The organism is Rhodopseudomonas telluris (assembly GCF_042432815.1).
In the GTDB taxonomy this organism is placed as follows: domain Bacteria; phylum Pseudomonadota; class Alphaproteobacteria; order Rhizobiales; family Xanthobacteraceae; genus Rhodopseudomonas; species Rhodopseudomonas telluris.
The window spans coordinates 758,240-814,027 of the sequence record NZ_JBHLWM010000008.1; the positions used below are offsets into that span (position 1 = coordinate 758,240).

Here is a 55,788-nt window from a genome sequence, read left to right on the forward strand (position 1 = left end):
GGTGCCGCACGCTTTGCAGTGCACCGCGTCCGCATCGTGGCGCTGCAGGCCGCAGGTCGGGCAGGGGAAGCGCACTTTGTTGGGGCTGATCAGCGCGCGCGCCAGGTTGAAGAACAGCGTGACGCCGAAGATCATGATCACCACGGTGATCAGACGGCCGGCGGTGCCCGGCAGCGTGATGTCGCCGAAGCCGGTCGTGGTCAGCGCCGTGACGGTGAAGTACAACGCGTCCGCGTAGTTGGCGATCTGCGGATTGCGGAAGTGCTGGGTCTCGTACACCAGCCCGGTCATGACGAAGATGAACACCGCCAGATTGGCCACCGCGATCACCACCTCCTCGTGGCGACGGAAGAAGCTGCTGTCGCTGCGCAGCCGGTTCAGCACCTGATAGTCGCGCAGCAGCCGCAGCGTGCGCAGGATGCGCAGGAACCCGCCGGCTTCGCCCGGCAGCGGCGCCAGGAACGACACGATCGCGACAATGTCGGCCCAGGTCGCCAGCCGGCCGAACTGCTTCAGCGGACGGCGGCTGGCATACAGCCGCGCCACGAAGTCGATCAGGATCAACGCGCCGAACACCATGTCGAGCGTCTCGATCAGATCGTGCGGCGGCAGGAACGAGGTGCCGACGATGAACAGCACCGTGACGATGTCGAACGCCAGCAGGCCGTATCGAAACGCCACGCCGCGCGGCGAGGCGCCTTCGTAGAGTTCGCGGAGGAAGGCTTTCAGATCCAGGAGCGTCATGGCGCCACTAGGCCCGCTTCGCGCGGCCGCCGCAACCGGGAACCGCGGGGTGGCGAGGGCGCCGCTGGTCGGCGTCCCGTGTGCCGGCACAAGCCGCACGGCGGGACATGGCGATCATCGGGCGATGTCGTCCATCAGCGGGCATCACGCGCGCCTCGCATGGAAAGCGGCCACGGCATTGTCAGCCCGGCGCCGCCTCGGTACAGTTGCGGCGTAAGGCGCGCTCGCACAGCTCGTGTTACGACGCCAGAGCGGACCGCCGATATCAGCCATGCCTGCCGATGTGACTCTGCCGTTGCGCCGCACCACCGACGCCGCAACGATCGTTCGCTCCGCGACGAAGCTCGACGGCATTCAGGCGCTCCGCGCGCTGGCGGCGAATGCCGTGCTGCTCGCCCATCTCACGGTGATCGAGAGGAAGTACAACCACGGCGTCGTGCTGCTGCCGGGCTGGTTCGACGGCGGCGTGTTCGGCGTCGATGTCTTCTTCGTCATCTCCGGTTTCATTATGGCGTCGCTGACCACCCGCAGCTGGACCGGTTTCGCCGGAGCGCGCGCCGTCCGTATCCTGCCGCCCTATTGGTTCTACACCACGCTGGTGCTGGTCGCGTCGCTGATCCGGCCGCAATGGGTCAATAGCGCGCTCGACCAGGCGCCGTCGATCTGGCGCTCGTATCTGCTGATCCCCGGCAGCACGTTCCCACTGCTCGCGGTCGGCTGGACGCTGATCCACGAAGCCTATTTCTACGTGGTGTTCGCGCTGATCCTCGCGCTGCGGCTGCCCTATGCCGTAGCCGTCGCCGGGTGGGCTGGGATCATCGGGGCGGTGTGGCTGCTGTTTCCCGCCGAGGCGCAAAACCAAGCGAGCTTTCCGATGCTGGCGCTGGCGGTCAATCCGCTGACATTCGAATTCATCGGCGGCGTCCTCGTCGCCCTCGCGCTGCGACGCTTCGGTCCTCGCTATCCCGCTGTCGTGCTGGCGGTCGGCGTCGTCGCGCTGCTCGCGAGCATCGGCCTCACGCCCGACAGGATGTCGCTCACCTATAGCGACGGGCTCTGGCTGCGGATTGGACTGATTGGTCTGCCCTGCGCGGCGATCGTGTACGGCATGGCGGGGCTGGAACTGCACCAGCGCCTGGGGCTGCCGTCCTGGATGATGCGCCTCGGCGACGCGTCGTATTCGACCTATCTGGCGCACGTCCTGGTCGCCTCGGCGATCGGCCGCGCCATGGTGGTGCTGCCGTTCGGCGGCGTTGCCTACGAGGTGATCCTGCTCGTCGCCTGCATGGTCATGGCCAATGTCGTCGGCCTGTTCAGCTTCCGCTGGCTCGAAACCCCGATGATCCGTCTCGGGCGGAAGCTGGTCTAGCCGGCCGCCGGCATCGGCGCGGCGACTTACAGGCCGCGTTCAAGATGTCCGAATGTGGCTGAGCCGATGAGGCCCGGGCTTACTCGCGCGCCCGGCATCGCTCAACGCCCGCAATTCCACACCGGCCCAATCGGCGTCTGCGTCCAGCACGGCCCGATGCTGCCGCCATTGTAGCGGCCGCGATAGAAGCCCGGCCGGCCGAGATAGCGCCATTCGCCGCTCCAGCCGCCGTTCCAGCGATAATACTCCGGCGTCCGGTCGATGTACCACGGCCGCCGGTGCATCATGGCGAGCTGCTCGCGGTTGAGCTTCTGCATGAACAACGGCACCGAATTGCTCGGCGGCTGCACATAGCCGGGCAGGAAGCCCTGACTCTGCGCCCGCTTGGCCTTCTTGGGCGAAGCCGCCGATGCGGTGAGGGGAACGAGCGCGAGCGCGACGGCGAGCGTGAGGGAGGTGAGGCGGGTCATAGCGGGTGAGTTTAGAAACCATCAGTCGCGGCGGCTACTCAAATCTTCATCCGGAAGCAGTCCAATGCCGCAGTCCGACACACTGAGTCTAAGCTGCATGGCGCCGGATGGTGCTTTGTCAATATGACAAAAGACGAGGCAAGGTCGGTCTTTTGTTTCTATCGTCCAAGCGAGACAATGCCTTCGTGATCTACCTATCTGAGGGCAGACTGGGACAGAAATCTTGGATAGCCTCTCAAAATGAAACGCAACTATTATGAGCATCAGACAGTCCGAATATATTGCAACTGTTCAGCGCCTTACCAAGCTATTAGGCGAACTGGATTCCAACAAATCACGACCGCTGGCGGACGTCGCTAATACTTACAGGAAGGCAACAGAAGCGATCTGCAAGGCGATTGTATTGGGCGCGACAAGAGAGCCTGGTGAGCAATTGGTCAAGCTAGTCAGCGACGCCAAGCAGGTCGTTGAATTCAGAGAGGGGCCAGGCGAAGCGAAGATATTTAGATTGCATGCAGACTTCCTTAGAGATGTGGGTAACTTATTTTCCCATGACGGACCGGCGAGCTCGGTACAAGTCACTCGCGAGCGTCTAGACGAGCACTTAGTGGCACTTATTCGGATTGGCTTCTTTGGAGAGAGCGATTTAGACCCACCCGAATTGCCAGACTCTTTTCGGCATTTGTTGTCCGAAAGAACGCTTAAGAAGCACGAATTTGAAGAAATTCGATCTGAAGTTGTGGTGAGACTATGCTTTCCTCGGCAGGAGGTGGTGCCGCTTCTGTCACGAAAGGAGAGCGCCAGTCGCCTCTTTTACGATTATGTAACCGTAGATCTTGGCGGAGGTTTATCGCGCGGTTTTCTATTCCTGAGATCTCGAAGCGCAATTGAACGGTGTCTCGTCGATCTGCTGAATGAGCTCGGCAATCGGCCGCCGGATAGCCTGTCGATCGTTACGCCTCGCGTTTACCGAAACACCGGCGACGCCGTAGATCGAAAGAAGTCGATCGGCGACATTATCGAAAGCTTGCGGAATCCATGGCTTCTTAAGAGGCAGCCGGATGTCGTCTACTTCGATGAATTTGTCTGGAAAAACTGCCTGCCCGACGCCGTTCGTAAGATTCAGACAATGCAATCTGAAGTTCCCTCTTTTATTCCTCAGACTCTGGAGCCGCAACTTCAAATCAGCGTCGGAGATCGCAATATCAGCTCAATCGATTCTATCAACTACACACGGTTAGTTCTCGATGAGGCGCATAAATGTAACCCGGTTCAGGTCGTGACTGGGCCGGCAGGGATCGGTAAAACAACGTTCTGTGATCACGTGCATAGCTTCGTAAATTCGAATCGCCAGAAGAAAGTTATTTTCATCTCGGCTACGGACTTCAGAGATATCGCGACACACGATCCAGTTACATCAGTGTCTGACCTATACAAGCTTGCCGTAACAAACAGCTCGATAGGGGATGAGGCCTCAGTTGAAATTCAGAACTTTGAGATCAACCTGTCATGTGGAAATTTTGTCCTAATTATAGATGGATTTGATGAGCTTGAATCTCACCTAGGAGGTAGTCTCATATTCGATCGCTTTATGGAATCTTTGCAAGAGTTGGAGGACTGCTTTCATCGCGTCTTCGTTATCCTTACCGTCCGTGATTACGCAATCGAACGATTTGAGCGATTGAACTATGTTTCTGTGCTTCGACTTAGGGGCTTCACAAAGAACGATACGGATCGATACTTCAGCAATCGATTAGGCTCCCAAGACATCTCGACAGCTCAGCGCTTATTGGCTGAGTTTCGCACTACAAAGGCGGATAAAGGCGAGGCTATCACCATTCCCCTCTACGCATCCCTTATTTGTGATTACTTATCTGAGGATCCCGCTACCGAAAAAATATCCGAATATTCAGGATCTAGCTACTTCGAGTTTGGTGGTCCTTTAGATGTGCTGGTTAAGAAAATAGTTGATCGAGAGATAGTTAAACAGTCGCTAGGTGCTATTAAGTCGGACGATTTCTTCGAAATCATGATTGATATTATTCGTTCACCTCAAATGTCGATCACAACAGAACTTTTGTCTGACTATGTTCTTCTATGCGGTCGTTTAGATGGTGGCTTGTCGTCAAATAAATTGCACAGCAATCCATTCTTGCAGTACACGGACGGGGCGGTGAAGTTTAAATACGATTCTCTTGCGAATTTTTTCAAATCGCGTCTTCTCTATAGAAGGATTCGTGATGGTGTCTTTTCGGTCGGCCCTCCATTGGAATTCATGGCCGATCTTTACCGGGGGCAGGGGCCACTATTTGAGGAGCTTCTCAAGGTGCTTCCTCCAAAGATTTACTCTCGGTTGCCTTCAGCTCGTCGGTGGTTCGGTGATCTTCGGCGCTTAGCAGAAGGAGACGCAGCTTCTGGTGTAAATTTTAGACGAGCAATTAGCGGATTTATTCATTGGACAACCTTCGATGACCAAACGAAGTCGGACAGGCGAGAAACTTTAACATATTTATTCTCCGGGAATATCTGGGAGAAATTTACTATCTTTGAGCGGTTCTCGCCACTCGATTTGGAGGGGGTAATTATTTACGATGGCTATTTGGAGAATTATTCAAATATTGTGAATTGCGAATTCGGGAGCGCGAAGAAGGTTTTTCATCGCTCGTGGATAGACTTCAAGGAATCGGCCATTCCAGAGAAGATGGACAAAGAAATATTCGCTGCGGATTGCAGCTTTGGTCCCCTCCTGCAGTCGTCTTTCGAGGCGAAGGATGTCGCTGATGAGACGGAATTAGATGTTATTCGAGACAACCTGATGAAGGTGCTAAAAGTCGGCTTTCGCGGAAACGCCTTCGTATGGAAGAGCGCAGGCTTATATAAGAATGCAGTAGTTCACGGAAAGCATTCTCTGAACGATTATATTGACTTATTACTGGATAATAAGGTGCTAATTGAGGAGCCCTCACGATCTGATCACGGAACAGGCTATCGCGTCTCCAACAGTTGGTATTTGGATGCAAAAAAACTTATCGAGGATCGAAATCTGACGTCCAAGATGAAAAAGATAGTCAATGTCCTTCGATAAAGGGGGGATTGGTATAGCATTTTTATGTCTCGTAGGGTGAAGCCACCTCTCACTCCGCCGCCTCGTCCGCCTTCCTCTTCTTCGCAACCGCCGCTGGCGGTTTCTTCTCTAGCACCGGCTTCAAGAACTTCCCGGTGTAGCTCCTCGGCGCCTTGACGATATCTTCCGGCGGGCCCCAGGCGACGATTTCGCCGCCGCCGTCGCCGCCTTCGGGGCCGAGGTCGATGACCCAGTCGGCGGTCTTGATGACTTCGAGATTGTGCTCGATCACCACCACGCTGTTGCCCTGGGCGACCAGCTCGTGCAGCACTTCGAGTAGTTTCGCCACGTCGTGGAAATGCAGGCCCGTCGTGGGCTCGTCCAAAATATACAGTGTGCGGCCGGTGGCGCGCTTGCTCAGCTCCTTGGCCAGCTTGACGCGCTGGGCTTCGCCGCCGCTGAGCGTGGTGGCCTGCTGGCCGACATGGATGTAGTCGAGGCCGACGCGCTGCAGCGTCTTGAAGGTCTCGCGGACGCGCGGCACCGCCTTGAAGAAGTCGGCGGCTTCCTCGACCGTCATGTCGAGCACGTCGGCGATCGACTTGCCCTTGAACAGCACTTCGAGCGTTTCGCGGTTGTAGCGCTTGCCCTTGCAGACGTCGCAGGTGACGTAGACGTCGGGCAGGAAGTGCATCTCGATCTTGATGACGCCGTCGCCCTGGCAGGCCTCGCAGCGGCCGCCCTTGACGTTGAAGCTGAAGCGGCCCGGCTCGTAGCCGCGCGCCTTGGACTCGGGCAGGCCGGCGAACCACTCGCGGATCGGCGTGAACGCGCCGGTGTAGGTCGCGGGGTTGGAGCGCGGGGTGCGGCCGATCGGCGACTGATCGATGTCGATGATCTTGTCGATGTGCTCGAGGCCTTCGATGCGGTCGTGCGGCGCCGGCGGCTCGCTGGCGTTGTTCAGCTTGCGGGCGATCGCCTTGTACAGCGTGTCGATCAGCAGCGTCGACTTGCCGCCGCCGGACACGCCGGTGACGCAGGTGAACAGGCCGAGCGGGATCTCGGCCGAGACGTTCTTGAGATTGTTGCCGCGGGCGTTGACGACCTTCAGGGTGCGGCGATGGTTCGGCGGCCGCCGCTCCGGCACCGGGACGAACATCTCGCCGGTGAGATATTTGCCGGTGAGCGATTTCGGGTTGGCCATCACCTGCGCGGGCGTGCCTTCGGCGACGATGTGGCCGCCGTGGGTGCCGGCGCCGGGGCCGATGTCGAGCACGTAGTCGGCGAGGCGGATGGCGTCCTCGTCGTGCTCGACCACGATCACGGTGTTGCCGAGGTCGCGCAGGCGCTTGAGGGTGTCGAGCAGCCGGGCGTTGTCGCGCTGGTGCAGGCCGATCGACGGCTCGTCGAGCACGTAGAGCACGCCGGTGAGGCCGCTACCGATCTGCGAGGCGAGGCGGATGCGCTGACTCTCGCCGCCGGACAGCGTGCCGGACGAGCGCGACAGCGTCAGATAGTTGAGGCCGACATCGAGCAGGAAGCTCAGCCGCTCGCGGATCTCCTTGAGGATGCGGACGGCGATCTCGTTCTGCTGGGTGTTGAGCAGGCCGGGGACCGCGGCGAACCAGTCGCCGGCGCCCTTCACCGACAGCTCGGAGACTTCGCCGATGTGCTTGCCGCCGATTTTGACGCTGAGCGCCTCGGGCTTGAGGCGATGGCCGTGGCAGGCGTCGCATGGCACGTCGGAGAAGTATTTGCCGAGCTCCTCGCGGGCCCATTCGCTCTCGGTTTCGCGGAAGCGGCGCTCGATATTGGTGACGACACCCTCGAACGGCTTCTTGGTGTCGTAGGAGCGGACGCCGTCCTCGTAGGAGAACTTGATCTCGTCATCGCCGGAGCCGTACAGCAGCGCGTTCTGGACCTTCTTGGTGAGGTCCTTCCACTTGGTGTCGAGCGTGAACTTGTAGTGCTTGCCGAGCGCGGTCAGCGTCTGCAGGTAGTAGGGCGAGGACGACTTGGCCCACGGCGCGATCGCGCCCTTGCGTAGCGTCAGCTCCTTGTCGGGCACCACCAGGTCGGCGTCGATGTGCTGCTCGATGCCGAGGCCGCCGCATTCCGGGCAGGCGCCGTAGGGGTTGTTGAACGAGAACAGACGCGGCTCGATCTCCGGAATGGTGAAGCCGGACACCGGGCAGGCGAACTTCTCCGAAAACAGGATGCGCTCGGCGCCGGTCTTGTCGTGGATCTTGGCGACCTTCTTGTCGGCCTTTTTCTTCTTGTCGGTCTTGGCGTCGTCGGCCGGCTCGTCAGCGGCCGGAGCGGGAGCAGCCGCGGCTGCGGGCGCGTCGGCAAATTCGATCACCGCCAGGCCTTCGGCAAGCTTCAGCGCGGTCTCGAAGCTTTCGGCAAGGCGCTGGCCGATGTCGGGACGGACGACGATGCGGTCGACGACGACGTCGATGTCGTGCGGGAATTTCTTGTCGAGCGTCGGCGCTTCTGCCAGCTCATGGAAGGCGCCGTCGATCTTGACGCGCTGAAAGCCCTTCTTGAGCCACTCGGCGAGTTCCTTGCGGTACTCGCCCTTGCGGCCGCGCACCACCGGCGCCAGCAGATACAGCCGCGTGCCTTCCGGCAGCGCCAGCACGCGGTCGACCATCTGCGACACGGTCTGGCTCTCGATCGGCAGGCCGGTGGCGGGCGAGTAGGGCACGCCGACACGCGCCCAGAGCAAGCGCATGTAGTCGTAGATCTCGGTGACGGTGCCGACGGTCGAGCGCGGGTTCTTCGAGGTGGTCTTCTGCTCGATCGAGATCGCCGGCGACAGGCCGTCGATCTGGTCGACGTCCGGCTTCTGCATCATCTCGAGGAACTGTCGGGCATAGGCCGACAGCGATTCGACGTAGCGGCGCTGCCCCTCGGCGTAGATCGTGTCGAACGCCAGCGACGACTTGCCGGAGCCGGACAGGCCGGTGAACACGGCAAGCTTGTCGCGCGGGATGGTGACGTCCACGTTCTTGAGATTGTGCTCGCGGGCGCCGCGAATGGTGATGGCGGTGCGGCTCGAGGCTGCGGGCTGCTGTTGCGGCGGCTGACGCTTCGCCTTGATCACTTCATCCATGCAGGGGGTCCAGACGCGAAGGGCGCAAGTTGGGCGCGGCCGGAGCAGTCAGGCCATCACCCGTGTGAGCTGAGCCTGGAACATAGGAAGAACGACAAGCAATTTCCAGAGCCGAGCTGCGACCATCAACCAGATTGTTGCCTCACGGTTGCATGGATGGCAGTGGAGCATCGCCCAAAACGGACCGAGATCCGCGCAAACGAAAAGGCCGGCGCGAGGCCGGCCTTTTGTGTCTCGGAATGTGTGTTTCCGAATTTGTGTCTCGGAATGTGGCGAAGCTTAGTACTTCGCGACGATCGGGCCGCCCCAGCGATAGTTGATGCGGGCGGTGACGATATCGGCGTCCTGCTTGATGCGCTCGACCGCGGTGTTGGTGAAGGTGACGTCCTTCTTGTCGAGGAACAGGTGATCGTATTCCACCGCGAACGACCAGTTCGGGGTGAAGCCGTATTCGAAGCCGGCGCCGACCGCCGCACCCCAGCGGGTCTCCGACGCAGTGCCGCTGATGGCGCCGCTCGGCAGAATGAAGCTGTACTTGTCGCTGACGACTGCGGCGCCGCCCTTGGCGTAGAGCAGGGCGTTGTTCCAGGCGTAGCCGACGCGGCCGGTGAACAGGCCGAAGGCTTCGATCTTCGACTGGTTGGTGGCCGGGCCGAGAAGGCTGACGTTCGAGCCCTTGAAGTCGGCCCAGTTGCCCTGCGCTTCGACGCCGAACACCCAGGCGCCGACCTGCCAGTTGTAGCCGATCTGGCCGCCGGCGGTGGCGCCCGACGCATCGTGCGAACCTTCGCTGAGCAGGCCGGGAGTGTAGAAATCCCAGCTCTTGCGGCTGGTGCCCCAGCCGCCGTTGGCGCCGATGTAGAAGCCGGACCAGTTGTAGAGCGCGACAATGACCGGCGGAGCCTTGGTGTAAGGACGGGCCGCGAGGTCGGCCGCCATCGCAGGCGCCGCACCCAGAGCGATCAATGCCACAGTGCCGAGCAAAAGCTTTTTCATCGTAATGACCCCGGTTATCCCCTGAGCGGCTGCGTCCCCCGCAAAATGCCGCCCGGCGCTAGCGCCTTTTTTGAATTGACCATGGAACTATAGCCGGTTCCGCGAAAAATGCCGTCTCCGAAAAGTCACAGTTGCGGACCAAGTGAGACCGCGAAACGCCCTGATATTCCAGCAATAATCGGCAGCTTGCGGGCATCGAAATACCGATCGAAACCATCCTCGGCGCGGTCCGGCTTTCGCGGCAATCCAGAAGTCCCTTTGCCATCGGCATTTCTGGTCTTGGCGAGAACAAAGCTGGAACGTATATGTAGGATCCCGGTGGATAACGGGGCTGTGCTGCCATCCGAGGATGGGCGGCGGACGGCGTAAGCGCTATCGGGACAGATGGAGTGCCCGGCCGGGCGGGCCGCGCGGTGCGCGCAGGCGATTCGAATTTGAAGGAGACGGCGATGGCGGGAAGCGTGAACAAGGTGATCCTGGTCGGGAATCTCGGCGCCGATCCCGAGATCAAGCGGACCCAGGACGGGCGGCCGATCGCCAACCTGCGGATTGCGACCTCGGAGAGCTGGCGCGATCGCGCGACCGGCGAGCGCAAGGAAAAGACCGAGTGGCACCGCGTGGTGATTTTCAACGAAGGGTTGTGCAAGGTCGTCGAGCAGTACCTCAAGAAGGGTGCGAAGGTTTACATCGAAGGCCAGTTGCAGACACGCAAATGGACCGATCAGAGCGGCGCCGAGCGTTACAGCACGGAGGTTGTGCTGCAGAACTTCAATTCGGTGCTGACCATGCTGGACGGCCGCGCGGGTGGTGGCGGCGGCTACGGCTCGGATGATTCCGGCGGAGACTTCGGCTCCAGCGGCCCGTCGGGCGGCTACAGCTCGGGCGGCGGCTCGCGCCGTCCGGTCGCCGCGACCGGCGGTGGCGGCGGTGGCCGCGCCAACGACATGGACGACGATATTCCGTTCTGAGGTTGTCAGCGGGTGGGGGACGTGCGCGGCCGCTCGGGCAACCAGGCGGCCGCTGCCGTTTGGAGCCGAACCCCTCTTAGTCGCTGAGCAGCGCGTGGCCGAGCAGCAGCTGGCTGGCGGCGAACAGGGTGCCGAAGATCCGCTGGTTGTGACGGGCGAGCCAGCGCGGCAGCCAGATGTCGAAATTGTCGGCGCGGTCCTCGGTGTAGCGTGCCGCCACGTTGGTCAGCGGGCAGCGCATCCGGTTCAGCAACAGCACCAGGACTTCGCCCCAGACGAACAGGCTCATCCACAGCGCGGCGATGAGTTCGCCGCGCAAGGTGGCGATCGGGATCAGTACGATCGAACTGGCGAAGAACGCCCAGATCGCGGTGTGCGCAGCGCGCACGGCCGTCAGTGCCCGGGCGCGGCTGTGCGCCGTGCCGGCCGGCATGGTCACGCCGCAGCCTCGACGTCGGGGATCCGAGTCGCGAGGATCTTGTCGATCCGTCGGCCGTCGAGATCGAGGATCTCCAGCTCCCAGCCCTGATACTCGAACTTGTCGCCGATGTTGGGCAGGGCGCCGTAATGCTGCAGCACCAGACCGGCGACGGTGTGGTAGTCGCGATGCGCCGGGACCGAGACCGGCAGCAGATCGCCGAACTCGTCCACCGGCATCCAGCCGGCGATCAGATAGGAGCCGTCCTCGCGGCGCACCGCAGCCGGCTCGGGCGGGCCTTCCTCATTGCCGAACGCGCCGACGATGGACTCCAGAATGTCGGCCGTGGTGACGACGCCTTCGAAGGCGCCGAACTCGTCATAGATCAGCGCCATGTGCACCGACGACTGCCGCAGCGTGGCGAGCACGTCGCGGGCGTCGGCCGAGGACGGGATCACGGGCGCGTCGCGCACCAGGGCGCGCAGATCCGGCTTGTCCCCGCGCAGATAGACTTCGAGCAGATCCTTGGCCTGGATGATGCCGATCGGATCGTCGCGGTCGCCGTCGGTGACAGGCAGGCGCGAATGCGGACTGTTGAGGAAAGCCGCGCGGATCTCCTCCAGCGAGTCGCCGAGATCGACCAGATCGACCTCCGGGCGCGGGGTCATCACGGCGCCGACCGGCCGGTCGCCGAGCCGCATCACGCCGGCGATCATCTCGCGTTCGCCCGGCTCGAGCACGCCGGCAGTCTCGGCCTCGAGCACCAGATTGTGGATCTCCTCTTCGGAGATCTTGTCCTGCATCACGCCGCTCTGGCCGAGCAGGCCAAGGATGGCCTTGCCGGAGAAGTCGAGCACGAACACCAGCGGCCGCGAGATCTTGGCGATCAGCGCCATGGCCGGCGCGACCTTCGCGGCGACGGCCTCCGGATTGCGGAGCGCGACCTGCTTGGGCACCAGTTCGCCGACGATCAGCGTCGCATAGGTGATCAACGCCACGACCAGACCGAAGCCGAGAATATCGGCGAACGGCACGGACAGCGCGGTGAGATACTCGGTCAGCCGCTGGCCGAGCGTGGCGCCCGAGAATGCGCCGGACAGCACGCCGACCAGCGTGATGCCGATCTGCACGGTGGAGAGGAATTTGCCGGGGTCTTCGGACAGTTTGAGCGCCTGCTTGGCGCCGCGGACGTTCTTCTGCGCGAGCAGGGCCAGCCGGGCCGGACGGGAGGAGACGATCGCCAGCTCAGACATCGCAAGCAATCCGTTGGCGACGATCAACGTCACCACGATTGCCAATTCCACCGATAGCATGGCGCCTGCGCCGCCCCCTTTGCTGGTTACACCTATGCTTGAGATAGGGTGTCGCTGGGCCGAACGGAACCGGCGCGTGCAGCTTTATCTCGTGGGGGACGGTTCCTCCGTCTTCGCCTCGTTCCACAGCGCGTCCATTTCGGCCAGCGTGGCCGTCTCCGGAGACTGGCCGCGCGCGGCGAGGGCGCGCTCGATGTAGCTGAAGCGGCGTTCGAATTTGGCGTTGGTGCCGCGCAGTGCCATCTCGGGATCGGCGCCGGTGTGGCGGGCGAGGTTGACCAGCGCGAACATCAGGTCGCCGGTCTCCTCGGCCATCTCGGTCTTGTCGCCGCGGTCGAGCGCCGCCTCGATCTCGTCGGCCTCCTCGCGGATCTTCTTCAGCACCTCGCGCGGATCGTTCCAGTCGAAGCCGACCTTGGACGCCTTGCGCTGCAGCTCCATGGCGCGCGACAGCGCCGGCTGCCCGGCCTTGACGCCGGCCAGCACCGAATTCGCCGCCGGCTCGACGTTGCCGCGGCGAGCGGCGCGCTCGGCCTTCTCCTCGGCCTTGATCTGGTCCCACACGCCCTCGACATGCGACGGCGTGATGTTGCCGTCAGCATCGGCGAAGACATGCGGGTGGCGGCGGATCATCTTGCGGGTCACCGCCTCGACCACGTCGCCGAACGCGAAGGCGCCGCGCTCCTCGGCGATCCGGGAATGAAACACCACCTGCAGCAGCAGGTCGCCGAGTTCGTCGCGCAGGTCCTCGAGGTCGTTGCGCGCGATCGCCTCGGCAACCTCGAACGCTTCCTCGATCGTGTAGGGCGCGATCGTCGCGAAATCCTGCTCCAGGTCCCACGGGCAGCCGGTGCCCGGCGTGCGGAGCTGGGCCATGATTTCGATCAGGCGGGAGATATCGCGGGAAGGGGTCATGGCAACGTCCGGAGTGAGGCGGCGATGTCCTCCTATGCCGCAAGCGTGCCCGGCGGCCCAGCGAAAATCACCGTGATTTGGCGGCGGCGGCGCGCGGTGCTAGAGGCAGCCGCATGACCGAACCGCATTCCGACCAGACCGCGCTGGTGCTGTTCTCGGGCGGGCAGGATTCCGCGACCTGCCTCGCCTGGGCGCTGTCGCGCTTCGCCCGCGTCGAGACCATCGGCTTCGAATACGGCCAGCGCCACGCCATCGAACTCGATTGCCGGGACAGGCTGCTCGACGGCTTTCGCGCCATCAATCCCGATTGGGCTTCGAAGCTCGGCGACAGCCACACGCTGGCGATCCCGACACTGAGCGCGATTTCCGACACCGCGCTGACGCGGGACGTCGCGATCGCGATGGGGGCCGACGGCCTGCCCAATACCTTCGTGCCCGGCCGCAATCTGATCTTCCTGACCTTCGCGGCGGCGCTGGCCTATCGCCGCGGCATCGCCGACATCGTCGGCGGCATGTGCGAGACCGATTACTCCGGCTATCCGGACTGCCGCGACGACACCATCCGCGCGCTGCAGGGCGCGATCAGCCTCGGCATGGCGCGCGACGTCAAGCTGCACACGCCGCTGATGTGGCGCGACAAGGCCGCGACCTGGCAGCTTGCCCACGACCTCGGCGGCACCGCGCTGGTCGACCTGATCCGCGAGGATTCTCACACCTGTTATCTCGGCGAACGCGGCGCGCGGCACGATTGGGGCTATGGCTGCGGCGAATGTCCGGCCTGCGCGCTGCGCGCCAAGGGCTGGCGCGAGTATCAGGCGAACGCGGGCTAGCTCGCGCAGACGTCATCAGCATCATCCCTGCGTATGATAGCATCCGGCGCGCCGATCGCGATGATCGCGTCATCATCGGCAAGCCAAGGGATGTCGTGCTGCCCACTCGATTCAAATCACGCGCTCCGGCGCAGCTCGGCTTCGCGGCGCTGGTGCTCGTCTGGCAGGCGATTACGCCTGTCGCGGCAGCGGATTGCGACGCAGATGCGACGGCCTCGGCACAGGGCCGGTTCAAGGCCGTCACCGCTTATTTCGACAACGAGATCGCCACCGGCAAATTGCCTGGCGCGGTCGCATTGGTCGAGCAGCGCGGCCATCCGCTGTATCTGCAGTGCTTCGGTTTTCGCACCTCCGCGCGGGTCCATCCGATGACGCCTGACACTTTGTTCGCGCTGCATTCGATGACCAAGCCGATCACCAGCGTCGCCGCGATGGTGCTGATCGACGCCGGCAAGCTCTCGCTGCAGGATCCGGTCTCCAAATACATTCCGGCTTTTGCCGACGTTCAGGTCGGCGTCGAAAGCGTAGCGAACGGCAAACCGGCGCTGAAGCGCGTGCCGCCGAACCGGCCGGTGACGGTCGAAGACCTGATGCGCCACACCTCGGGCATCACCTACGGCTATATCGGCGGCGAGCTGATCCGGCAGGCCTATACGGATGCGAACATCTTTGCCGGCGCCTTCGACAACGCGACCTTTGCCGAGCGGATTGCGCGGCTGCCGCTGGCGCGGCAGCCCGGCACGCTGTGGCGCTACGGTCATTCCACTGATGTGCTCGGCCGCATCATCGAGATCATTTCGGGGCAGACGCTGTATCAGTTCGAGAAGCAGCACATCTTCGATCCGCTCGGCATGACCAGCACCAAATACGTGCTGGAGACCGACGCCGAGAAGGCGCGGATGGCGGAGCCGCGGCCGGACGATGTCGTGCTGAACCGCGCCGAGCATCTGCGCCGGGCGCATCCGGAATGGCAATCCGGCGGCGGCGGGCTGGTTTCGACCATCACCGACTACGCGCGCTTCGCCCGCATGATCCTAAACGGCGGCGAGCTCGACGGCCGGCGCTATCTCAGCCCGGCGGCGTTTACGGCGATGACCACGGATCACATCGGTCCGGGCTCCGGCGTCGAACGCGATTACTTCTATTTCCCGGGCGACGGGTTCGGTTACGGCTACGGCTTCGCGGTCCGCACCGATCCGGGCGAAGCGAAGCCGCCGCCTCCGGGTTCGCTCGGCGAGCTGAAATGGGATGGCGGCGCCGGCACCTATTTTGGCGTCGATCGCCAGCTGGGACTGATCTACATCCTGATGGAGCAGACCGAGACGGAGCGCGGCCGGGTTGGCCCGGCGTTCAAGAAGCTGCTCTACGAGGGACTGGCGGCGAGCGACTGAAGCAGCGCGCGGCGCCCCGCGAAAGTCGTCCACGCCGACAGCGCCATACGGCCCTTGATGCTCATCGGCCTTTCCAGCCTCAGCAGTGGCTCCGCCTCGCAGCCGAGCCGCTTCTTGTAATCGTAGCCGCCGGCGCCGAGGTCGAGCCGGCGCACGCCATTCTCGATCAGCCAGCGGACGATTTCGCTGACCAGCACGATGCCCGGCGAACATCGATCCCATTCTCCGCCAAGATGCGCCAGCCGCACCGCGGTGCAGGTCTGCTGATGCAGCAGGCTGTAGGCGATCGCCACCACGGTCCCGGACGATTCCAGCACCGACAGCATCGCGAACCGCTGCTGTGCGCCATGCGCAAGGACGGTGCGATAGAAGTTCGAATAGGCCGGTCGGTCGAGCACGTAGCGTCTGCCGCGCGCCGTAATCCTGGCCCGCTGCAGATCGTCGAGCCGATCCAGCAGACTGCCAGCCTCGGCCGGATCGGTGATCATGCGCACCCTAAATCCGCCATGCGCGTCGAAGGCGCGGTGATGCTGGCGCAGCGCCTTGCGGAACTTGCGCGGCCGCGCGGCGAGGTAATCGTCCCAGGTCGCCGGCAGCAGGGCGACATTGCGGACCGATCCGCGTGTCGTGTTGGGCAGCAGCGCGAGCGGATTGATGCGTCCGTTGGCAGTGCGCGGCAGATTGCACAGCCGCACCACATCGACCGGCGGCACCGCGGCCAACGCCGCGTCGAATGCTTCGGCGGCCGCGGCCGGCGTTTCCGGCGCGGCGGGGCCGAGCAGCGGAAATCCATAGTCCGAGACCGAGAGGTCGGCGAACTCGACCAGCGTGACGCCGTAGAACCGGCGCAGCACCAGCGGCAGCAGCATCGCGATCTCGCCGCGCGCGCTGTCCCGGACGGTCACCAGCAGCGGCTCGGCGTCGGCCGACGGACCCAGCACGCTGAGCCAGGGAGCGAGCCAGTTCACGGATTGAAACGGCGTCACCGCCGACTGTGGGCCGAGCGCCGTGACGCGTGACAGGAACCGGCCGACGTCATCGGAGCATTCCGCCACGTAGCGGTCAGCGGTTCTCGCCGCCCATCCGATGGACCGTTCGCACGTCTCAAGCTGCAACATCGACCTTCAACTCACCGCGCCCACCGCCGCCGCCGAACCAAAGCGGGGCCGATCCACAATGACCCATCGATGTGCCGAGATCGTTGATGCCGGAGCCGTTGGCGCCGCTTTTGAAACATCAACCTTAACGGCGGCGGCGCAAAACCGCTCAACTTGTCGGAAATCCGAAATGCGCCGCCAGTGGGCTTAGGAGCGTGCCCCGAAATCGTCCGGCGTCAGCTCGATCGGCCGGCCGTGCGGCGTGCGGTCGGCTGCGCGATCCCAGGCATCGCGATACTGCGCCTGCGTTTCCGCGCTGGCCACGCCCTTGACGGCGATCATCCGCTCCAGCGTCGCGAGCCAATGCTGATAGTACGTATCGCCGGTGTCGGGATCGCCGCGCTGCTGCGCGCGGGTGATCTCCCCGGCGAGCTCCGCCGCCCATTCGGGCCAGGTGAACAGGCCGCGCGCGTGCAGCGTCACCGCCATCGCGAACGCATGCGCCTCCCACGGCTCGCGAAACACCGGGCCTTCGTCGTCGCGTGGCAGACCGGGCAGGGCCGCGAGCGCAGGAGCGCTGATATTGGCCGTCATCACGCCGGCTCCAGATAACTGTCCCAGGCGTCGACCGAAACGCGCAACGACGGTTCGGCCTCGTCTCCCCAAATTTCGCGGCCGTCGAACGTCACGGTGTACAGCCACTGCGGCTGCTCGCCGTTGCCGAGCGCGTTGCTGTCGGGGAAGACGTGCGCGCCGTGCAGCAATTCGACGACGCCGACATGGCCGCGGACGTAGCGCGGCAGCCGCGTGTGCGTGCGTGGGTGCATCGTCCTGGCGCGCACGCGATCGCCGACCTTGAAACGGGCCGGTGCTGCGGTCGGGCGATCGGTCGGCCCGCCGCGCGCGAGCATCGGCGCGACCTCGTCGGCGCGTAGCGGAGCCAGGTTGCGGCGGGGATGCAGCGGCCGGCCCGCGCTGATCTCGTCGGGCGTCACCAGACCGCGCTCCGCCATCAGCTTTTCGAGGCCGGCGATCCAGATCTGATAGTAGCTCTTCGACAGATAGTCGGCCGGCGAGCGGTTCTCGCGTGCGAACCGCGTCATGTCGAGGTTCCAGCCGCCGTGCCGTGCCATCGCCAGAGTCAACGCGAAGGCGCGGCGTTCCCATGCCGCGTGAAACACGGGTTCGTTGGGCTCCGGCACCACGGGGCCAAAGCCGTCCATGCCGCCCATGTCGTGCGCGCCATCCATCAGGCGATCTCCGCCGGCGAACGGGCGAGGCCGGTGCCGATCATGCTGTCGCGGGTGACGAGATCGGCGAGGCGATCCTCACTGAGGCCGTCGCTGCCGTCCGGGCGCATCGGCACCACGAGATAGCGGATCTCGGCGGTCGAATCCCAGACGCGGATGGCGGTGTCGGCCGGCAGCGTCACGCCGAATTCGGCCAACACCGCGCGCGGTTCCTTGACGGTCCGCGACCTGTAGGCCGCCGATTTGTACCAGACCGGCGGCAGGCCGAGCACCGACCACGGATAACAAGAGCACAGCGTGCACACGACCATGTTGTGGGTCGCCGGCGTATTCTCGACCGCCACGACGTGCTCGCCCTGGCGGCCGGTATAGCCGAGCTCGGCGATCGCCGCCGTGGCGTCCTGCAGCAGCCGCTCGCGATAGGCCGGATCGCTCCAGGCCTTGGCGACGACGCGCGCGCCGTTGCGCGGCCCGACCTTGGTTTCGTAGGTCTCGATCAGCACATCCAGTGCCGCCGGGTCGACGTAGCCTTTCTCGGTCAGGATGGTTTCGAGCGCGCGGACACGCAGTTCCGTTTCCGACAGTTCTGAATGGTCGTGATCGTGGGAATGGTCGTGGTGATGATCATCATGTGCATGCATGAGGCTGAGGATAGGCGGAAGTCCAGCGAGCTGTCGAGCCGGGACTCTGCTATTCCTCGGCCATGACACCGTTCACACGCGCAGTCGTCCTGATCTGCCTTGCTCTCACTGGCATCGCGTTGCTGATGTCGGGGGAGGCATGGGCGGCCAATGGTGCTTATGCGGTCGACGCCACCGACATCTCCGACCTCGGTTCGTGCAAACTGGAGAGCTGGCTTTCCAGCGCGACCAATACCGACTTTTCGGCGGTCGCCAACCCGTCGTGCGTGGTCGGGCTCGGGCGACCGGTCGAACTGACGTTGCAGACCAACCGCGCCCGTAGCGACGGTGACTGGTCGACGACGCTGTCGCCGAAAGCAAAGACCGTGCTGGTGCCGACGGCGATCGGCCGTTTCGGCCTCGCCGTCGAGGCCGGCGGTTCGATCGATGCGGCGAGCGGGACGGGCACCGTTGCGTTCGTGACGCTGCCGGCAACCTACCGGCTGTCGGAAAGCATGCGCGTCAACCTCAACAGCGGCTGGTACTGGGACCGCATCATCGATCAGCACTACCTCAGCTACGGCGCCGGCTTCGACTGGAAGTTCACCGACACGCTGCAACTGACGCTGGAAGCGTTCGGCATCTCAGGCGCGCCTGACACCGTCGGCAAGGTTCGACCCCGCGCGCAAGCGGGCGTGCGCTGGCGGCCGAACGAGATCTTCTCGCTCGACCTGATCGTCGGCCACAACATTACCGGCGAGAACGCGCGCTGGATCACGCTGGGCACCACGATGCGGTTTCCCGACGCGTTCAAATAGGCCGCCCCTGCGCCGCTTGGCGGCGCCGCGAAATTGGCCCAACATGCGCAAAACAACATGGGAGCGCGCGTTGGGAGAGTTCGTGACGATCGAGCGGGGGCTCGGACCCGAGGGCCGTATCGCCGTGGTGCGGTTCGACCGGGGGGACGGCATCAATGCGCTGTCGCCGGAGGCGATGCGGCAATTAACGGATGCGGCGCGCAGCTTCGAGGACGATGGCGGCACCTCGGTCGTGGTGCTGACCGGCAGCGCCAAGGCATTCAGCGCCGGCTTCGATCTCAAGGACCCGGAGGGCCGCCGCCGCGCCGAGATGGATCTCGGCGCGCTGCGCCGGCATCTCAAGCTCGGGCCGCGTCTGACGCGAGCGTGGCAGGAGATGGAGCAGATCACCATCGCGGCGATCGAAGGCTTCTGCGTCGGCGGCGGCGTTGCGCTCGCCGTTGCGCTGGACTTCCGGGTGATGGCCCGCAACGCGCATCTGCGCGTACCGGAGATCGGGCTTGGCATGAACATGAGCTGGCAGAGCGTGCCGCGGATGCTGCATCTGATCGGTCCGGCGCGCACCAAGCAGGCGGTGATCCTCGCCAACGACAAGATCGGCGCCGACGAGGCTTACGCTTGGGGACTCGTCGAGCACCTGGCCGAGCCGGGGCAGGCGTTCGCGGTTTCGATGGCGCTTGCGGAGAAGATCGCCGCGCAGCCGCCGATGTCGGTGGCGATGACCAAGCTCACCGTCAACCGATTGGCGCATGCGCTCGACGATCTCGCCAGCCACATGGACCTCGACCAGTTCGCCCTGGCGGGCATGAGCGACGATCACAAGGAGGGCGTCGCCGCTTTCCTGCAGCGCCGCAAGCCGACGTTTCACGGCAGATAGGTGGGAGTGCGGCACGAACCGGCATCGTCCCGAGACGGAGGAAAGTCCATGATCACCACCATCGTGCAGTTCGCGCTGACGGAGCCGGTCAGCCTCGAGGAAGCGGCGAGGCGCTTCAAGAGCAGTGCGCCGAAGTACCAGAAGATGCCCGGGCTGATCCGCAAGTACTACATCCGCTCCGAGGATGGCCGCACCGCGGGTGGGGTGTATCTGTGGGAGAACCGGCAGGTGGCCGAGGCTGCCTACGCAGGTGAATGGCGCGCGCGGGTGGCGCAGCTATACGGCGCCGAGCCGGTGATCTCGTGGTTCGATAGTCCGGTCATTGTCGACAACGCCGCGGGCGGCGCGATCACGACAGCGGCGTGACGTATTGACGGCGATCAGGAGCTGAGTGCGCCGCCCAGCGCGGCGCCGAGGCCCAATACGAGACAGCCGCCAGCCGCATAAGCGAGGTACTCGGGATGATCGCAAAACAACGGCGCCGTCCCGCAGGCGCTGACGGCCCATAAGGTGCCGTAATAGAGCTGGCCATGCGCGTTGGAAAAGACCGCCGCAGTCGCTCCAAAGATGACCGCGAACAGGATGAAGAAGACCGCCATTGGAGGGGCTCGGAATCGGGAACCGGATGGAACCCACCCTGCGGCATCCCGGGAACCTGATCAATGAGGAGGAATCCGGGTAGCGCAGCGGCACTGCACGCGTGGTGCGAACAATCGCCTGATCGCTGCTATTGCCACATCCGACGCATGCGCGCGCCGATATCGACCGGCGGGGCCTTCCGGGTCGGATAACCCGGAGTCGCAGAGGCCTTCGGCCAGCTCACGCGCTCGAAGGCCGAGAGCAAGCGGTCGGGGATGAAGCGGCTGCGCGACGCATAGACGTGGCGGTCACCCATCGCGTTCTGACCGTGGGTGAAGAAGCGTTGCGGCACGACGAGATGCAGATCGTCCTTGGCTCGCGTCATCGCCACGTAGAGCAGGCGCCGCTCTTCTTCGATTTCCGCCGAGGTGCCGGTGCCGAGGTCTGACGGCATGCAGCCGTCGACGACGTTGAGCACGAACACCGACTTCCATTCCTGCCCCTTGGCCGAATGGATCGTCGACAGGATCAGGTAATCCTCGTCCAGCATCGGCACGCCGGCCTGATCGGACGTCGCGTCCGGCGGGTCGAGGGTCAGTTCGGTGAGGAAGCGCTCGCGCGACGGATACCCCGAGGCGATCTGCGCGAGCTGGACCAGATCGGCGCGTCGCGTCTCGGCGTCCTCGTGGATGCGATCGAGATGCGGCGCATACCATGCGACCGCGCGCTCGATCTCCATCGGCCAGCCGGCTGCACCGCTGCGTAGTTCCCCGACGGCATCGACGAAGCTGCGCCAGTCGCCGGCGCGCGGCGGGGGCGGCAGATCGGCAAGGGCGGCCAGCGGATCGGCGGTGCTGCCGATTGCATCGAGCACCTTCTGCGCGGAGGCGGGGCCGACGCCCTGCATCAGCAACAACACGCGGAAGCCGGCGACGCGATCGCGCGGGTTCTGCACGAAGCGCAGCAGAGCCAGCATATCCTTGACGTGCGCCGCGTCGAGAAACTTCAAGCCGCCGAATTTGACGAACGGGATGTTACGGCGGGTCAGCTCGAGTTCGAGCGGAGCTGAGTGCGAAGAGGTGCGGAACAGCACCGCCTGCTGCTTGAGCGTGATTCCGCTCTCGCGATGCTCGAGCACGCGCTCGACAATGTAGCGCGCCTGATCGGCTTCGTCGCGGACGCCGACGAGCTGCGGCGGCGAGCCGGCGGCGCGGTCGGTCCACAGGTTCTTGGTGAAGCGCTCGCGGGCGAGATCGATGACCGCATTGGCGGCGCCGAGGATCGCCTGGGTCGAGCGATAGTTGCGATCCAGCGTGATGAGACGGGCGGGCGGGCTGAACGCCTTTGGGAAGTCGAGGATGTTGCGCACCGTGGCGGCGCGAAACGAATAGATTGCCTGAGCGTCGTCGCCGACCACGGTGAGGCCATGGCCATCCGGCTTCAGCCCGAGCAGCACCTGCGCCTGCAGCGCGTTCGTGTCCTGATACTCGTCGACCAGCACGTGATCGAACCGGCCACCGATCTCCTCGGCCAGATCGGGCTCGCTCATCGTCTGCGCCCAGTACAGCAGCAGATCGTCGTAATCGAGCACGTTGTGGCGCTGCTTGGCGTCGACATAGGCGGCGAACAGCTGCTTCAGCTCGCTGGCCCAGCCAGCGCACCACGGGTAGTTCGCGCCCAGCACCTGATCGAGAGCCTGCCCGGCATTGACGCAGCGCGAGTAGATCGACAGGCAGGTGCCCTTGGTCGGAAACCGGCTCTCGGTTTTCGAGAAACCGAGGTCGTGCCGAACCAGGTTCATCAGATCGGCGGAGTCTTCGCGATCGTGGATGGTGAAGGCCGGGTCGAGCCCGATCCGCTCCGCGTGCTCGCGCATCAGGCGCGCGCCTATGCCGTGGAACGTACCCGCCCAGTTCAGGCCGCCGGTCAGGGCGCCGGCACGATCGCCCATGACCTTGCGGGCGATCCGTTCGACCCGCTGGGTCATCTCGTTGGCGGCGCGCCGCGAGAACGTCATCAGGAGGATGCGGTAGGGATCGGCGCCGTTCAGCACCAGATGTGCGACGCGGTGGGCCAGCGTGTTGGTCTTGCCGCTGCCGGCGCCCGCGATCACCAGCAGCGGCGGGCAGGCTGCCGCGCCGACGCCGTGCTCGACGGCACAGCGCTGCTCCGGATTGAGGGCGTCTAGATAGGGGGCGGGCAAAGACACGAATCAGCGCCTGTCGGGATGAAGTCGGACGCTCCCAGATTCCTGCTTTGTTCGCAACGTCGTTGTGCGTGCCGACCCACTGAGCGGCTGAGGTGCCTTTGGGCAAACCACGCTGCGGAAAAAATGTCACACGGCACCGGCTATGCTGCCGCCGATGTTGAGCTATGGTTCGCTGGCGGTCGGGGGTGGTCCGCGGCCGGTGGAGGCGATGGCGTCGACGACGCCGCGAGCAGAGGGGAGCTGGATAGTGCGAGGATCCATATTTGCTGGAGCTGCGATCGTGGTGATGACCTCAGCGAGCGCGATGGCACTCGATCTCGACACGGTGGCCATCGAAAGCGGTAAGCTGGTGATCACCGGCAAGACCACGAAGCCCGGTCAGGAAGTCGAGGTCGTCGGGACTGGCGACAAGGTCAAGAGTTCCTCATCGCGGCGGTTCAAGTTCTCGCTCAGCTACCTACCCGACACCTGCAAGCTCGATCTGAAGGCCGGCGACGAGATGGCCAAAGACCTGATCGTCGCCAACTGCGGACCGCGCGGCGCCAAGGGTGACACCGGCCCGGCTGGTGCGGCTGGTCCTGCCGGCCCCGTCGGTGCCGCAGGCCCCGCGGGACCCGCTGGCCCGAAGGGCGATGCCGGTCCGGCTGGTCCTGCAGGTCCGGCTGGTCCGGCCGGCCCTGCTGGTCCCGCGGGCCCGGCTGGTCCCGCAAGTGCAAAGGGCGATCAGGGCGAAGCGGCGCCGAAGAACTAAGGCACAGAGAGAACGGCTTCGGCCGCCTGATGGCTGTCCAGCGTCCACGAGCGAACGCTGCACAGCCGCTGGCGGCCGAAAGCATGGCCGGTTTCCTACTTGTCCTCGTGCGGCCGCGCCAGATCGCCGTCAGGGCTCTCGGCGATATCCCGGAACATCGCGGCGCGCGCCAACAGCATCAGCGTCACCGGCGTGGTGACGGTGACGAAGCCGAGAATCAGCACCTCGTGCAACAGCGGGCGCATCTGGAGCAGCGAAAAGAACAGCATCGAGGCGCCGCAGATCAGCGCGGTGCCGAGCGAGGTCCCGAGCGTCGGGGCGTGGGCGCGCTGATAGAAGCTGCCGAGCCGTAGCAGCCCGAGCGAGCCGATCAACGTAATGCCGGCGCCCGCAAGCAGCAGCAGCGAGACGCCCCAAGCCGCCCAGGCCGGAAGTTCCGCAGCGTGACTCATTCGATCACCTCGCCACGCATCAGGAATTTCGCCAGCGCGACGGTGCCGACGAAGCCGAGCAGGGCGATGATCAGCGCGGCCTCGAAGTACACGCTGCTGCCGGTGCGGATTCCGATCGTCAGCATCAGCAGCATGGCGTTGACGTACAGCGTGTCGAGGCCGAGCACACGATCCTGCGCGCGCGGCCCGCTCAGCACCCGATAGGTGGCGCAGCCCATCGCGACGACCAGCATGACCTGCGCAAGTCCGATCGAGACGGTCAAAACCAAGCTGCTCATTCGAAAATCTCCAATAGCAGGCTCTCGTAGCGGCCCTTGATGCGCTCGACCCATTCGTGCTCGTCGACCAGATCGAGCACGTGCAACTGCAGGATTCCGGAATCGCGATTGAAGTCGATCCACAACGTGCCGGGCGTCGAGGTGAGGATGCACGCCAGCACCGCGAGGCCTTGCCGGCTGCGCATGTCGAGCGGAATGTCGACGAAGCCGGAGGTGATGTTATGGCGTTGCCCTCCGAGCACGATAGCGGCGACGGCGAGATTGGAGCGGATCACGTCGACCAGCACCAGGGCCGTGAGCCGCACCATCGCCGCCGGATTGCGCACGTGCCCCGCGTCGGGCTGCAACTGCCGCAACAGCCAGCCACCCATTACGGCGAACAGGCTGCCGAGCAGGATCGGGCCGGGCGCGATGCTCTGGCTTAGCCACAGCCACATCGCCAGCAGGCACAACGAGATCAGCGGGAACGGCAGCAGCTCCTTCATGAGCCGCCTCCGGTCTTCACCCGTGTCTCCGCCGGCGCCAGCACGCTGTGTGTGTAGGCCGCGGGGGCGTGAAGCTGCTCGGCCGCGCCCTGCATGTAGCTCATTGCCGCCCGCGGCTGCAGCGTCAGCAAGGCGCAGCCGAGCAGCAGCAGCGCGATCGGCACGATTTCGACCAGCCGCACCCGCGGATCGGCGCGCTCGGTCGGCGTCCACAGCGTGCGAATGCCGGCGCGCGTCAGCGCGATCAGCATCGTCAGGCCGGACAGCATCAACAGCGCCAGCAGAGCCCAGTGCAACGCCGGCATCCCGCCCGCCGTATCGTCACCGAGCAGCGCCGTCAGAATGGCGAATTTGGCGATGAAGCCGGACACCGGCGGCAGGCCGGCAATCACCGCCGCGCAGCCGACGAAGCACCAGCCGAGGATTGCCATCGAGGCGGGAATGACGAGGCCGATCTCCTCGGCGTCCGGATCTTCCGGCGCATCCTCGCCATAGGCCTCGCGCGTGACCGCCAGCATGTCGGCGCCGGGGTCGCGGCCGCGCTCCAGCAGTTCGATCAGCATGAAGAACGCGGCGATCGCAAGCGTCGAACTCACCAAATAGAACAGCGCCGGCGCCGTCACGGCAGCGCGGTCTGCCGCCGCGGCGACCGCCACCACGGTGCCGGACGACACCAGCACCGCATAACCCGCAAGCCGCGACATTTCCTGCGATGCCAGCGCGCCGACCAGGCCGAAGATGATCGTGGCGATGCCGGCCGCGATCAGCCAGTCGTTGCCGAACAGCGCCGACGCGCCGCTGGCCGATCCGAAGAACAGCAGCGACAGCCGGAGCAGGATGTAGACTCCGACCTTGCTCATGATGGCGAAGATCGCCGCGACCGGCGCCGCAGCGGCCGAGTAGGTGGTCGGCAGCCAGAAGCACAGCGGCCACATCCCGGCTTTCACCATGAACGCCACGCCGAGAATGGCGGCGCCGGCTTCCAGTAGCGCGCGATCCTGCGCCGGCACCTGCGGGATCCGCAGCGCCAGATCGGCCATGTTGAGCGTGCCGGTGACAGCGTAGATCAGGCTGACGCCGATCAGGAACAGCAGCGAGGCAGCCAGATTGATCGCGATGTAGTGCAGGCCGGCGCGCACCCGTGCCTGGCCCGAGCCGTGCAGCACCAAGCCGTAGGAGGCGGCCAGCAGCAGTTCGAAGAACACGAACAGGTTGAAAAGGTCGCCGGTGAGAAACGCGCCGTTCAGGCCCATCAGCAGGAACTGGAACAGCGAATGGAAATGCGCGCCGCCGCGGTGCCAGCGCGCCAGCGCAAAGGTCGCGGAGGCGAAGGCGAGCACGCTGGTCAGCGCCACCATCAGCGCCGACAACCGGTCCACTACCAGCACGATGCCGAACGGCGCCGGCCAGTTGCCGAGTCGATACACCGCGATCGGCGCCGCGGCGCCGGCCGTGGCCTGCGCGTCCGCCGCGTGCATCAGAAGCAACGCGACGATGCCGATGATGACGATCGAGCCGAGATTGGCGGCGGCCTTGATGCTCTGATGCCGTTCGTCGATCAGCACCAGCGCAGCCCCGACCAGCAAGGGCAGCAGGATCAGCAGGATGATGAGATGGTCGGTCCAGTTGATCATTCGTGTTCCCGGCCATCGACATGGTCAGTGCCGGTCAGGCCGCGCGAGGCCAGCAGCACGACGAGGAACAACGCGGTGGTCGCGAAGCTGATGACGATCGCGGTGAGCACGAGCGCCTGCGGCAGCGGATCGGCCAGCAGGGCCGGATCGCCGGCCTGTCCCTTCTCCAGCACCGCGGCGGCGCCGACGCGGAGCCGGCCCATGCTGAAGATGAACAGGTTGACCGCGTAGGACAGCAGCGCAAGACCGATGATCACCTGGAAGGTGCGGGGCCGCAGCAGCAGCCAGACGCCGGAGCCGGTCAGCGCCGCGATGGCGAGTGTGACGATCAATTCCATCACTCGGCCTCCGGCGTGGCGCGGGGCGCGGGCGGCTGGCGGTGTGCGCGGATCGACTGGTGCGCCAGAGCGATCAGCATCAGCGTCGTGGCGCCGACCACCAGGGCGAACACGCCGAGGTCGAACAGCGCGGCGCTGGCGAGAGGCACCTTGCCGATCCAGGGAATGTCCGCATAGGCGAAGGCCGACGTCAGGAACGGCCGTCCGACCGGCAACGCCGCCGCACCTGTCAGCAGCGCCAGCAGCAGACCGACGCCGATCCAGCGCAGCGGATGCACGCGCAGACGTGCCTCGAGCCAGCGGGTGCCGCCGGCCATGTATTGCAGGATCAGCGCCGCAGCCATTGCGATGCCGGCGACGAAGCCGCCGCCCGGCTGGTCGTGACCGCGTAGCAGGAGATACATCGCCGCGATGAAGATGAACGGGAACAACAGCTGCATGATCACGGCCGGCACCGCGAGATAGTCGGCAGCGGTGTCGCCGCGGTTGCGTCCGTCGCGCGCGTCGTCCTGCGCATCCTGCAGCCGCTGCTGCTCGGGAAGGTCGACGCTGTCGGCGGCGGGGCGGAAGCGGCGCAGCAGCGCAAACACCGACAGCGCCACCACGGCCAGCACGGTGATCTCGCCGAGCGTATCGAAGCCGCGGAAGTCGACCAGGATGACATTGACGACGTTGGTGCCGCCGCCGTCGGAATAAGCGTGCCGCACGAAGAAGTCCGAGATGCTATCTGGCGCGGTGCGGGTCATCGCCGCATAGGCCAGCAGCGCCACACCGATGCCCGCAGCGCTCGCCACAGCCATATCGCGGAGCCGCTGGGTGCGGAGGAGCAGGCTGCGCTCCGAGGTCGTCTCGCCGGTCTCGAACTGCTTCGGCAGCCAGCGCAGCCCGAGCAGCAGCAGCACCGTCGTGACAATCTCGACGCCGATCTGGGTCAGCGCCAGGTCCGGCGCCGAGAACCAGACGAAGGTAATGCAGGTCGTCAGTCCAGCGCCGCCGATCATGATGAGCGCGGCCAGCCGATGAAATTTCGCGACCGCGGCGCCACCCAGCGCGCAGGCGATCCCGACCGCCCAGACGCCCGCCAGCGCCGGCTCGAAATTGTCGAATGCGACCGGAGCGAGATTCATCCCACGCAGCAGCGCGGGCCAGCTTGCGGCGACCAGCGCCACGCAGACCAGCAGCAGCAACTGCGGCTGCAGCCGGCGGGTACCGATCACCCGTTCGACCGCGCGCGCCCAGCGCCACGACACCGTCACCAGCACCCGGTCGAAGATCCGCTGTGTCTTGAAGCGGCCGTTGAACAGCGAACTCGTCAGACCTTCCTGCAGCGGCTTCCGCAACATCACGTACAGCAGCACGCCGCCGACCAGCGCGATCACGCTCATCAGCAGCGGCCAGTTGAAGCCGTGCCAGACGGCGAGGCTGTAATACGGCGTCGCCGCGCCCAGCACCGACTCGACGGCGACATGCAGGAACGGTCCGATCGTCAGCGACGGAACGATGCCGACGACCAGGCAGGTCAGCACCAGCAGTTCGACCGGAAAGCGCATCCAGCGTGGCGGCTCGTGCGGCACGCGGGGCAGGTCGACCGGCGGCGGCCCGAAGAAGACTTCGCGGATGAAGCGCAGCGAATAGGCCACGGTGAACATGCTGGCGAGCGTGACGATATACGGCAGGGCGTCGTCGAGCAGCGAGCCGTCATGGGTCTCGATGGTCTCGGCGAAGAACATCTCCTTGGACAGAAAGCCGTTGAGCAGCGGCACGCCGGCCATCGCCGAGGCGGCCACGATCGCAAGCGCGCCGGTCTTCGGCATGAACTTCCACAGCCCGCTGAGGCGGCGCAAGTCGCGAGTGCCGGTTTCGTGGTCGATGATGCCGGCCGCCATGAACAGCGACGCCTTGAAGGTCGCGTGATTGAACACGTGGAAGATCGCCGCGACCAGCGCCAGCGGACGGTCGAGCCCGATCAGCAGCGTGATCAGCCCGAGATGGCTGATGGTCGAATAGGCGAGCAGGCCCTTCAGGTCGCGCTGGAACACCGCGAGATAAGCACCGACGATGAAGGTGATGAGGCCGGCACTGCCCACCAGCCACAGCCATTCATTGGAGCTTCCCAGCACCGGCCACAGCCGCACCAGCAGGAAGACGCCCGCCTTCACCATCGTGGCCGAATGCAGATAGGCCGAGACCGGCGTCGGCGCGGTCATCGCGCGCGGCAACCAGAAATGGAATGGGAACTGGGCGCTCTTGGTGAGTGCCCCGAGCAGGATCAGGATCAACGTCGGGACGTAGAGCGGATGGCTGCGCACCTGAGCGCCGGCCGCCAGCACCACGCCGAGGTCGTAGCTGCCGACGATATGGCCGAGCAGCACAACGCCGGCAAACAGGCACAAGCCGCCGGCGCCTGTCACCGTCAACGCCACGCGTGCACCTTCGCGGGCAGCGACGTTGTGGTGCCAGTAGCCGATCAGCAGGAACGAGAACAGGCTGGTGAGCTCCCAGAAGAACACCAGCTGGATCAGATTGCCCGACAGCACGATGCCGAGCATCGCGCCCATGAAGCCCTGTAGAAACGAGAAGAAGCGCGGCACGGGATCCGACGGCGACATGTAGTAGCGCGCATAGAGCACCACGAGCGCGCCGATCGCCGTGATCAGGCACGCGAAGGCCCAAGCGAAGCCGTCGAGCCGCAGCGTGAAGGTCAGTCCATATTGCGGCAGCCAGGCCATCTGGTGACGGACCGGCGCGGCGTCGAGGCCTGGATACAGCAAGAGCAGCAGCCCGAGGCAGCCGAGCGCCACCAGAGCGGCGAGCCACGCCTCGGCGTTGCGGGCGTTAGCGGGCAGGAGAGCGGCAACCAGGGCACCGGCGAACGGAAGGAGAAGGACCGCAAGAAGAAACTCGTTCTGCGGCATCCCGTCTCCTTTCGATCCAAATTCGTCGTGCGCGGCCCTTTCGGCGACGTTCTACCCTGTCTTTATGGTGGCGACCGGCTGTCGGGGCAAGGGCGGTGGGCCGCCGGTGGCGCGTCCGAGCAACCCTAATGACCGAATCGCGGCTTGTGCGCTTTCCGCATTGCGACAAATTGCGCCATAAGATGTCGCCGGAAGTCAGCCTGACGAATGCTCTCCCGCAGCGATGCGGTCGTATTCAGCGCGGATTTCGTGCTTGCCGTAGATGCGCTCGAGCCTGCGGACGGTGAAATGCCCGCGCGCGATGTCCTGGAAATGATCGATGAACGCGTAGTTGACGGCAGCCCCGCCGATCGCGCCGGCGACCGGGAGAGCTTGCGCCGCGACTTTTTGCGAGACCACGATGCCGAACCGCGCAGCCACCTGGGTCACGAACTTCAGCAGGATCGGCGCTCCCTCATTCACCAGGCCTCGCTCGGCGATCAACCGAGCTGCTTCGGTCACCGTCTTGGCGAGGACGGCTCGGGTTGCAAAATACCCGCTCTCCGCGGCGTCCGTCGATCCCGCGCGTCCGCCCAGCGCGAACACCTCGACGCAGGCGAGGGCGGTTTCAGGATCGCTCGGGTCTTCGCCTTCGCTTCGTGCGATCTCCGCGATCGACCGCAGCATGATGACCGTGGAGATCGGAAGCTCGAGCGGAAGAGCCGCAAACCCGAACGTGCCGCCGATCGCCCCCGACATCGCCGCGAGACCGCGATGCAGGCGCTCGGACCCCGACGCGCGCGACGCCGGCAGGGTGCGAAGTGCAACCTTGAGGGCAGTTTCCAGACCTTTGGACGTGGCTGCCGAGATCGCCTTGGTGGCTGCAGCGGGAAGCGCGAAGCCGATCAGTTCGACGGGCTTGCCGGCCAGACTGGTCAGCCGGCCCGCGAGGCTGGGATGTTCGAGCAAGCCGACGGCGCGTCGAAGTGCGTCACGATCGTATGCGGGCAGTTCATTGACTTCTTCAAGGGACAATTCGATCGATCCTGCGGGTTCCTGGGAGAACGAAACCGGGCAGGCGCGGTTCCCGCATGGAGCGATGATCGCAGCATCAGCGCAGTTCTCAAGAGGGTCGCGGGTGGCTCACCGGTTGTGTCGGATCGGTCGCTCACACGCACTTCTCCTGCATGCCGCGACCGGCACGGCATGGTAGCAGCGCGGCCCCGGAGTGCCTATCTTCGTCGGCAATGGCAAACGATGATCTCAAGGCCTTCGTCGAGGGCCACCAGCGGCTGTTCGTCCTGACCGGCGCAGGCTGCAGTACGAACTCCGGCATACCCGATTATCGGGATGCCGACGGCAGCTGGAAACGGACCCCGCCCGTCCGGTTTCAGGCCTTCGTCGCCGAGGATGCCACCCGGCGCCGCTATTGGGCGCGCAGCATGATCGGCTGGCGGCGCTTCGGGCAAGCCAAGCCGAACGACGCCCATCACGCGCTGGCTCGGCTCGAGGCCAGAGGTCACAGCCGGATGCTGCTGACGCAGAATGTGGACCGCTTGCATCAGGCCGCGGGGAGCAGGGAGGTCGTCGACCTCCATGGACGGCTCGATCTGGTTCGCTGCATGGCCTGTTCGGCCACGCTCCGCCGTGCCGAATTTCAGCACGAACTCTCCCGTCTGAATGCGGCCTGGACCGACCTCGATGCCGCGGCCTTGCCGGATGGCGACGCCGAGCTCGATCATCAGGACTTCTCGTCCTTCGTGGTGCCAGGCTGTCCAAGCTGCGGTGGCATGATGAAGCCCGACGTCGTGTTCTTCGGCGAAGCCGTTCCAAAGGACAAGGTCGCCGGAGCGATGGAGAGTCTCGGCCAGGCCGACGCCATGCTGGTCGTCGGCTCATCCCTGATGGTCTATTCGGGATTCCGATTTGTGCAGGCGGCTGCAAAGCTCGGCATCCCGATCGCGGCGGTCAATCTGGGCCGGACTCGTGCGGATGAGCTCCTCGCCCTCAAGGTCGAAGATCGCTGCGAGGCCGCGCTGTCGTTCTTGCTGTAGCCCAAGCACGTGCGATCTGCGTGGTGATTGCGGAGTGCAGTCGCTGACGCACCAGGGCGGCGCGTCCTCGAGCCCATCCTCGACTTAAGGATGACTACGTAAGTGCGCGCCCTGAATTGTGCGGCGGGATCGCGCGTGCTTTACGAGCCAGTGGACCGGTGCCTCTCGCCAGAGAGGTGAAACGGGAATGCGGTGCGGGGCTGTTGCCCCAATGCCGCGGCTGCCCTCGCAACTGTGGGCGGATTGGAGCGTCCTCGATGCCACTGGCCTGCGGGCCGGGAAGGCGGTCGTCTCCGTAAATCCGCGAGCCAGGAGACCGGCCGGTCCTTGTGAAACTCGTTCGGCGATGGGCCGACAGAGGACCGACCATGAAGATCTCAAATGCGCCGCGTAGCGGCGTTGAACGTCGTGCGCGCTGATCGGGCGGTTCTGCCGATCCTGGCGTGCCTCGTCGTCGTGCTGTTTCTGCTGTCGCTCGGCGTCGGGCCGGTGCGGCTGTCGCTCGGCGCGGTGATCACCGCGCTGTTCGGCGGCGGCAGCGACGCCGAGCGCTCGATCGTCCAGGACATCCGCCTGCCGCGCGCGATCCTCGCACTGTCGATCGGTGCGATGCACGGGCTTGCCGGCGCCGCGCTGCAGGGCCTGCTGCGCAATCCGCTGGCGGCGCCGTCGCTGTTCGGTGCACCGCAGGCCGCGGCGTTCGGCGCCGTGCTGGTGATCTCGCTCGGCCTTGCCGACGCGCTGTCGTTCCTGCTGCCGCTGTCGGCGATCGGCATGGCGTTCGTCTCGGTGTTCATGTTGATAGCGGTGGCCGGGCGTAGCGCCAATCTGCTGCTGCTGATCCTCGCCGGGCTGGCGCTGTCGAGCCTCGCCGGCGCGGCGACCTCGCTGGCGCTCAATCTCGCATCCAATCCGTTCGCCGCGCTGGAGATCTCGTTCTGGCTGCTCGGCTCGCTCGAGGACCGCAGCTTCCAGCACGTCACGCTGGCACTGCCGTTCATGGCCTGCGGCGCGGCGCTGCTGCTGACGCGCGGCGAGGCGTTTCGTGTGCTCAGCCTCGGCGAGGAGGCCGCGCAGAGCCTCGGCGTCGACGTCGGCCGGCTGCGGCTGCAGGTGATCCTCGGCGTCGCGCTCGGTGTTGGCGCTGCCGTCGCCGTGTCCGGGACGATTGGCTTCATCGGTCTGGTGATCCCGCATCTGATGCGGCCGCTGGTCGGGCACGATCCGGGCCGGTTGCTGTTGCCGAGCGCATTCGGCGGCGCGGCGCTGCTGCTCGCCGCCGATATCGCGGTGCGCCTGATCCCGTCGAGCAGCGGCATCAAGGTCGGCGTGCTGACGGCGCTGATCGGCGTCCCGTTCTTTCTCTATCTGGTGGTGCGCGAGCGCCGCGCACTCAGCGGCAGCATGGCATGATCCAGGGTAATGACTTCGTCGCCGATGGGCTGCGGGTCAGTCTCGGCCGCCGTGTGCTGGTGCAGCCGATCTCGTTCGCCCTGCCGCGTGGCTGCCTGGCAGCCGTGGTGGGCCCCAGCGGCGCCGGCAAGACCACGCTGCTGCGCGCGCTTGCGGGACTCGTACCAAGCGAGGGCCGGGTGCTGCTCGGCGGCCAGGATGTCGCCCGCATGCCGGTGCGGCAGCGCGCGCGGCAGCTCGCTTATGTGCCGCAAGGTGAGGCGGTGCATTGGCCGCTGCCGGTGCGCGACGTGATCGCGCTGGGCCGTTATCCGCATGGCGGCGCCGATCCGCGCCGCCTGCAGGCGGGCGACTACGACGCGGTGAGCCGCGCGCTCGACGATGTCGATCTCGCGCCGCTACAGCATCGCCCGGTCACTGAGCTTTCCGGCGGCGAGCGGCGCCGCGTCGCCATCGCGCGGGCGCTGGCGACCGCCGCGCCAGTGCTGCTCGCCGACGAGCCGATCGCCTCGCTCGATCCTTACTTCCAGCTCTCGGTGATGGCGCTGCTGCAGCGCCAGGCTCGCGCCGGCGCGCTGGTCATCGTCGTCACCCATGACATCGGGCTGGCGGCGCGATTCGCCGATCAGGTCTTGATGCTCCTCGACGGCCGGCTTGCGGCGATGGGGCCGCCGAACGCCGTGCTGGCGCCGCCGAAACTCGCGGAAGTGTTTGCGATCGACGCCTATCGCGCCGATCACGAGGCACAGCCCGTGCTGGTGCCGTGGGCGATGCGGAGCGCGTGATGCGGAGGTGGTTGCTCATGGTGGTGATCAGTTGCGCCGGGCTGATCGCCGCGCCATCGGCCACGGCGGCCGCGCGGATCGCCTCGATCAATATGTGCACCGATCAGTTGCTGCTCGGGTTGGCCGATCCCGACCAAATCGTCGGGCTCGGGCCCTATGCGCGTGATCCGCATCTGTCGTGGCTGGCGAAGCAGGCCGAGCGCTATCCGCGGCTGTCGGGAGAGGCCGAAGACCTTCTGATACTTGCGCCCGACGTCATTCTGGCGGGACGCTACGGAAAGCGGGCGACACGCGACATCCTGCGCGCGAAGAACCTGCGGGTCGAGGAGTTCGACACGCCGCGCAGCATCGACGACGTCAAGGCGCAGATCGTGCGGGTCGGCAGGCTGGTGGGGCATCCTGAACGCGCCGATGCGATGATCGCCGAGCTCGATCGCGCGATCGGGCGCGCCAAGGCTGCGGCGGCAAGACATCCTGCGCGGGTGCTGGCGCTGTCGCGGCGCGGCTGGGTGACGGGCGGCGACAGCCTGCTGAGTTCGCTGCTGAAGACCGCGGGTCTGTCGAACGCTGCTACTGATCTCGGCTACGCCTATGGCGGTTTCGCATCGCTGGAGACGATTGTCGCGGCGCGGCCCGATCTGCTGTTGCTCGCCGAGGATCAGCCCGCGGCCGAGGACCAGGGCAAGGCGCTGTTGCTGCATCCGTCGATCCAGCGCGCTTATCCGCCAAGCCGCCGCATCGTCATTCCGGAGCCGCTGACGATCTGCGGCGGCGCGATGTTCGCGGTGGCGCTGGACCGGCTGGTCGCGGCGATCGAACGCATCGACCACGCGGGGACGCTGCCGGTGGGCGCGCGGGCCAGTGACTAGATGAGGATTTGCGCCTGCGAGCCATCGATCAGCTACTCATCGCTCGGACGTAGCGTCCTTGATCCGTTTGGGATCCTGCGCGCAGCCGTCCCAGATGCGCGGCTTTTCGAGCCAGCGCTGGATGAATTTCCAGGAGCGGCGATAGCCGTTATGCGGCAGCGTGCAGGCGCTGCAATCCTTCCGCAGCAGGCCGTTGCGATCGGTGAAGACCTGATAGGGCCCCGGGCACTCGTAGGCGATCAGGGGGCAGTAGCAGAACAGGCAGTTGAACTCGCGCTCGACGCCCGGATGACACGGCAGGAACGGGCAGGCCGCGTTGGTGAAGCCCTTGAAGGCTTCGTTGGTCGTGGTGTCTTTCGGTTCCATGGTGGCTCGATGACAGACGCCATCCGAGCTGGGCGCAGACGCAGCTGCGCGTGCGGACGGCGATCGACGCCGTGGTGCGGCGTCAGCACATATCTGGGGGGAGGCGGCGCATTCCGCGCCCGGCTGATGCCGATCAGTTCGCCGTTGTCATCGCGAGCTCCTGCTATCGACCCACCGTCGATCCGGGTTGAACAACGCCTGCGGCCGGTCTCCTGGCTCGCGGATGTGGTCCGGATCGCCTTCCCGAGTCGCATCGCGACGCAGTGGCATGCTGGTCCGGACAGATCCGCTTACAGTTGCGGGGGCAGCTGCGGCATGGGCGATCTCTCGCCGCACCGCATTCCCAGTTTCACCTCTCGCACGAGAGGCACCGTAGGCAGCACAAAGCACAGCACGCCGCGCGGCGACGTGCAAGACCAAAGCGAATGCTCTCGTTTGTTGGTCGAACTAAGCCGAGCGGCCGAGCGGCAGTTCGAACGGCGGCACCTCGCCGTCGACCTCGCGGCCGCGACCAATGCCGGCGATGGCGTCGACCATTCGGCCGTTGCGTGCCAGCACATCGTCCGCCAGCGCGACCATCAGCTTGTTCGGCGTTGCGGTTGGGGAGGCGCGGCGCAGCGCATCGGCGATGATCACTTCGTCGCCCGGTGCGCGTTCGCACGCCATCACATAGGCGGCGGCCGGCGACCGGCTGACGCCCATCCAGCAATGCACCAGCACGTCTTCGTCCGTACTGCAGCCGCGCGCGAACTCGATGATCCGGCGCACGATCGCATCGTCCGGCGCGACGTGAACCGAACCGGCGACATCGACGTCGTTGAACGCAAGGATCAGGCGGTCGGCCGGCAACCAGCTTTCATCGAACACCACGCGCTGCCACGGCGCCATCAGGGACAGCGATCGCGCCGGGCGGCGCTCGGCGACAAGGCGAGGGGCGTGATCGAGCGCGCTGACGATGATCATGCCGCGTCCTATCCGGCAGCGCGCCACAACCGTCAAGCCGGCCGCGATCACCTCTTCGTCGTGCTCACCCACGACGTCATCCGATCTCTTCCAACCGAGTGCCGCCATGACCGTCGACGTCGATGACCTGATTTCCCGTATCCGCTTTTCCGCCCGGCCGGACACCGGCCCACGGTGCGCCCGCGCGCTGATGATCCAGGGCACCAGTTCGGACGTCGGCAAGAGCATGGTGGTGGCGGGCCTGTGCCGGGCCTATGCGCGGCGCGGCCTCGCGGTGCGTCCGTTCAAGGCGCAAAACATGAGTAACAACGCCGCCGTCGCGGCAGATTCCGATCTGCCTTCGAGGCCGGACGGCAAAGCGCCGCGCGGCGAGATCGGCCGCGCGCAGGCGCTGCAAGCGCGGGCCTGCGGCGTGCCGCCGTCGATCCACATGAACCCGGTGCTGCTGAAGCCGCAGAGCGAGATCGGCGCGCAGGTGGTGCTGCGGGGGCGGGTGCTCGGCAATTGTCCGGCGCGGGTCTATCACCATATGCGGCAGCGGCTGATCCCGGCGGTGCTCGACAGTTTCGAACGCGTCGCCGCGGATTCGGATCTGGTGCTGGTGGAGGGCGCCGGCAGTGGCGCCGAGGTGTATCTGCGCGCGTCCGACATCACCAATATGCGGTTCGCCGAGGCCGCCGATCTGCCCGTCGTCTTCCTGTCCGATATCGACCGCGGCGGCACCATGGCGGCGCTGGTCGGCAGCTACGTGTTACTAAGCGAAGCGGATCGCGCGCGCGTGGTTGGTTATCTGATCAACAAATTCCGTGGCGACTTCTCGCTATTCGAGCCGGGCTGCCGCACCATCACCGAGCAGACTGGCTGGCCGTTTCTCGGCGTGCTGCGCTGGTTTCCCGGCGCCGACCGGCTGCCCGCCGAAGATTCGCTGGCGCTTGAGCGCGCCGCCGCGGCCAGCCGCGGCCGGCTGGGACGTCGACATCCACGCCCACGTCCGGCGCGGCGGCCGCGTGGTCGGGCTGTGTGCCGGCTTCCAAATGCTCGGCCGTGTCGTCCGCGATCCGCTCGGCCTCGAAGGTCCGCCCGGCGAGACGGCCGGGCTCGGCCTGCTGGAGATCGAGACCGAGATCTCTGGCGACAAGCGCCTGGTCGAGATCGACGCCCGCGACCGCCTCAGCGGCTGCCGGGTCACCGGCTACGAAATGCACATGGGCCGGACCACCGGCGCCGGCCTGGCGCGGCCGTGGCTGACGCTCGACGACCGCGCCGGGCTTCGGCCCGAAGGCGCGGTGTCGGCTGACGGCCGGGTCGTCGGCGGCTATCTGCACGGCATCTTCGGCGGCGACGATTTCCGGTCGGCCTGGCTGGGGCAGGTCGGCGCCGCGACCTCGGGTCTCGATTTCGAGCGCCGCGTCGAGGATGCGCTCGAGACCTTGGCCGACCATTGCGAGAGCAACCTGGATCTCGACGCACTGTTGGCGCTGGCGCGATGACGAACGACGCCGTCGCGATCGTCCGACCATCGCGGCGGCGCGGCCATCAGGCCGTGTGGCTGTCGGGCTCGAGACAGTTGCAGCTCGGTGTCCGGCCTAGTTGGTGTCCAGCCTGGAGAGTGGTCGAGACCGAGGAGGCCGTGCGCTTGGCGATGCCGAGGCCTCGTTCGAATGCCCCACAGCCATATCCGTAATTCGCATAAGGTATATTATGGAATATATAGATTTATAAGAAAATGCCATAAACTTGCGCGGGCTTTCGAATGTTCGCCGCGCGCGGTGCCGTGACGGCACGCCGGCAGCAAGCAGCTTTCGTCGTCCGTCCGCGTGTTGCTGTCGGATTGATCTCAGCTTCGGTTTGCGATGCCGCTCCGTGCCAATGTCGTAGCCGTCTCGGCCTGATGATGACGTGGAGCGTTTCCGTCGGTCATCTCATCCAGCCCGAGCCACGCTCGCGAAGCCTCGCGATTCTCTCAAGCCGGTCGTTCGCCGTTCACGCTGGGCCCGCTCACGCAGTCCTGCGGCCGGCGCTCCGGGCTTCCGGCGCGATCCGCGACACCGTCTGGACAAGTCCCATGGCCGCGGTCCGCCGGACGGAAATCGCTTGACCGGCTGGGCCGAAATGATGACCAAAGGCGCGTCGACTTTTCGGATCGGGTCGCAGAAAACAAGAAGCGTTATTGGAGGAAGCCAGATGAGCATTTCGCGCAGGACGATGTTGAAGGCGTCGGCGGCTGCGGCCGTCGTCGGCGGCGTTGGGGCGCCGTGGGTGGCGCGCGCGGCGGAGGCCGAGTTCGTCTATAAGTACGCCAACAACCTGCCCGACACCCATCCGCTCAACGTCCGCGCCCGCGAAATGTCGGCGGCGATCAAGACCGAGACCAACGGCCGGGTCGATCTGCAGGTTTTTCCGAACAATCAGCTCGGCTCCGACACCGACATGCTAAGCCAGATCCGCTCCGGCGGCGTCGAGTTCTTCACGCTGTCCGGCCTGATCCTGTCGACGCTGGTGCCGGCGGCCTCGATCAACGGCATCGGCTTCGCGTTTCCGGACTACGACACGGTGTGGAAGGCGATGGACGGCGAGCTCGGCGGCTATGTCCGCGGCGAGATCGGCAAGGCCGGCCTCGTGGTGATGGACAAGATCTGGGACAACGGCTTCCGCCAGACCACGACCTCGACCCGGCCGATCACCGGCCCGGACGACTTCAAGGGCCTCAAGATCCGCGTGCCGGTGTCGCCGCTGTGGACCTCGATGTTCAAGGCGTTCGACGCCGCGCCCGCCTCGATCAATTTCAGCGAAGTGTATTCGGCGCTGCAGACCAAGGTGGTCGAAGGCCAGGAAAATCCGCTGGCGATCATCTCCACCGCAAAGCTCTATGAAGTGCAGAAATTCTGCTCGCTGACCAACCACATGTGGGACGGCTTCTGGTTCCTGGCGAACCGCCGCGCCTGGGAGCGGCTGCCGGCTGATCTGCGCGAGATCGTCGCCAAGAACATCAACGCCGCCGGCGTCAATCAGCGCGCCGACGTCGCCAAGCTCAATGCCGGCCTCAAGGACGAACTCGCCACCAAGGGCCTGACCTTCAACCAGCCGACCATCGGGCCGTTCCGCGACAAGCTGCGCGCCGCCGGCTTCTACGCCGAGTGGAAAGGCAAATACGGCGATCAGGCCTGGTCGCTGCTGGAAAAGTCCGTCGGCAAGCTGGCCTGACCGGCGGCGGCGATGGCGCACGCCGGGGCCGACGCATTGGCCGTGGACTCGCTGCATCCGCCGGCGCGCAGATCGCTGGTCGGCGCGCTGGAGCGGGCGTTCGGCCTGATGGTGGAGATCCCCGCGGCCATGCTGGTGGTCGCGGAGGTCGTCGTGCTGTTCGCCGGCGTGGTGTCGCGCTACGTGTTTCACAGCCCGCTGATCTGGTCGGACGAACTCGCCTCGATCCTGTTTCTGTGGCTGGCGATGTTCGGCGCGGCGGTCGCATTCCGGCGCGGCGAGCATATGCGGATGACCGCGCTGGTGGCCAAGGCTTCGCCGCGGCGCCGCGCGTTTCTCGATCTGGTGGCGATCTGCGCCGCGCTGGCGTTCCTGCTGCTGATCGCGGCGCCGGCCACTGAGTACGCTTACGAAGAGAGCTACATCACGACGCCGGCGCTGTCGCTGGCCAACAGCTGGCGTGCCGCGGCGCTGCCGGTCGGCACCGCGCTGATGGCGGCGTTCGCGCTGCTGCGACTGATCCGGTTCGGCGACTGGCGGCTGGTGGGTACAGCCGCCCTCACCGTCGCGGTGCTGATCGGCGCGTTCTGCTTGGCGCAGCCTCTGCTCAAGCCGCTCGGCAACATCAACCTCCTGATCTTCTTTGTCGGCGTCGCCGGCTGTTGCGTGTTCGCCGGCGTGCCGATCGCGTTCGGATTCGGCCTGTCGATCTACGGCTATCTGGCGCTGACGACGCGGACGCCGCTGATGGTGCTGGTCGGCCGGATGGACGAGGGCATGAGCCATCTGATCCTGCTGTCGGTGCCGCTGTTCGTGTTTCTCGGTCTGTTGATCGAGATGACCGGTATGGCGCGCGCGATGGTGGCGTTTCTCGCCAGCCTGCTCGGCCATGTTCGCGGCGGCCTGCATTACGTGCTGGTCGGCGCAATGTATCTGGTGTCGGGCATTTCCGGCTCCAAGGCCGCCGACATGGCCGCCGTCGCGCCGGTGCTGTTTCCGGAGATGAAGGAGCGCGGCGCCAAGCCGGGCGATCTCGTCGCCCTGCTCTCGGCCACCGGGGCGCAGACTGAAACCATTCCGCCGAGCCTGGTGCTGATCACCATCGGCTCGGTCACCGGCGTGTCGATCTCGGCGCTGTTCACCGGCGGCCTGCTGCCGGGCGTGGTGCTGGCGATCACGCTGTCGGCGCTGGTGTGGTGGCGTTATCGCGACGAAGACCTCAGCCACATCAAGCGCGCCAGCGGCGCCCAGATCGGCAAACTGCTGGTCATCGCCCTGCCCGCATTGGCTCTGCCATTCGTGATCCGCGCCGCCGTGGTCGAAGGCGTCGCGACGGCGACTGAAGTCTCGACCATCGGCATCGTCTATGCGGTGCTGGCCGGCCTGCTGATCTACCGAAAGTTCGACTGGAAGCGGCTGCTGCCGATGCTGATCGAGACCGCGGCGCTGTCCGGCGCGATCCTGCTGATCATCGGGACCGCGACCGGCATGGCGTGGGGCCTGACGCAGTCCGGATTTTCCCGGTCGCTGGCGGCGGCAATGACCGGGCTGCCCGGCGGCGCCGGCACCTTCCTGGCGGTGTCGATCGTCGCCTTCGTGATCCTCGGCAGCGTGCTCGAAGGTATTCCGGCGATCGTGCTGTTCGGTCCGCTGCTGTTTCCGATCGCGCGTGCCATCGGTGTCCATGAAGTGCACTATGCGATGGTGGTGATCCTGGCGATGGGCATCGGATTGTTCGCACCGCCGTTCGGCGTCGGCTATTATGCGGCCTGTGCGATCGGCCGGGTCGATCCGGCCGAGGGCGTGCGCCCGATCTGGGGCTACCTGCTGGCGCTGATGGTCGGCCTGATCATCGTCGCGGCGGTGCCGTGGATTTCGATCGGATTTTTGTAGGTGCCGCGGGCTCGGACGGAGCGGCGCCACGTCAAGTGAGAGGCAGTCATGAGCGCTCCGCAAGGTCATTACAGCATCGGGCTGGACAAGACTCCGGCCAACTACGTGCCGCTGTCGCCGCTGAGCTTCCTGGAGCGCTCGGCCAACGTCTTTCCCGACCTCACCAGCGTGGTCTATGAGGGCCGGCACTACACCTGGAAGGAAACCCGCGCCCGCTGCCGGCGCTTCGCGTCCTGGCTGGTGCGCAGCGGCATCGGCCGCGGCGACACCGTGGCGGTGATGCTGCCCAATGTGCCAGCGATGGTCGAGGCGCATTTCGCGGTGCCGATGGCCGGCGCGGTGTTGAATGCGCTGAACATCCGGCTCGACGCACCGGCGATCGCATTCCAGCTCGAGCATGGCGGCGCCAAGATCATCCTGGTCGATCCGGAATTCTCCGCCGTAATCGCCGACGCGCTGAAGCTGATGAAATCGCCGAAGCCGCTGGTGATCGACGTCGACGACAAGATGTTTCCCGGCAGCCACCGCATCGGCGAGCTCGAATACGAATACGCGGTCGCCTCCGGCGATCCGTTGTTCACCGGCGAGCGGCCGCAGGACGAGTGGGACGCCATCGCGCTCGGCTACACCTCGGGCACCACCGGCAATCCGAAGGGCGTGGTGACGCATCATCGCGGCGCGTATCTGAACGCCGTCAGCAACATCCTCGCCGGCAATCTCGGCACGCACCCGGTGTATCTGTGGACGTTGCCGATGTTTCACTGCAACGGCTGGTGCTTCCCGTGGACGCTGGCGGCAGCGGCTGGTGTCAACGTCTGCCTACGCAAGGTCGACCCGGCCAAGATCTTCGAGCTGATCCCCAAGCACGGCGTCACTCACATGTGCGGCGCGCCGATCGTCTACAACGCGCTGATCAACGCGCCGGACGCGCCGAAGGGCGCAGCCGCCAAGCCGGTCGTCGGCCTGATCGCCGGTGCCGCGCCGCCGATGGCGGTGCTGGCCGGCGCCGAGACCATCGGCATCAAACTGACCCACGTCTACGGCCTCACGGAAGTCTACGGCCCCGCTTCGGTCTGCGCCGAGCAGCCCGGTTGGGACGATTTGCCGGTCGCCGAGCGCGCCAAGCTGAAGCGCCGGCAGGGCGTACCCTACCCGCTGCAGGAAGCCGTCACCGTGCTCGATCCGGAGACGATGCAGGAAGTCCCCCGCGACGGTGAAACCATCGGCGAGGTGATGTTCCGCGGCAACATCGTGATGAAGGGCTACCTCAAGAACGAGAAGGCCACCCGGGAAGCGCTCGAAGGCGGCTGGTTTCACACCGGCGATCTCGGCGTGCTCGATGCCGAGGGCTACGTCATCATCAAGGACCGCTCCAAGGACATCATCATCTCGGGCGGCGAGAACGTCTCCTCTGTCGAAGTCGAGGACGTGCTGTACAAACACCCGGCGATCCTGTTCGCCGCCGTCGTCGCCAAGCCCGATCCGAAATGGGGCGAAGTGCCCTGCGCCTTCGTCGAACTGAAGGACGGCGCCAGCGCCACCGAAGCCGAGATCATCGCCTATTGCCGCGAGCATCTCCCCGGCTTCAAGACGCCGAAGAGCATCGTGTTCTCCGCAATCCCCAAGACCTCGACCGGCAAGATCCAGAAATTCATGCTGCGCGATCAGGTGAAGTCGGCGAAAGCGATCAGCGAGTAGTTAGCGCCTTTAGACCCGCCTTTGTCACTGCAGGACTTCGCGCTGTTCTATCTGCGCGGCATCGCACCGCGCGAAGTGAAGAGCTCGGACATCTATTGGGGTGCCTTGCCCTGGGTCGCGATGCAGCTGATCCTGGTGCTGATCGTGATCATGTGGCCGCATCGGTGACCTATTGGATCGACCAGACCAAGGTCGACACCACCAACGTGAAGATCGACGTGCAGATGCCCGACCTGCCACCGCTTTCGTTCGAACCGTCGAAGTAGCAAGGCGTCCGATCATCCCGAGCGACGCGCAACCTCACACGTCATTCCGGGACGCGCGAAGTGCGAAGCCGGAACGGCGAGGCCAAATGAGTGATGGCCGATCGACTGGGCGGCTCAGGCGCGCCTGCTCTGCCTATTCAGCTTGAAGCGGCTGTCCTTATCGACCTGCTCCATCTGATGACGCAACATGCGGAGCTGGGCGATCCCGGAGGCACGCGCCAATTCGTCGGCCGGGACCGGCCGGGAGAAGTAATAGCCTTGGAAAGCCGAGCAGCCGCGCGCCAGGAGATGCCGGACCTCTTCCTCGCGCTCCGCACCTTCGGCCAGCACATTGATGCCGAGCCCGCGCGACAGCGCGATCAGCGCGTCGCAGATCGCCTGGCTTTCACCCGAAGCATCGACGTGGCTGACGAATTCGCGGTCGATCTTGAGCTTGTTGAACGGTAGCTTACGCAGATAGCTCATGCTGGCATAGCCGGTGCCGAAATCGTCGAGCGCAATACCGACACCGAGATCGCGCAGCGCGGTGAACACGCGCCTTGTATGTGCGTGATCGGCCATCGCGGCCGTCTCGGTCAGTTCGATCTCGATCCGGTCGGGACTGATGCCGGCCGCGTCGATCGCGTCGCGAACATGCGGGACGAGATCCTTGTCGAGAAACTGGCGCGCCGACAGATTCACGGCGAGGCGAATGCCGCCGAGTTCTGAACTCGACCAGTCGCGAATCTGCATGCAGGCGCGCGACAGCACCCAGAGGCCGATCGGCTGAATCAGATCGGTCGCTTCAGCCAGCGGAATGAACTCCGCCGGCGAAACCATGCCGCGCTCCGGATGGTGCCAGCGCAGCAGCGCCTCGGCCCCGATCACGCGCTGATCGGCGACATCGACGATCGGTTGGTAGTGCAGATCGAGCTGACCGTCCGGCAGTGCCCGGCGCAGATCGTGCTCGAGTTCAAAGCGCGACTGAGCCGCGCGCGTCGCCGCGGCCGAATGAAGGACGAGCGGTGCGGCTGGCCCGCTCTGCGTCGCAGCGGCGGCCGCAGCGTCGAGCAACTGTTCGGCACTCCGGCCGTCCGCCGGATAAAACGCCAGGCCGGCTTGCAGCGTCGGTTCCAACACGATGGAGCCGAGTGCGATTTCTCCCGCGGACGACTGAATGACGTTGCGGATTCGAAACGCGAGCGCAGCCTGCGCGTCGGGCATCTCGCTGGCGGTGCCTAGAATCGCCAGTTCGGCACGGCCGGCTCGCGCCAGCATCTTGCCCTCGGCGACGAACGAACCAAGGCGTCGCGCCAGAATGGCGATGGCGCGTTCAGCAACGCCGTTGCCGTAAGCGGCCTTGATGCGCGCGTAGTCGGAGAGTCGGACGACCACCAACGCCACGGCGGCGCCCTGCTCGATGTTCTGGTTCACCGACGCCAGCAACTGCTTGCGGTTGGGCAACCCGGTCGCTTCATCGACATGCTCGAGCCGATCCAGGGTTGTTTCGAGATGATCGATTGTCTCCGCGGCACTGGCCATCAGACGGCCCGCCTCGTCGGTGTAGTGGCGCGGCAGCTCGCCCGGATGGCGATCGCGGCGAAAGCCCTCGAGCACGTTCGCAGTCAGGAGCACTGGACTTAACAACTTGTTCAGCACAAACAGCGTGAGCCCGGTTCCGGTGAGGGTCGCCAGCAGCGTCACCACCAACGTCCCTAAAAACGTCCCCCAATGGCTCGCATTCAAGGCGGCGATGTAGAGGACGAGTGCCAGCAGCGGCACGTGGATGCCAACGAAAGCCACCAACATGATCTTGAATCGGTAGCTCAGCGCTCCGATCCGCGACATTCTGTCATAAAGCCAAAGGTCCGGCACATCCTTCTCCGTGCACATCCGCATTTGGCGAACTATGCGCAGAGAAACTGTTATCAAACAGCGAACGACCGTCTCTCGGCTGACACTTGTGCGGACTTGACACGTATCACGTTGCGCGAAGAGCGGAGTGGCGTCTCGCAAGAGGTGAGTTAGCCTCAAAGCCATGCAATGCACAGGTGGCTTGTCGTGCGTAGTTCCGTCACCGGAACCCGTACTTGACTACGCCGCCTTTGCGGACGTGCAATCAGCCCGCGATCTCCAGCCGCATCCCGTCGAACCCCGGCACGACGCCGTCCGGTAATTCCTTCCGAAGCGTGTCATAGTCGATGTCGGCGTGCATGTTCGTGATCACCGCGCGCGTCGGCTTGAAGCGGGCGATCCATTTCAACGCTGTCTCGATGTTGAAGTGGCTGCCGTGGTGCTTGTAGCGCAGGCCGTCGATGATCCAGAGATCGAGGCCTTCGAGATGCGGAAAGCTTTCGGCCGGAATGTCGTGAACGTCCGGTGTGTAGGCGGCGCCACCGATGCGGTAGCCGAGCGCCGGGATATCGCCATGCTGCACCAGGAACGCCGACAGCGATAACGCGCCACCCGCTCCCTCGATACTGCGGCCCTCGCCGGCCTCGATCGGATGCGCATCGAGGATCGGCGGATAGGAGCTGCCAGGGGGCGTCTCGAAGCAATAGGCGAAGCGCAGCAGCACGTGATCGGCGGTCGACTTGTTCAGATACACCGGGATCCGACGCCGCATCGCCATCACCACCGAGCGCAGATCGTCGATGCCATGGGTCTGGTCGGCGTGCTCGTGGGTGAGGAACACAGCGTCGAGATGATCGACGTCGGCATCGATCAGTTGCTCGCGCAGATCCGGCGAAGTGTCGATCAGCACACGGGTGATGCCGTCCGGCGTGACGCGCTCGGCAAGCAGCGAGCAGCGGCGGCGCCGGTTCTTGGGATTGGACGGATCGGCGGCACCCCAGCCGAGCGCCGGGCGCGGCACGCCCGCCGACGAACCCGAGCCGAGGATAGTAAGCGTCAGCGTCATGCGGCCTCCGTCGCGGGGTGGATCAGGCCGCGGCGGACGCCGGGACCTTGCCGAACAGGCGGAAGAAGTTCTCGGTCGTCTGCCGTGCGATCTCGTCCAGCGTCACACCGCGCGTTTCGGCGAGCACCTTGGCGGTTTCGACGACGTAAGACGGCTCGTTGCGCTTCCCGCGATATTTGCCGGGGGCGAGATACGGCGAGTCGGTCTCGACCATGATGCGGTCGGCCGGCAGCTCGGCAGCGAGATCGCGCAGCGCCTGAGACTTCTTGAACGTCAAGATGCCGGTGAACGAGATCAGCAGACCGAGATCGATGGCTTTCATGGCGAGCTCGCGGCCTCCGGTGTAGCAATGCAGCACCGCGCGAAAAGCTCCCTTGGCCATCTCGTCTTCGAGGATGCGGCCGCAGTCTTCATCCGCCTCGCGGGTGTGGATCACCAGCGGCAGCCCGGTTTCACGCGCGGCGGCGATGTGGGCGCGAAAACCCCGCTCCTGCGCGTCGCGCGAGCCGTGCTCGTAGAAGTAATCGAGCCCGGCCTCGCCGAACGCGACCACTTTCGGATGCTGCGCCAGATTCACCAGCTCATCGGCGCTGATGCCGTCTTCCTCGTCGGCCTGGTGCGGATGGGTGCCCACGGAGCAGTACACGTTGGGAAATCGCTCGGCGATCGCCAGCAGGTCGGGGAGCCGCTTCACGCGCGTCGAGATCGTTACCATCCGCCCCACCCCGCTCGCCTCGGCGCGGGCGACGATGCCGGCGAGATCGTCGGCAAAGTCGGGGAAGTCGAGATGACAGTGGCTGTCGACCAGCATCGGCATCAGTCAGTCGCCGGCTCGACATAGCGCGGGAAAATCGGCGCCGGTGCCGGCAGCTTCGTGCCGGGCACGATCCGCGTCGGCAGCGCCGCGAAGTCGCGGGCATCCGCGGCGACGCCGAGGATGTCGAGCAGCTTGGCCGCCGAGGCCGGGATCGCCGGCTGGGCCAGGATCGCGACCTGCCGCAGCACTTCGGCGGTGACATAGAGCACCGTCTTCTGCCGCGCCGGATCGGTCTTGGCGAGCGCCCACGGCGCTTCGCCAGCGAAGTAGCGATTGGCTTCCGCCACCACCGCCCACACCGCATTCAGCGCCTGATGGATCTGCTGCGTCGCCATCGCGCTGCGCGCCTGCGCGATCATGCCGTCGGCCATCGCCAGCATCGCCTTGTCGGCCTCGCTGAACTCGCCATGCGCCGGCACTTGGGCGTCGCACTGCTTGGCCACCATGGTCAGCGAGCGCTGCGCCAGATTGCCGAGGTCGTTGGCGAGGTCGGCGTTGATGCGGTTGACGATCGCCTCGTGATTGTAGCTGCCGTCCGAGCCGAACGGCACTTCGCGCAGGAAGAAGTAGCGCACCTGATCGACGCCGTATTGGTCGGCGAGATTGAACGGGTCGACGATATTGCCGACCGACTTCGACATCTTCTCGCCCTTGTTGAACAGGAAGCCGTGGGCGTAGACGCGCTTCTGGATCGGGATGCCGGCCGACATCAGGAATGCCGGCCAATACACCGCGTGGAAGCGGATGATGTCCTTGCCGATGACATGGACGTCGGCCGGCCAGTAGTGCCAGTTGGCGTCGCTCTCGTCGGGGAAGCCGACGCCGGTGATGTAGTTGGTCAGCGCGTCGACCCAGACATACATCACGTGCTCGGGATCACCCGGCACCTTGACGCCCCAGTCGAACGTGGTGCGCGACACCGACAGGTCCTTCAGCCCGCCTTTGACGAAACTGATCACCTCGTTGCGGCGGGCGTCGGGCCCGATGAAATCCGGCTGGTCCTCGTAGAGCTTCAGCAGCTTGTCCTGATAGGCCGACAGCTTGAAGAAGTAGCTCTTCTCCTCGACCCATTCGACCGGTGTGCCCTGCGGACCGCGGCGCACCTGGTCGTCGCCGACGACGGTCTCGTCTTCGGCGTAATAGGCTTCGTCGCGGACCGAGTACCAGCCGGCGTAGCTGTCGAGATAGATGTCGCCGTTCGCCTGCATCCGCTTCCAGACTTCCTGGACCGAGCGGTGATGCTGCTCTTCCGAGGTGCGGATGAAGCGGTCGTAGGAGATACCGAAGCGGTCGTCCATGTCGCGGAAGCGGCCGGCATTGCGGGAGGCGAGCACGTGCGTCTCGACACCTTCCTTCTGCGCCGTCTGGATCATCTTCAGGCCGTGCTCGTCGGTGCCGGTGAGGAAGAACACATCCTTGCCGTCGAGCCGCTGGAAGCGAGCCAGCGCGTCGGTCGCGATCGCCTCGTAGGCGTGGCCGATATGCGGCGCGCCGTTCGGATAGGAGATCGCCGTGGTGATGTAGAATGACTTTCGCTGCGCCATGTGCGCGGACGCCTTTCAATGAACGATCGTTTGAGAGCGGCGGCGAAGACCATCAGCCGGCAGATCACGGCCGAAACGGCGTCAGCGCACCGCCTCCGCGAGCTGCCCGAACACCGAGAAAACCAGCGGCTTGCGCTCGAGATTATAGGCTTCGGTGTCGCGCGCGGCGCGGCCGATCTTTTCCCACACCTCCGCCAACCGTGCAAGGCGCGGCAGTTCCGCGTTGGCGTCGCCGGTGCGCAGCCGGCCGGCGACCCAGCGATCGATGCTGTCGACGAAGGCCTGCAGGGAGACGCGATCGGTACCGCCGATCGCCTCGCCCAACGCATGCAGCGCGCGCGGGTCGACATTGGGGAGGCTGTCGAGCAGCGCGGTCGTCTTCTGGTGCAGCGTCAGCGCGTCGCCGCCGAGCAGCGTCAGCGCGCGCGACACGCTGCCCTCGGACGCGGCAGCCGCATCGGCGAGCTTCGGATCACCGGCCTCGAGGTCCGTTGCCGCCACCGCGGCGCGGATCACGTCGTCGGTCGCCAGCGGCCGCAGCATCAGCTTGCGACAGCGTGACAGGATGGTCGGCAGCACGCGCGCCGGCGAATTGCTGATCAGCAGAAACAGCGACCGCTGCGGCGGCTCCTCAATGACCTTGAGCAGCGCATTGGCCGAGGAGGCGTTGAGATCATCGACGGTATCGACGATACAGACGCGCCATCCTTCGACCGCGGCGGTCGAGCCGAAAAAGCCAATTGTCTCGCGCGACTCGTCGACGGTGATGACGTTGCGCAGCACACCCTTGTCGTTGACGGAGCGCTCCAGCGTCAGCAGTCCGCCATGGGCTTCGGCGGCGACGTGGCGCACCACCGGATGCTCAGGATCGAGCGCCAGCGTCGCAGCGCCCTGCACCGCATCGGCCTGCGGATCGCGATGCGCGAGAACGAACCGCGCCATCCGGTAGGCCAAGGTCGCCTTGCCGATGCCCTGCGCGCCGCCGATCAGCCAGGCATGGGCAATCCGGCCGCTGCGATAGGCGTCCAGCAACGCCTGCTCGGCGGCGGCGTGGCCGAATAGTGCCGTGGTCTCGCGCGGCGGTCTGGCGGCGATTTCAGCGGTCCCTTTACGCGAACTCATGCCAATCGCGCTTTCGACTTGGATTTGGTTGTCTTCGCACCGGGCTTGCCCTTGTGCTTGCTGTTTGGCTTGGCCTGCGGCCAGCCGAGCAGCCGGTCCTGCACCGCCAGCCAGATCCGATCGGCGACGAGCTTCGGCTCGCCTTCCGCATCGATCAGCACGCAGCGTTCCGGCTCGGCCATGGCGATCTGCCGATAGGCGTTACGCAGCTTGCGGTGAAAGTCGGCATTCTCGCCCTCGAACCGGTCGGGCGCCGCATTGCCGCGGCGGACCGCGGCTCGCTTCAGTCCAATCTCGACCGGAATGTCGAGGATCGCGGTGAGGTCCGGCTTCATCGCCCCTATCGTCACGTCCTGCAAAGCGTTGAGCAGTGCCGGGCTGACGTCCCCGAGCTTGCCCTGGTACACGCGGGTCGAGTCGTAGAATCGATCGCACAGCACCCAGACACCGCGCGCCAGCGCCGGTTCGATCAGCGTACGGACATGGTCATCGCGCGCAGCGGCGAACAACAACGCCTCGGCTTCCGAGCCGCCGATCAGGCGACCGATTCCCGACAGCAGCAGGTGCCGGATAATCTCTGCGCCGGGCGAGCCACCCGGCTCCCGCGTCACCAGCGTCGCCTGCCCCAACTTCTCGAGACGTTCGGCGAGCAGCTTGATCTGCGTCGACTTGCCAGCCCCCTCGCCGCCCTCGAAGGTGATGAAATGGCCGCGGGATGAAGCGGTTTGTGAGGTTTGCTCAACCATTCTCAGAGCTTTGCCATGCCGGCTCGAAACACTCCGATGACCAACTCGCTGGCGCCATCCATGGCGCGCCGCATCGTCGAGCCTGTCGGATTCGCCTCCGCGGCCTGCAGCGGGATTTCGACCGCGAGATTCGGCCCGCGCCACACCCTCACCACACCTATCCGGCGCCCGGGCTCGACCGGTGCCGCGACGGGGCCCGTATAGACGATCCGCGCGATCAGCTTGTCGCTCCCGTTCTTACGCACCATCACCCGCACCGGCTCTGCCGGCGTCAGCGGCACATAGCGCTTCTCACCGCCAAACACCCGCGCGTAGCCGACAGTTGCATCGGAGGCGAACAGCGCGCGCGACTCGAAATTGCGGAAGCCCCATTCCAGCAGCTTCTTCGCCTCCGTGGCGCGGTCGTCGATGTCGTCGACGCCGTTGACCACCACGATCAGCCGCATGCCGTTCTGCACCGCCGAACCGACCAGACCGTAGCCGCCATCCTTGGTGTAGCCGGTCTTGAGGCCGTCGGCGCCGGGCATCAGATTAAGCAGCGGGTTGCGATTTGTCTGGCGGATCTTGTTCCAGGTGAATTCCTTCTCGCTGAACAGCTTGTAGTAGTCCGGGTAGGTCAGGATGAGGTGACGCGCGAGCCGCCCGAGTTCGCGCACGCTCATCTTGTTGGCGGGATCCGGCAGGCCGTTGGAGTTGGCGAAGCTCGATTGCGTCAGGCCGAGTTCGCGGGCCCGCTTGGTCATCCGCTCGACGAAAGCCTGCTCGGTGCCCGCGATCCCTTCGGCGAGGGCGATGCAGGAATCGTTGCCGCTCTGGATGATCGCGCCGTGCAGCAGATCGTCGACCGAGACGCGGCTGTGAATCTCCGCGAACATCGTCGAGTTGCCGGCCGGCGCGCCGCCGCGCCGCCAGGCGTATTCGCTGATCTTGTATTCGTCGGTGAGCTTGATCTCGCCTTTCGCCAGGAGACTGAAGACGAGTTCGACCGTCATCAGCTTCATCATGCTGGACGGCGGCCGCAGCTCGTCGGCGTTCTTCTCGAACAGCACGCTGCCGCTCTCTGCGTCGATCAGGATCGCGCTCGGCGCCTCGGTCTCGTAGCCGCCGACGACTTCTTCCTTCTTGGCGCCCTGAACGCTCTGGTTCGCGGCGAGCACCGGACCCGCGCCGATCGCCATCGCCAGCACGCCGGCCAACAGCGCGCGCCACGATGACGCGCGGCGCAAGCGAGGACGGGACAGCGACGTGAGCAAAGCCATGCGACAAGTTCCGGGAGCGATGTCGAACAACACGTGCGTTCTCGCATCGAGATCGGACAGCATGTCGCGGCCCGTTTTCAATTGTGGTGACGCGGGATCAATCCTATCGTGAGCGTCGCTGCGCTTCCACATAAACTCCAATCAATTCAGGGCGGAAACGGCATGGAATCGACGAGGACCGTCGCGGTCAACGGGATCGAATTGTTCTTGCGCGAGCAGGGCCAAGGACCGCTGGTGCTGCTCTGTCACGGCTGGCCGGAGCTATCCTATTCCTGGCGCCACCAGATCGGTGCGATCGCGAATGCCGGTTTTCGCGTCGTTGCTCCTGATATGCGCGGCTTCGGCCGCTCGAGCGCGCCGCAGCCGATCGAGGCCTACAGCATTTTCGATCTGGTCGGCGACATGGTCGCGCTCGTCGCCGAACTCGGGGAAACCCGTGCGGTGATCATCGGCCACGATTGGGGCGCGCCGGTCGCCTGGCATGCGGCGCTGTTCCGTCCGGACCTTTTCACCGCGGTCGCTGGACTCAGCGTGCCGCCACCGTGGCGCGGCAAAGGCCGTCCGCTGGAACAGTTGAGTGCGGCAGGCGTCACCAATTTCTATTGGCAGTACTTTCAGAAGCCCGGCATCGCCGAGAGCGAATTCGAGCGCGACGTCGCCGCCACCGTGCGCGGCATGTTGTGCGGCGGTTTCGCCGACCCAGGCCGCTCGCTGTTCATTCCGGAGGGCCGCGGCTTTATCGGCCGCTCGGCGGCGACGCTGCCGCTGCCGGACTGGTTGAGGGAGACCGAACTGGCCTACTTCATCGAGCAGTACAAAAAGAGCGGTTTCCGCGGCGGCTTAAACTGGTACCGCAATATCGACCGCAATTGGGATCTGACCGCACCGTGGCAAGGCGCCCAGATCCATCAGCCATCGCTGTTTATTGCCGGCGCCAATGACCCTGTGATCTCCGACAAGATGAGCGGCAAGCATCTTGCCGCGATGGACCGTGTCTTGCCGAACCTGAAGCGCAAGCTGATCATCGACGGCGCTGGCCACTGGATCCAGCAGGAAAAGCCGTCCGAGGTCAATGCGGCGCTGATCGACTTTCTGAAACAGGTGACGTGACGGGCGCGACCGCCCGAAAGGCGTCGCGGACTGGCTCAGTAAAGTCCGCGCGCCGACAGCAGGTTGCCGATCTGGTCGTCTGAGCGCTGCGGCGCCGCGCTCTCGCGCGGTTCGGCGGACGCATAGTTGCCGTCGCTGTCGTACGACACCATACGGGTATTGCGAGCCAGCGTGCGGCCGTTGTTGCGGGAGCTTCGCGAAGCCGAGATTTCGGACGTGGCGCTGACCGAGGCTACATCGGCTGAGGTATTGCCCAGCGAATAAGGACGGCCTTCGGGCATCGGAACGTCGCCGCGAATAGCACGGCTCGCGATCCCGCCACCTTGCATGTCCGGCACGAACGGACGCGCCGACGCCACCCGCACCGTCGACGGCGCCGGGGCTGGTTCGTTGGTGCGCAGCGTCGCCATCAGCTGGCGGTCGTCGGAGCCTTCGAGCGGCGCGCGGCCGACATATTCGACGCGGACGCGTGCAGTTCCTTTATGTTTGAATTCAAGAAGTTCTGCGGCTTTGTTAGAAACGTCGATGAGCCGGTTGCCGTGATACGGGCCGCGGTCGTTGATGCGCACGACCAGCGAACGGCCATTGCTCAAATTGGTGACGCGCGCGTAGGACGGGATCGGAAGGGTCGGATGTGCGGCGGACAGCGACGCCATGTCGAACACTTCGCCGTTGGCAGTCAGCCGGCCGTGGAAGTCGGTGCCATACCAGGAGGCCAAGCCCTCGGCGCGGTAGTTTACGTCTTCCTGGGGCACGTAGACCCGGCCTGCAACAACGTAAGGCTTGCCCACCCGATACGTCCCGCCGCCCTTCGGCACTGGCTCGCCCAGACCGACAACCCGGGGACTCGACGACACGCCGTATTTCGGATCGACTCGGCTGAAGGCCCCGTTCTGCGCGCAATTGGCGAGAGCCAAGCACGCACCAGCGGCGGCAACGACGCGCGCGGCCCGGCCAAACGAATCTCGCTCGCGAATCCCCATAGATCCCCAAATATCATTACCGTGGTAAGCCGCCCATTCCGGACTTGCCCGAGCCACGACGTCGCCACCGGCCCACAACAGCAGCGACCAGTGACCATATCGCAGAGCGATCAAGGCGAAAATGGGGTGACCCGTCACATGGTTAACGGAGGCCTTCTGCTGCCCGCGGCGCAGCGCGGCTCCCGCACCCGCTTGCGTCGCTGGCGATTTGACGGAATGCTCAGGCGCTCATCAGAGGAATCGTCCGTGACCATCCCAGTTCTCGATCGGATCCAGGCTCGCAACGATCTCGCCTGGGCGATCGCCATCGGCGGCATCAGCACCGTCGCGTTCGGCGCCCTGCTCTATACCTCGTGGCATTTTGCCGGCACGCTGTTCCTGATCTTTGCCGGCATTCTGTTCGGTGTGTTTCTCAACGCACTGACGGAGCTACTCGGAAAGGCGGTCGGCGGACCACATGGCGCGCGGCTGGCGCTGGTGTGCTTCCTGCTGGCTGCGATGTTCGTCGGCATCTCGGTGCTGGGTGGCAGCACGATCGCCCAGCAGGCCACGGCGCTGTCCGGCACCATCAAGACGCAGATCGTCAACGTGAAGAACTTCCTGGAGCATCAGGGCGTCGACACCAGCTTCATGGAGCTGAACGCAGGTCTCAACGCCGCCAACACGGCCAACGCCGGAAGCACTGCTGCCGAGTCACAGCCGGCGCCGCAGCCGCGCAACCTGCCGAGCGCCGGCGAAATCGCTTCAGGAGGCGGCGCGATCGTCAGTCAGACGCTCAAGCTGATCCTCGGCACCATCGGCGCCGTCGGAAACTTCTTCATCGTGCTGTTTCTCGGCCTCGCCTTCGCGGCGCAGCCGGACGTGTATCGGCGCGGCCTCGAGCGCGTCGCGCCGTTGCGCTATCGACCACAAGCCAGCGCCATCGTCAAAGACACTGGCGAGATGCTGAAGCGGTGGTTGCTGGCGCAGCTCATCACCATGACGGTGGTGTTCGCCGTGACCGCGACCGGGCTGTCGCTGATCGGCATCCCGGGTGCTTTCATCCTCGGCATCCAGGCCGGGCTGCTGGCGTTCATCCCGACAGTGGGCGCGATCCTCGGCGGCCTGATCATCGTGCTGGCGGCGATCGCATCGGGCTGGTTTGCGGTGCTGAGCGCCTTCCTGCTGTTCCTCGGCGTGCATGCGCTCGAAAGCTACATCCTGACTCCGTTGATCCAGCGCCAAGCGATCGACATCCCGCCGGCGACGCTGTTCGCGATGCAGATCCTGCTCGGCATCGTGTTCGGCCTGTGGGGCCTGGCGATGGCGCTGCCGCTGATGGCAATCGGCAAGGTGGTGATCAATCACCTCCGTGCCGAAGGTCCGGGGCCCGACGTCGTGACCAGCGCCCCGCCGATCGTGTTGGCGCCTAGCCCGGAATCGTAACGACCGTGTTGGTGTGCTCGACCTCCGGGGGCGCCGCGAAGAAAGCGCTGACGAGGCCGCGCCATTCGGCGAAGTTTTCGGAGCCCCGGAAATCCACAGTGTGGTTCTCCAGCGTCTCCCACTTCACCATCAGCCGATAGCGCTGCGGCTTCTCGATCGAGCGATGCAGCTCGAAGCCGTGGAAGCCCTTCGAGCGGCCGAACGCGGCGCCCGCCTTGGCCACGGCGGCTTCGAAATCGGCTTCGCTGCCCGGCTTGATGTCGATCTGTGCAATTTCGGTGATCATGCGCGGCGTCCCTCGCTGTTGTCTGAGGGCAAGAGCCTTATCGCAGCCCGCGCCGCAATTGAAGCGGACGAGTGGACGACGGCTCAACTTGGCCGTCGTGGCTGTTCGCAACGGAGGGGGAGGCCTTAAGCCTCGTTACGCGCCGATGCTCATCGCATTGCGGGCGATCACCTGCTGGCGCGGCTCCTGGCGCTGTGCGGCCCGGCGA

Annotated in this window: 51 protein-coding genes, 1 pseudogene and 2 riboswitches (2 of these 54 only partly in view); of the genes and pseudogenes, 20 read left to right on the forward strand and 32 right to left on the reverse strand. The window is 65.3% G+C overall.

Annotated features, from left to right (window positions below):
• Positions 1-744, reverse strand: partial view of a potassium channel family protein gene (locus ACFFJ6_RS20965; protein ID WP_378391465.1) — the 5' portion only. The gene continues 33 nt to the left of window position 1, outside the view; 744 of the gene's 777 nt are visible here — the first part of the coding sequence; it begins with the start codon at positions 742-744; its stop codon lies beyond the left edge, outside the window.
• Between the two features lie 271 nt (positions 745-1,015).
• On the opposite strand from ACFFJ6_RS20965, the gene ACFFJ6_RS20970 reads away from it, so the two are divergent.
• Positions 1,016-2,113: an acyltransferase family protein gene (locus tag ACFFJ6_RS20970; RefSeq protein WP_378391467.1), complete on the forward strand. Its 1,098-nt coding sequence runs from the start codon at positions 1,016-1,018 to the stop codon at positions 2,111-2,113.
• Positions 2,114-2,214: 101 nt separating this feature from the next.
• Here the strand turns inward: ACFFJ6_RS20970 and ACFFJ6_RS20975 are convergent, their stop codons facing one another.
• Positions 2,215-2,583, reverse strand: a complete 369-nt coding sequence (locus ACFFJ6_RS20975) for a hypothetical protein (protein ID WP_378391469.1) — start codon at positions 2,581-2,583, stop codon at positions 2,215-2,217.
• A 256-nt stretch (positions 2,584-2,839) separates the two neighbouring features.
• Here ACFFJ6_RS20975 and ACFFJ6_RS20980 point away from each other — a divergent pair, with 256 nt between their 5' ends.
• On the forward strand, positions 2,840-5,668 hold the full coding sequence (locus ACFFJ6_RS20980; protein WP_378391471.1) for an NACHT domain-containing protein: 2,829 nt from the start codon (positions 2,840-2,842) through the stop codon (positions 5,666-5,668).
• Positions 5,669-5,717: 49 nt separating this feature from the next.
• Here the strand turns inward: ACFFJ6_RS20980 and uvrA are convergent, their stop codons facing one another.
• Positions 5,718-8,765, reverse strand: a complete 3,048-nt coding sequence (gene uvrA / locus ACFFJ6_RS20985; RefSeq protein ID WP_378391473.1) for an excinuclease ABC subunit UvrA — start codon at positions 8,763-8,765, stop codon at positions 5,718-5,720.
• 279 nt (positions 8,766-9,044) lie between these two features.
• Complete coding sequence (locus ACFFJ6_RS20990) at positions 9,045-9,761, reverse strand: outer membrane protein (protein WP_378391475.1); 717 nt, start codon at positions 9,759-9,761, stop codon at positions 9,045-9,047.
• 449 nt (positions 9,762-10,210) lie between these two features.
• On the opposite strand from ACFFJ6_RS20990, the gene ACFFJ6_RS20995 reads away from it, so the two are divergent.
• The gene (locus ACFFJ6_RS20995) at positions 10,211-10,729 is read left to right on the forward strand and encodes a single-stranded DNA-binding protein (protein WP_378391477.1); all 519 of its coding nucleotides are present in this window, start codon (positions 10,211-10,213) and stop codon (positions 10,727-10,729) included.
• 76 nt (positions 10,730-10,805) lie between these two features.
• Here the strand turns inward: ACFFJ6_RS20995 and ACFFJ6_RS21000 are convergent, their stop codons facing one another.
• From ACFFJ6_RS21000 to mazG, 3 genes are all read right to left on the reverse strand, one after another.
• Positions 10,806-11,162: a hypothetical protein gene (locus ACFFJ6_RS21000; RefSeq protein ID WP_378392241.1), complete on the reverse strand. Its 357-nt coding sequence runs from the start codon at positions 11,160-11,162 to the stop codon at positions 10,806-10,808.
• A gap of 2 nt (positions 11,163-11,164) precedes the next feature.
• The gene (locus ACFFJ6_RS21005) at positions 11,165-12,460 is read right to left on the reverse strand and encodes a hemolysin family protein (RefSeq protein ID WP_378391479.1); all 1,296 of its coding nucleotides are present in this window, start codon (positions 12,458-12,460) and stop codon (positions 11,165-11,167) included.
• Positions 12,461-12,544: 84 nt separating this feature from the next.
• Entirely contained in the window at positions 12,545-13,375 is an 831-nt protein-coding gene (mazG, locus tag ACFFJ6_RS21010; RefSeq protein WP_378391481.1) for a nucleoside triphosphate pyrophosphohydrolase, read from the reverse strand.
• 113 nt (positions 13,376-13,488) lie between these two features.
• Here mazG and queC point away from each other — a divergent pair, with 113 nt between their 5' ends.
• Positions 13,489-14,205 (forward strand): 7-cyano-7-deazaguanine synthase QueC, encoded by a 717-nt coding sequence (queC, locus tag ACFFJ6_RS21015; protein WP_378391483.1) that lies wholly within the window; start codon positions 13,489-13,491, stop codon positions 14,203-14,205.
• Positions 14,206-14,354: 149 nt separating this feature from the next.
• Entirely contained in the window at positions 14,355-15,596 is a 1,242-nt protein-coding gene (locus ACFFJ6_RS21020; protein WP_378392243.1) for a serine hydrolase domain-containing protein, read from the forward strand.
• Here the strand turns inward: ACFFJ6_RS21020 and ACFFJ6_RS21025 are convergent.
• The 4 genes from ACFFJ6_RS21025 to nthA form a co-directional block, all read right to left on the reverse strand.
• The gene (locus tag ACFFJ6_RS21025) at positions 15,569-16,651 is read right to left on the reverse strand and encodes a GNAT family N-acetyltransferase (protein WP_378391485.1); all 1,083 of its coding nucleotides are present in this window, start codon (positions 16,649-16,651) and stop codon (positions 15,569-15,571) included. The two genes, ACFFJ6_RS21020 and ACFFJ6_RS21025, sit on opposite strands and share 28 nt — an antisense overlap.
• A 249-nt stretch (positions 16,652-16,900) precedes the next feature.
• Positions 16,901-17,287 (reverse strand): nitrile hydratase accessory protein, encoded by a 387-nt coding sequence (locus tag ACFFJ6_RS21030; protein WP_378391487.1) that lies wholly within the window; start codon positions 17,285-17,287, stop codon positions 16,901-16,903.
• Positions 17,287-17,943, reverse strand: coding sequence for a nitrile hydratase subunit beta (gene nthB / locus ACFFJ6_RS21035; RefSeq protein WP_378391489.1), 657 nt, complete (start codon positions 17,941-17,943; stop codon positions 17,287-17,289). Before nthB ends, ACFFJ6_RS21030 begins: the two co-directional genes overlap by 1 nt.
• On the reverse strand, positions 17,943-18,584 hold the full coding sequence (nthA, locus tag ACFFJ6_RS21040) for a nitrile hydratase subunit alpha (protein ID WP_378391491.1): 642 nt from the start codon (positions 18,582-18,584) through the stop codon (positions 17,943-17,945). Before nthA ends, nthB begins: the two co-directional genes overlap by 1 nt.
• Before the next feature lie 125 nt (positions 18,585-18,709).
• Between nthA and ACFFJ6_RS21045 the strand changes: the two genes are divergently transcribed.
• Genes ACFFJ6_RS21045 through ACFFJ6_RS21055 form a run of 3 tightly spaced genes read left to right on the forward strand, consistent with a single transcriptional unit; the run spans position 18,710 to position 20,624 of the window.
• The gene (locus ACFFJ6_RS21045; RefSeq protein WP_378391494.1) at positions 18,710-19,381 is read left to right on the forward strand and encodes a PA4824 family protein; all 672 of its coding nucleotides are present in this window, start codon (positions 18,710-18,712) and stop codon (positions 19,379-19,381) included.
• A gap of 43 nt (positions 19,382-19,424) precedes the next feature.
• Positions 19,425-20,258, forward strand: coding sequence for an enoyl-CoA hydratase/isomerase family protein (locus ACFFJ6_RS21050; RefSeq protein ID WP_378391496.1), 834 nt, complete (start codon positions 19,425-19,427; stop codon positions 20,256-20,258).
• Between the two features lie 48 nt (positions 20,259-20,306).
• A complete protein-coding gene (locus ACFFJ6_RS21055; protein WP_378391498.1) occupies positions 20,307-20,624 on the forward strand; it encodes a YdhR family protein in 318 nt (105 codons plus the stop codon).
• Between the two features lie 14 nt (positions 20,625-20,638).
• Here ACFFJ6_RS21055 and ACFFJ6_RS21060 read toward each other — a convergent pair whose 3' ends face one another.
• Complete coding sequence (locus ACFFJ6_RS21060; protein ID WP_378391500.1) at positions 20,639-20,857, reverse strand: hypothetical protein; 219 nt, start codon at positions 20,855-20,857, stop codon at positions 20,639-20,641.
• 128 nt (positions 20,858-20,985) lie between these two features.
• A complete protein-coding gene (locus tag ACFFJ6_RS21065; protein WP_378391502.1) occupies positions 20,986-23,046 on the reverse strand; it encodes an ATP-dependent helicase in 2,061 nt (686 codons plus the stop codon).
• Between the two features lie 286 nt (positions 23,047-23,332).
• Here ACFFJ6_RS21065 and ACFFJ6_RS21070 point away from each other — a divergent pair, with 286 nt between their 5' ends.
• Positions 23,333-23,797 (forward strand): collagen-like protein, encoded by a 465-nt coding sequence (locus ACFFJ6_RS21070; RefSeq protein WP_378391504.1) that lies wholly within the window; start codon positions 23,333-23,335, stop codon positions 23,795-23,797.
• Positions 23,798-23,892: 95 nt separating this feature from the next.
• Here the strand turns inward: ACFFJ6_RS21070 and mnhG are convergent, their stop codons facing one another.
• From mnhG to ACFFJ6_RS21105, 7 genes are all read right to left on the reverse strand, one after another.
• A complete protein-coding gene (mnhG, locus tag ACFFJ6_RS21075) occupies positions 23,893-24,249 on the reverse strand; it encodes a monovalent cation/H(+) antiporter subunit G (RefSeq protein WP_378391506.1) in 357 nt (118 codons plus the stop codon).
• A complete protein-coding gene (locus tag ACFFJ6_RS21080) occupies positions 24,246-24,527 on the reverse strand; it encodes a K+/H+ antiporter subunit F (RefSeq protein ID WP_378391508.1) in 282 nt (93 codons plus the stop codon). Before ACFFJ6_RS21080 ends, mnhG begins: the two co-directional genes overlap by 4 nt.
• A complete protein-coding gene (locus ACFFJ6_RS21085; RefSeq protein WP_378391510.1) occupies positions 24,524-25,012 on the reverse strand; it encodes a Na+/H+ antiporter subunit E in 489 nt (162 codons plus the stop codon). The genes ACFFJ6_RS21080 and ACFFJ6_RS21085 overlap by 4 nt, the downstream gene beginning before the upstream one ends.
• A complete protein-coding gene (locus ACFFJ6_RS21090; RefSeq protein ID WP_378391512.1) occupies positions 25,009-26,646 on the reverse strand; it encodes a monovalent cation/H+ antiporter subunit D in 1,638 nt (545 codons plus the stop codon). The genes ACFFJ6_RS21085 and ACFFJ6_RS21090 overlap by 4 nt, the downstream gene beginning before the upstream one ends.
• Positions 26,643-26,984, reverse strand: a complete 342-nt coding sequence (locus tag ACFFJ6_RS21095) for a Na+/H+ antiporter subunit C (RefSeq protein WP_378391514.1) — start codon at positions 26,982-26,984, stop codon at positions 26,643-26,645. The genes ACFFJ6_RS21090 and ACFFJ6_RS21095 overlap by 4 nt, the downstream gene beginning before the upstream one ends.
• Entirely contained in the window at positions 26,984-29,899 is a 2,916-nt protein-coding gene (locus tag ACFFJ6_RS21100) for a monovalent cation/H+ antiporter subunit A (protein WP_378391516.1), read from the reverse strand. Before ACFFJ6_RS21100 ends, ACFFJ6_RS21095 begins: the two co-directional genes overlap by 1 nt.
• Before the next feature lie 195 nt (positions 29,900-30,094).
• The gene (locus ACFFJ6_RS21105; protein ID WP_378391518.1) at positions 30,095-30,913 is read right to left on the reverse strand and encodes an EcsC family protein; all 819 of its coding nucleotides are present in this window, start codon (positions 30,911-30,913) and stop codon (positions 30,095-30,097) included.
• Positions 30,914-31,125: 212 nt separating this feature from the next.
• Here ACFFJ6_RS21105 and ACFFJ6_RS21110 point away from each other — a divergent pair, with 212 nt between their 5' ends.
• The 4 genes from ACFFJ6_RS21110 (at position 31,126) to ACFFJ6_RS21125 (ending at position 34,999) form a co-directional block, all read left to right on the forward strand.
• Positions 31,126-31,932 carry an NAD-dependent protein deacetylase gene (locus ACFFJ6_RS21110; protein WP_378391520.1) on the forward strand — a complete coding sequence of 269 codons (807 nt, stop codon included), beginning with the start codon at positions 31,126-31,128 and terminating at the stop codon, positions 31,930-31,932.
• A 139-nt stretch (positions 31,933-32,071) separates the two neighbouring features.
• Positions 32,072-32,271, forward strand: a riboswitch (cobalamin riboswitch).
• A 42-nt stretch (positions 32,272-32,313) separates the two neighbouring features.
• On the forward strand, positions 32,314-33,345 hold the full coding sequence (locus ACFFJ6_RS21115) for a FecCD family ABC transporter permease (RefSeq protein WP_378391522.1): 1,032 nt from the start codon (positions 32,314-32,316) through the stop codon (positions 33,343-33,345).
• Positions 33,342-34,130: an ABC transporter ATP-binding protein gene (locus ACFFJ6_RS21120; protein WP_378391524.1), complete on the forward strand. Its 789-nt coding sequence runs from the start codon at positions 33,342-33,344 to the stop codon at positions 34,128-34,130. Before ACFFJ6_RS21115 ends, ACFFJ6_RS21120 begins: the two co-directional genes overlap by 4 nt.
• Before the next feature lie 17 nt (positions 34,131-34,147).
• Positions 34,148-34,999 (forward strand): ABC transporter substrate-binding protein, encoded by an 852-nt coding sequence (locus tag ACFFJ6_RS21125; RefSeq protein ID WP_378391526.1) that lies wholly within the window; start codon positions 34,148-34,150, stop codon positions 34,997-34,999.
• 36 nt (positions 35,000-35,035) lie between these two features.
• On the opposite strand, the gene ACFFJ6_RS21130 is transcribed toward ACFFJ6_RS21125, so the two are convergent.
• Together ACFFJ6_RS21130 and ACFFJ6_RS21135 are read right to left on the reverse strand one after the other, a co-directional pair.
• Entirely contained in the window at positions 35,036-35,365 is a 330-nt protein-coding gene (locus tag ACFFJ6_RS21130) for a cysteine-rich small domain-containing protein (RefSeq protein ID WP_378391528.1), read from the reverse strand.
• Between the two features lie 185 nt (positions 35,366-35,550).
• A riboswitch (cobalamin riboswitch) is annotated at positions 35,551-35,755 on the reverse strand.
• Between the two features lie 57 nt (positions 35,756-35,812).
• Complete coding sequence (locus ACFFJ6_RS21135) at positions 35,813-36,400, reverse strand: tyrosine phosphatase family protein (protein WP_378391530.1); 588 nt, start codon at positions 36,398-36,400, stop codon at positions 35,813-35,815.
• Between the two features lie 34 nt (positions 36,401-36,434).
• Between ACFFJ6_RS21135 and ACFFJ6_RS21140 the strand changes: the two are divergent.
• The 5 genes and pseudogenes from ACFFJ6_RS21140 (at position 36,435) to ACFFJ6_RS21160 (ending at position 43,291) form a co-directional block, all read left to right on the forward strand.
• Positions 36,435-37,818, forward strand: a pseudogene (locus tag ACFFJ6_RS21140) (cobyric acid synthase).
• A 694-nt stretch (positions 37,819-38,512) separates the two neighbouring features.
• Positions 38,513-39,532 (forward strand): TRAP transporter substrate-binding protein, encoded by a 1,020-nt coding sequence (locus tag ACFFJ6_RS21145; protein WP_378391532.1) that lies wholly within the window; start codon positions 38,513-38,515, stop codon positions 39,530-39,532.
• Positions 39,533-39,544: 12 nt separating this feature from the next.
• Positions 39,545-41,425 carry a TRAP transporter large permease gene (locus ACFFJ6_RS21150; RefSeq protein WP_378391534.1) on the forward strand — a complete coding sequence of 627 codons (1,881 nt, stop codon included), beginning with the start codon at positions 39,545-39,547 and terminating at the stop codon, positions 41,423-41,425.
• 48 nt (positions 41,426-41,473) lie between these two features.
• Positions 41,474-43,123 (forward strand): acyl-CoA synthetase, encoded by a 1,650-nt coding sequence (locus ACFFJ6_RS21155; protein WP_378391536.1) that lies wholly within the window; start codon positions 41,474-41,476, stop codon positions 43,121-43,123.
• 21 nt (positions 43,124-43,144) lie between these two features.
• Positions 43,145-43,291 carry a hypothetical protein gene (locus tag ACFFJ6_RS21160; RefSeq protein WP_378391538.1) on the forward strand — a complete coding sequence of 49 codons (147 nt, stop codon included), beginning with the start codon at positions 43,145-43,147 and terminating at the stop codon, positions 43,289-43,291.
• A gap of 212 nt (positions 43,292-43,503) precedes the next feature.
• On the opposite strand, the gene ACFFJ6_RS21165 is transcribed toward ACFFJ6_RS21160, so the two are convergent.
• From ACFFJ6_RS21165 to ACFFJ6_RS21195, 7 genes are all read right to left on the reverse strand, one after another.
• Complete coding sequence (locus ACFFJ6_RS21165) at positions 43,504-45,408, reverse strand: putative bifunctional diguanylate cyclase/phosphodiesterase (RefSeq protein ID WP_378392245.1); 1,905 nt, start codon at positions 45,406-45,408, stop codon at positions 43,504-43,506.
• A 79-nt stretch (positions 45,409-45,487) separates the two neighbouring features.
• A complete protein-coding gene (locus tag ACFFJ6_RS21170) occupies positions 45,488-46,288 on the reverse strand; it encodes an MBL fold metallo-hydrolase (RefSeq protein ID WP_378391540.1) in 801 nt (266 codons plus the stop codon).
• A 22-nt stretch (positions 46,289-46,310) separates the two neighbouring features.
• The gene (locus tag ACFFJ6_RS21175; protein ID WP_378392247.1) at positions 46,311-47,099 is read right to left on the reverse strand and encodes a TatD family hydrolase; all 789 of its coding nucleotides are present in this window, start codon (positions 47,097-47,099) and stop codon (positions 46,311-46,313) included.
• A gap of 5 nt (positions 47,100-47,104) precedes the next feature.
• Positions 47,105-48,649, reverse strand: a complete 1,545-nt coding sequence (metG, locus tag ACFFJ6_RS21180) for a methionine--tRNA ligase (RefSeq protein ID WP_378391542.1) — start codon at positions 48,647-48,649, stop codon at positions 47,105-47,107.
• An 81-nt stretch (positions 48,650-48,730) separates the two neighbouring features.
• The gene (locus ACFFJ6_RS21185) at positions 48,731-49,771 is read right to left on the reverse strand and encodes a DNA polymerase III subunit delta' (protein WP_378391544.1); all 1,041 of its coding nucleotides are present in this window, start codon (positions 49,769-49,771) and stop codon (positions 48,731-48,733) included.
• Complete coding sequence (tmk, locus tag ACFFJ6_RS21190) at positions 49,768-50,517, reverse strand: dTMP kinase (protein WP_378391546.1); 750 nt, start codon at positions 50,515-50,517, stop codon at positions 49,768-49,770. Before tmk ends, ACFFJ6_RS21185 begins: the two co-directional genes overlap by 4 nt.
• Positions 50,518-50,519: 2 nt before the next feature.
• Entirely contained in the window at positions 50,520-51,776 is a 1,257-nt protein-coding gene (locus ACFFJ6_RS21195; protein WP_378391548.1) for a D-alanyl-D-alanine carboxypeptidase family protein, read from the reverse strand.
• Positions 51,777-51,938: 162 nt separating this feature from the next.
• Here ACFFJ6_RS21195 and ACFFJ6_RS21200 point away from each other — a divergent pair, with 162 nt between their 5' ends.
• Positions 51,939-52,886 carry an alpha/beta fold hydrolase gene (locus tag ACFFJ6_RS21200; RefSeq protein ID WP_378391550.1) on the forward strand — a complete coding sequence of 316 codons (948 nt, stop codon included), beginning with the start codon at positions 51,939-51,941 and terminating at the stop codon, positions 52,884-52,886.
• A gap of 35 nt (positions 52,887-52,921) precedes the next feature.
• On the opposite strand, the gene ACFFJ6_RS21205 is transcribed toward ACFFJ6_RS21200, so the two are convergent.
• A complete protein-coding gene (locus tag ACFFJ6_RS21205; protein ID WP_378391552.1) occupies positions 52,922-53,869 on the reverse strand; it encodes a septal ring lytic transglycosylase RlpA family protein in 948 nt (315 codons plus the stop codon).
• Between the two features lie 246 nt (positions 53,870-54,115).
• Here ACFFJ6_RS21205 and ACFFJ6_RS21210 point away from each other — a divergent pair, with 246 nt between their 5' ends.
• On the forward strand, positions 54,116-55,294 hold the full coding sequence (locus ACFFJ6_RS21210; RefSeq protein ID WP_378391554.1) for an AI-2E family transporter: 1,179 nt from the start codon (positions 54,116-54,118) through the stop codon (positions 55,292-55,294).
• Here the strand turns inward: ACFFJ6_RS21210 and ACFFJ6_RS21215 are convergent.
• Both ACFFJ6_RS21215 and ACFFJ6_RS21220 read right to left on the reverse strand, forming a co-directional pair.
• Positions 55,278-55,580, reverse strand: coding sequence for an antibiotic biosynthesis monooxygenase family protein (locus ACFFJ6_RS21215; protein WP_378391556.1), 303 nt, complete (start codon positions 55,578-55,580; stop codon positions 55,278-55,280). The two genes, ACFFJ6_RS21210 and ACFFJ6_RS21215, sit on opposite strands and share 17 nt — an antisense overlap.
• A gap of 135 nt (positions 55,581-55,715) precedes the next feature.
• On the reverse strand, positions 55,716-55,788 hold the final stretch of the coding sequence (locus ACFFJ6_RS21220; protein ID WP_378391558.1) for a GGDEF domain-containing protein. 1,163 nt of this gene lie beyond the right edge of the window; only the last 73 of its 1,236 coding nucleotides appear in the window; its start codon lies beyond the right edge, outside the window; it ends in the stop codon at positions 55,716-55,718.

What these genes read in the sequence shown, in the direction of transcription:
- ACFFJ6_RS20970 (WP_378391467.1), top strand. Translation starts at nt 1,016, where the DNA reads ATGCCTGCCGATGTGACTCTGCCGTTGCGCCGCACCACCGACGCCGCA.
- ACFFJ6_RS20975 (WP_378391469.1), bottom strand. Translation starts at nt 2,583, where the DNA reads ATGACCCGCCTCACCTCCCTCACGCTCGCCGTCGCGCTCGCGCTCGTT.
- ACFFJ6_RS20980 (WP_378391471.1), top strand. Translation starts at nt 2,840, where the DNA reads ATGAGCATCAGACAGTCCGAATATATTGCAACTGTTCAGCGCCTTACC.
- uvrA (WP_378391473.1), bottom strand. Translation starts at nt 8,765, where the DNA reads ATGGATGAAGTGATCAAGGCGAAGCGTCAGCCGCCGCAACAGCAGCCC.
- ACFFJ6_RS20990 (WP_378391475.1), bottom strand. Translation starts at nt 9,761, where the DNA reads ATGAAAAAGCTTTTGCTCGGCACTGTGGCATTGATCGCTCTGGGTGCG.
- ACFFJ6_RS20995 (WP_378391477.1), top strand. Translation starts at nt 10,211, where the DNA reads ATGGCGGGAAGCGTGAACAAGGTGATCCTGGTCGGGAATCTCGGCGCC.
- ACFFJ6_RS21000 (WP_378392241.1), bottom strand. Translation starts at nt 11,162, where the DNA reads ATGCCGGCCGGCACGGCGCACAGCCGCGCCCGGGCACTGACGGCCGTG.
- ACFFJ6_RS21005 (WP_378391479.1), bottom strand. Translation starts at nt 12,460, where the DNA reads ATGCTATCGGTGGAATTGGCAATCGTGGTGACGTTGATCGTCGCCAAC.
- mazG (WP_378391481.1), bottom strand. Translation starts at nt 13,375, where the DNA reads ATGACCCCTTCCCGCGATATCTCCCGCCTGATCGAAATCATGGCCCAG.
- queC (WP_378391483.1), top strand. Translation starts at nt 13,489, where the DNA reads ATGACCGAACCGCATTCCGACCAGACCGCGCTGGTGCTGTTCTCGGGC.
- ACFFJ6_RS21030 (WP_378391487.1), bottom strand. Translation starts at nt 17,287, where the DNA reads ATGACGGCCAATATCAGCGCTCCTGCGCTCGCGGCCCTGCCCGGTCTG.
- nthB (WP_378391489.1), bottom strand. Translation starts at nt 17,943, where the DNA reads ATGGATGGCGCGCACGACATGGGCGGCATGGACGGCTTTGGCCCCGTG.
- nthA (WP_378391491.1), bottom strand. Translation starts at nt 18,584, where the DNA reads ATGCATGCACATGATGATCATCACCACGACCATTCCCACGATCACGAC.
- ACFFJ6_RS21045 (WP_378391494.1), top strand. Translation starts at nt 18,710, where the DNA reads ATGTCGGGGGAGGCATGGGCGGCCAATGGTGCTTATGCGGTCGACGCC.
- ACFFJ6_RS21050 (WP_378391496.1), top strand. Translation starts at nt 19,425, where the DNA reads ATGCGCAAAACAACATGGGAGCGCGCGTTGGGAGAGTTCGTGACGATC.
- ACFFJ6_RS21055 (WP_378391498.1), top strand. Translation starts at nt 20,307, where the DNA reads ATGATCACCACCATCGTGCAGTTCGCGCTGACGGAGCCGGTCAGCCTC.
- ACFFJ6_RS21060 (WP_378391500.1), bottom strand. Translation starts at nt 20,857, where the DNA reads ATGGCGGTCTTCTTCATCCTGTTCGCGGTCATCTTTGGAGCGACTGCG.
- ACFFJ6_RS21070 (WP_378391504.1), top strand. Translation starts at nt 23,333, where the DNA reads ATGACCTCAGCGAGCGCGATGGCACTCGATCTCGACACGGTGGCCATC.
- mnhG (WP_378391506.1), bottom strand. Translation starts at nt 24,249, where the DNA reads ATGAGTCACGCTGCGGAACTTCCGGCCTGGGCGGCTTGGGGCGTCTCG.
- ACFFJ6_RS21080 (WP_378391508.1), bottom strand. Translation starts at nt 24,527, where the DNA reads ATGAGCAGCTTGGTTTTGACCGTCTCGATCGGACTTGCGCAGGTCATG.
- ACFFJ6_RS21085 (WP_378391510.1), bottom strand. Translation starts at nt 25,012, where the DNA reads ATGAAGGAGCTGCTGCCGTTCCCGCTGATCTCGTTGTGCCTGCTGGCG.
- ACFFJ6_RS21090 (WP_378391512.1), bottom strand. Translation starts at nt 26,646, where the DNA reads ATGATCAACTGGACCGACCATCTCATCATCCTGCTGATCCTGCTGCCC.
- ACFFJ6_RS21095 (WP_378391514.1), bottom strand. Translation starts at nt 26,984, where the DNA reads ATGGAATTGATCGTCACACTCGCCATCGCGGCGCTGACCGGCTCCGGC.
- ACFFJ6_RS21100 (WP_378391516.1), bottom strand. Translation starts at nt 29,899, where the DNA reads ATGCCGCAGAACGAGTTTCTTCTTGCGGTCCTTCTCCTTCCGTTCGCC.
- ACFFJ6_RS21110 (WP_378391520.1), top strand. Translation starts at nt 31,126, where the DNA reads ATGGCAAACGATGATCTCAAGGCCTTCGTCGAGGGCCACCAGCGGCTG.
- ACFFJ6_RS21115 (WP_378391522.1), top strand. Translation starts at nt 32,314, where the DNA reads ATGCGCCGCGTAGCGGCGTTGAACGTCGTGCGCGCTGATCGGGCGGTT.
- ACFFJ6_RS21120 (WP_378391524.1), top strand. Translation starts at nt 33,342, where the DNA reads ATGATCCAGGGTAATGACTTCGTCGCCGATGGGCTGCGGGTCAGTCTC.
- ACFFJ6_RS21125 (WP_378391526.1), top strand. Translation starts at nt 34,148, where the DNA reads ATGGTGGTGATCAGTTGCGCCGGGCTGATCGCCGCGCCATCGGCCACG.
- ACFFJ6_RS21130 (WP_378391528.1), bottom strand. Translation starts at nt 35,365, where the DNA reads ATGGAACCGAAAGACACCACGACCAACGAAGCCTTCAAGGGCTTCACC.
- ACFFJ6_RS21145 (WP_378391532.1), top strand. Translation starts at nt 38,513, where the DNA reads ATGAGCATTTCGCGCAGGACGATGTTGAAGGCGTCGGCGGCTGCGGCC.
- ACFFJ6_RS21150 (WP_378391534.1), top strand. Translation starts at nt 39,545, where the DNA reads ATGGCGCACGCCGGGGCCGACGCATTGGCCGTGGACTCGCTGCATCCG.
- ACFFJ6_RS21155 (WP_378391536.1), top strand. Translation starts at nt 41,474, where the DNA reads ATGAGCGCTCCGCAAGGTCATTACAGCATCGGGCTGGACAAGACTCCG.
- ACFFJ6_RS21165 (WP_378392245.1), bottom strand. Translation starts at nt 45,408, where the DNA reads ATGGCTTTGAGGCTAACTCACCTCTTGCGAGACGCCACTCCGCTCTTC.
- ACFFJ6_RS21170 (WP_378391540.1), bottom strand. Translation starts at nt 46,288, where the DNA reads ATGACGCTGACGCTTACTATCCTCGGCTCGGGTTCGTCGGCGGGCGTG.
- ACFFJ6_RS21175 (WP_378392247.1), bottom strand. Translation starts at nt 47,099, where the DNA reads ATGCTGGTCGACAGCCACTGTCATCTCGACTTCCCCGACTTTGCCGAC.
- metG (WP_378391542.1), bottom strand. Translation starts at nt 48,649, where the DNA reads ATGGCGCAGCGAAAGTCATTCTACATCACCACGGCGATCTCCTATCCG.
- ACFFJ6_RS21185 (WP_378391544.1), bottom strand. Translation starts at nt 49,771, where the DNA reads ATGAGTTCGCGTAAAGGGACCGCTGAAATCGCCGCCAGACCGCCGCGC.
- tmk (WP_378391546.1), bottom strand. Translation starts at nt 50,517, where the DNA reads ATGGTTGAGCAAACCTCACAAACCGCTTCATCCCGCGGCCATTTCATC.
- ACFFJ6_RS21195 (WP_378391548.1), bottom strand. Translation starts at nt 51,776, where the DNA reads ATGGCTTTGCTCACGTCGCTGTCCCGTCCTCGCTTGCGCCGCGCGTCA.
- ACFFJ6_RS21200 (WP_378391550.1), top strand. Translation starts at nt 51,939, where the DNA reads ATGGAATCGACGAGGACCGTCGCGGTCAACGGGATCGAATTGTTCTTG.
- ACFFJ6_RS21205 (WP_378391552.1), bottom strand. Translation starts at nt 53,869, where the DNA reads ATGGGGATTCGCGAGCGAGATTCGTTTGGCCGGGCCGCGCGCGTCGTT.
- ACFFJ6_RS21215 (WP_378391556.1), bottom strand. Translation starts at nt 55,580, where the DNA reads ATGATCACCGAAATTGCACAGATCGACATCAAGCCGGGCAGCGAAGCC.